We start from the raw sequence: 54,944 nt of genomic DNA, 5'->3' as shown, positions 1-54,944 counted from the left end.
GGGCAGCCGCAGCGTTTCCACCAGGGTCAAGGCCAGCACTGCGCCGAGCACGAGGAACGTCAGTGGGTACGACCCCAGCACCGTCAGAAGCAGTGCGGCAACCGCGATCCCCAGGCCGGCGGCCAGCTCCTGGACGGTGGCGTTCAACGTATTCGCGTGGGTGAGCTGATCGCCGTCGACATCCGCGAACGCCAGGCTGTTGTAGGCGGTGAATCCGATCGACCGCAGCGCGCCGCTGACGTAGAGGACGGCCGCGATCACCACGACCGGCGTATCGGAATTCAGCGCGGCCAGCACCCCGAACCATGCCACCGAGATCGCGGCGTTGACCAGCAGCACCCGTTTGATGCCGAATCGCCGCATGAGCGGTGTCGTTGTGGGTTTGATCGTCAGGTTGCCGATGAACAGCGCGGCCACCATCAACCCCGCGGAGAAGGGCGACCAGCCGAACTCAAGCTGGAACAGCAGTGGCAGCAGGAACGGCACCGCGGTGATGACGAGTCGGTACAACGATCCACCCGACACCGTGATGCGCAGCGTGGGCACCCTCAGCACCGAGAGCCTGACCAACGGGGATCCGGTACGACGCAGATACCAGAGCGCGGCGGTGAGCAGCCCGACCGCGACGACGATGCCCCCGGCCACCAGCGTCCAGTCGGTACCGCTGACGCGGATGTGCTCCAGGGCCAGCAGTGCGGTAGCGATTCCGGTGCCGACCAGAAGCAGACCGCGCCAGTCGAGCGGCGTGGTGGCCGGAGCCGGGCCGCCGCGAATCAGTCTGACCGCGAACAACAGTCCGATGACGCCGATCGGGATGTTGACGAAGAAGATCCACCGCCACGACCCCACCGTCGCGACGGCCCCGCCGAGCACGGGAGCCACCACGGGTGCGGTCAGGGCCGGCCAGGTGAGCAATGCGATGGCGCGCACCAGGTCTGATTTCGCGCTGAACCTCAAGACCGCGAGCCTGCCGACCGGCACCATCATCGCGCCGCCGACCCCCTGCAGCACGCGCATCGCGACCAGCATCGGCAGCGAGACGCTGAGTGCGCACCCCACCGACGCCACCGTGAAGATCGCGATCGCGGCGATGAACACCGGCCGGATCCCGAATCTGTCGGCCACCCAGCCGCTGGCCGGGATCAGCACCGCGACGGTGAGCAGATAGGCCGAGATGGCGATGTTCACGTCGACCGCAGAGACCCCGAACGACGCTGCGATGGCCGGGATCGCCGGGACGATGATCGTGGCGTCCAGAATCTCCATGAACAACGCCCCGGCCACGAGCAGCGCCATGCCTCGCGGGAACGAGGAGTGCGGCGCTGCTGCAGACACGGGTCCCAAACCTAGACGGCAGCCGCGGACCCCGCAGTCCGGGCTCGGGTCAGTTGGCGCAGTTCAGCGAAACGGTCGCCTTGGGTTTCGCTGCGGTGGTGAACACGTTGAGGTCGTCGTCGTCGATCAGGGTGAACTGATTGGGCGCCCGTGACGTCCGCACCCCGATCACGGTGCATTCGTTCAGTGGCCCGTTGCCGACCCGGCTGATGGTGACGTTGTAGCCCTGGGCCTGAAGCCCGTTGATGGTGTTGGCAGCCGTGTCGGCCTGCGCCGGTGAGGCGAGGGCCAGTGCGGCACCGAGCGGCATCAGGGCGGCGGCGAGAAACTTGGTCATGGGATAGCTCCTTGGATGGATGTGTCACTGGCGTGATCACGGCAAACCGTGGTGAGACCATCGTCGCGACGCGCAGGCGGCGGCGCTTGGAGCTGAAGTGGAGATTCCATGGAGAACACGGGCCGGGCTGTCGTCGCTGCTAAAGCACTTTGGACAGGAAGTCTTGAAGACGCGGGTGCTTGGGGTTGTCAAACAGCTCCGCGGGCGGAGCGTCCTCGACGATGTTGCCGTCCGCCATGAAGAGCACCCGCGAGGCCACCTCCCTGGCGAACCCCATCTCGTGGGTCACCACGACCATGGTCATGCCACCCTCGGCCAGGTCCCGCAAGACCTGGAGAACATCCCCGACCATCTCGGGATCCAGAGCGCTGGTCGCTTCGTCGAACAACATGATCGACGGGTTCATCGCCAGCGCCCGTGCAATCGCTACGCGCTGCTTCTGGCCGCCGGACAGCGTCGCGGGTTTCACGTGCGCCTTCTCGGCGAGGCCGACCTGGTCGAGGAGTTCCAGAGCCTTCTTCTCGGCCGCCTCCTTGGTCATCTTCTTCGTCAGCAGGGGCGCCAACGTCACGTTCTCGATGACCGTCATGTGGGGGAAGAGGTTGAAATGCTGGAACACCATTCCGATGTGCTGGCGCACCTTGTCCAGGTTCACCTTGGGATCGGTGAGGTCGAACTCGTCGACCAGTACCGTGCCGCCGGAGATGTCCTCCAATTTGTTCAGGCACCGCAGGAATGTCGACTTGCCCGAGCCGGAAGGACCGATGACGCAGACCACTTCGCCGTGACTGATCGTCGTGGTGATGCCGTCGAGGACGAGAAGGTCACCGAACGACTTCTTCAGGCCGTCGATACGGATCTTCACCTTGCCCGCGGGCTCGGCGGCCGCGGATTCGGTTACCAGTTGGTTCATTTCACGAGCCTCTTTTCCAGCCGGTCCGAGAGCTTGGTCAATGCCATGATGACGATGAAGTAGATGATCCCGATGATGAGCCACATCGTGAAGGATTGGTAGTTGCGGGCGATGATCAGCCTGCCGGTCTGCGTCAGCTCGGCGATACCGATGACCGACAGGATCGACGTGTCCTTCAGCGTGATGACGAACTGATTGACATACGACGGGATCATGGTCCGAATAGCCTGCGGCAGAATGACTTTGCGCATGGTCGGCAGGTATCCGATACCCAGACTGCGGGACGCCTCCATCTGGCCCTTGTCGACCGACAGAATCCCGCCACGCACGATCTCGGTCATGTACGCGCCGGCGTTCAGTGACAGCGTGATGATGCCGGCCGTGAGCGCCGTCATCTGGAACTCGAGGGCTGACGGGATGCCGAAGTAGATGAAGAACGCCTGAACCAGAAGTGGTGTGCCGCGGAAGATGTCGACGTAGGTGGTGCCGATGGCACGCAGCCAGATCGACCGCGACACCCGGAACAACCCGAAGAGCACCCCGAGTACCAGCGCGATCGCGATGGACACGACCGTCAGGATGAGCGTCATCTGCAGGCCTTCGAGCAGGATGGGGAAGGTGCTCTTGAGCAGCCCGAAGAACGAGTTGTCGGTCTCCGCGGCAGCCTCGCCCAGATAGCTCTCGATGATCTCGTCGTAGCGGCCGGACGCCTTGAGGTTCTTCAGGCCCTCGTTGAACTTCGTGAGCAGCTCTGCGTTCTGGCCTTTGTTGACGGCGAACCCATAGCTCGAGCCCTGCTCCTTCGGTGTGACGGTCTTGAAGCCGTTGCCCTGCTGGATGCCGTACAGCAGCACCGGGTAGTCCTCGAAAACCGCGACCGAGTTTCCGGTCTTGACCTCCTCGAACATCGATGCCGAATCGGCGAAGGAGACGATCTCGAATCCGTATTGATCCTTGATGGAGGCGGCGAACTCGGCGCCCTCCGTGCCGTTCTTGACGGCGACACGCTGGCCTTTCAGGTCGGCGTAGGACGTGATGTCCTCGTTGCTGTCGAGGACCGCCATCTGCACACCCGACTCGAAGTACGGGTCGGAGAAGTCGAATACGGCCTTGCGTTCGTCGGTGATGGACATGCCGGCGATGACACCGGAGGCCTGGTTGGCCTGCACCGCCTGCAGCGCCGCATCGAAGCCGAGGGGCTTGATGTCGACGGTGAAGCCCTGATCCTCGGCGATATCGCGGATCAGGTCCATGTCGATTCCGACCAGATCGCCGCTGGCGTCCTGGAATTCGAATGGTGCGAACGTCGTGTCCGTCGCGATCACATAGGTGGGTTCCTGCGCCGACGATGTCGCAGGAGACAGCATGCCGGTTCCGAACAGCGCCGCGAGCAGCGCCACCAGCACAGCTGCGGGCCGACATCGCCCGGCTCTCCGGTGGTGGTCGTGCGTTGACCGTCGAGCGCGCATTCATGCCTCCCGCGTGTGGTGCGACGTGGCCGGTTGGTGAGTGTCACGCTAACGGCCCGAAACACCTCACGCGGACGTTCGGGGGGATGACTGCCGACCGCATGCCCGAGGCCGCGGCGGACCAGCAGGTGGCTCAGCCGGCGACGACGCCGTTGTAGATCGGGCAGTACGCGTTGACCGCGCCGACCATCAGCCTCGTGGCCTGGTCCTCGTTGACACCCTCGCCGAGAAGCGAATTGATGATGTCGGCTCGGATCGCGGCCGGGCTGACGCTGTTCGAGCTGCCCTCGGCGACGATGTCGCAGACGTTGTTGCCCGCCTCGACGGCCTCGTCCGGGGTTGCGAACGTCAGGCCCAGTTCCGTGACCACGGCCAGGAATTGGGTGTCTGCCTCGGTGGCGTGGGCGGCCGGAGTGGCCACCACGGCGACGGCTGCGAGGACGCCGCCGGCCAGGACCGAGAGCCGGGTGCGAGTGGCACGCATGGAGCCTCCTGTGGGATGTCTGTGCGGATGCTATCCGCCACGCGGGGCAGAACCCGCGATTGGCGTGGCCTCGCTGCGCGGCTGCGCGGTGGACGAGGTGCACGGGAGGGGGCGGAAGTAGCGGTCCGTGCACCGGCACGTCGGAGACTTCGATAATCTGTACGAGGTTTCCACAGTTTCGGCGCCGGGTTCAGACTGCAGCCTCCCGACCTGATCCGCGACCAATCCGGTCCGGATGTATCCAATGAGACGAGGCAAGGACGTGCAGCAGCAATTCACCGAGCGCGAGGTCAACGGAGTGGTGGTCGTCGCAGCTGCCGGTGCCGTCGACATGCTGACGGCGCCACAGTTGCAGGAAGTGATCGCCGCCGTCATCGAGCGCAAGCCCGCGGGTCTGATCATCGATCTGACCGACGTGGACTTCCTCGCATCGGCGGGAATGCAGGTGCTGATGGTGACTCGGAACCTGGTTGCCGGCACCATCAGGCTCGCCGTGGTCGCCGACGGACCGGCCACCAGCCGTCCGCTGAAGATCACCGGCGTCGCCGACTACATCGATCTCTTCTCCTCTCTGGATGTCGCCCTGAACAATCTGGCCGGCTGAGGTCACCGTCGTCGGCGCTGTGACCGGCCCATTTGACACATAGACGAACTAGGCGAACTGTCCTGGCCGGTGCGCGGGTAAATTGGCCTGCGATGACACTCACGTCCATCCGCAGCAGGTCGGCCGACTGCCGGCGCTTGACCATCGCGTCGACGTCGCTGGCCTTCGCGTGCCGCACCGAAGGCCGTGGTTCCACCAGGCAGGCCACGGTGTCGGTGTGCGGCGAAGTGGACGCGGGCAATGCCAAGTCGTTCGCCCACACCGTCCGCGAAGCCGCCGGCGGCAGTGCCGCTCTGGTGCTCGACCTCACCGAGGTGCACTTTCTGGCTTTCGACGGCGCATCGGCGCTGTACGCGATCAGTGCACATCTTGCTCGCGAAGAGGTCAGTTGGTGCGTGGTCCCCAGCCCGGCGGTGTCGCGCGTGCTCCAACTCTGCGACCCCGAGGGATTGATCCCGGTGGCCGAGATCTCCTCGGTGCGGGACGCGAAGCCGGCCTGACAGCGTCCGCGTGTCAGCCGTTCCAGCGAACACACGCCAAGACCGTGGCCGGTTGGTCGGGTCCGGCGGATCCCGCACCGACGCCTTCTCCTCGGGGATTTCCGGCGTTTGCTGTCGTGTCGCGCTGTGATATGGCACTCAGTTCGTTCGGCAAAGCTAAGAAAACTATACGAATACTTTTGCGCTCAGCCGGTTTGCTCCGGTTGCCCGAGGAATTCAACGCGCTGTTCATGGGGTGTTCACTCAATTGCTGGGGAAAGATAACAAAAGCATAACGACTTTATTCTTAAGTGTGCCCTGAGAGCCTTCGTCGAATTTCGTCGATCGGGCGAATTCGGTAGTCGTGACCTTGATTTCGCGTCGCTACACTCGATCCAGATCACTCCCGAACTGGGGGGCAATGCCGTAAAGGCCGGAGTCGAGTGCCAGGTAGAGGTTGTACCGGCGGAGGTACCAGAGAAATATGGCAAACTTTTTGATGCCCAAGGGGCATGTGATGACTGACGATAAATCTGCGTCCCACGGGGCCGATGAGTCGGCTGTGAACGTTCTGCCGAGTGACGCCATCTTCGAGCAGCGGTTCTCGGGCTCCCACGGTCCGGTGGGCGACCTCGCGGCCGCCGACAGCAGGGTGGTGCTGGCCAACGCCGCGCACGACAGCGTGACCGTGGTCGACGCAGGCACGCTGGCGCCCGTGGACACCGTCGCACTCGGCGGCGAGCCGACCGCGGTGGTCGTGTCCGACGGCCGCGCCTATGTCAGCGTTGCCGGGGACAGCCACGACGCCGTGTGCGTCGTCGACCTCGACACCTGCACCGTTCTCAAGACCTACCCGCTGGCATCCGGAGTCACCGCACTGACGGTGAGCGCGGACGGCAAGCGCGTCTACGCGGGCAGGACCACCCAGGACCGCGTGGACGTCGCGGTCATCGACATCACCGCCGAGCGTGTCGGCACCATCGAGATCGGCCGGGGCCCGGCCGCCAACATCGACGCTCTGCGCGTCGACCCCTCGGGTAAGCGGCTGTACGTAGCCGTCACCGACACCCGCGGCAGCAAGCTCGTCGTCGTCGATGCCGAGACGTCGAGGACCGCTCGGGTCGTGCCGGTCGGTTCGCCTATCCGCGACATCGGGCTCGCCGGCGGAGCGGCCTATGTCCTGACGTCCGACCGCGCGGTGGGCGGCGCAGTGCACGTGATCGATCTGGCGACGATGAGGACGACCGACATGGTCACCGTCGGCGGCGCGCCCACCCAGCTGGTGACCAGTCCCGACCAGACGCGCGCCTACGTCGTCGACTTCGACCGGGTCGTCGTGCTGTGCACGCTGAGCCTGGATGGCGTCGATTCGCTGAAGGTGGATGCGCGGCCGTCGTGTGTCACGCCGTCGGTGGACGGCTCGCGGATGTACGTCGCCGACTACGCCGGCGGGGTCAGCGTGTTCTCGGTGGAGTCGTCGATCGAGGCGATGTATTCGCAGTTCCTCGTCACCGACCCGATCGCACTGAGCGTGTCCCACGCGCTGCACGCGCCGCGGACCCTGCAGCCCGTCACCGTCTGACCGGGACGCTCGCCGGCGGCGCCCGTCAGCGCCACTGATAGCGCGTCTTCGGCCGTCCCGCCTTGCCGTAATCGGTATGCCGCCGAACCGTGCCCTCGTCCGCCAGGCGCTCCAGGTAGCGCCACGCCGTCACCCGGGACACGCCCACCTGCTTGGCCACCTCGTCCGCTGTGACGCCGTCCGGGTTCTCCCTGAAATCGCGTACCGCGCGCGCGATTTCGTCGTTTGTACCGGCGGCTCCGCCCTTGGGAGCCGCCGACCGGTCGGGGCCGACGCGGAGCTCCGAGAGTGCGCGGTCGACCTCGGCCTGGCTGGCTGCGTCGGTACCGGCAGGCAGGGCGTCCCGGTAGCGCCGGTAACGCTCAAGGCGGTCGCGGAACGCGGCGAAGGTGAAGGGCTTGAGCAGGTAGGCGAGGGCCCCGTGCCCGACCGCGGCGCGCACCATTTCCAGGTCCCGCTCAGAGGTGATCGTGATGATGTCCGGTGCGGGCCGCAGACCCGATAGGGCCGACGCGAGTGAGATTCCGCTGGCGTCCGGCAACCCGATATCGAGCAGGACGAGGTCGATCGGCGTCTCCGCGGCTGCGGCCTCGGATGCCGTGCGCATAGCGTCGCGCGCCGTGTGGACCACGGCCACCACCGAAAAGCCTTCCAGGCGGCCCAGGTAGGTCTGATGGGCCTCGGCGATCAATGGCTCGTCCTCGACGATCAGCACGTTGATCATCGCCGTGGCACCGTGACCGTCACGACCGAACCGTACGTCACGTCGGCGGTGAGATGGCCGTCATGGCGTTTCACCACCTGCGCCACCAGCGCCAGCCCCAGCCCGTGCTGGTCGGCGTCGGCGCCGGACTTCGTCGAGTAGCCCCGCCGCATCGCCCTCTCGAAGGTCCCCGGGTCCATCCCCTCGCCACTGTCGGCCACCCGGATCAGCAGCCGGTCGTCATTCTGATTCACGGTCACCTCCACCCACGGGTTCTCCGGATCGCAGGCATCCATGGCGTTGTCGATGAGATTGCCCGCGACGGTGACCATTTCCTGCCCGGTCAGCAGCAGATCGTCGGTGCCGGTGGGCAAGACGGTGTCCTCGGTGATGGTCAACTCGATGCCGCGCTCGTCGGCCTGTGCTGCCTTGCCGAGCAGCAGCGCCACCAGCGCAGGTTCGCCCACCGCGGCCGACAACCGGTCGACCAGTTGCTGGGACAGTTCCAGCTCGGCCGTGGCGAACGTGACGGCCTCCTGGGCCCGGCCCATCTCCACCATCGTCACGACGGTGTGCAGTTTGTTGGCCGCCTCGTGCGCCTGCGACCGCAACGAATCGGTGAGCACCTTGAGCGAGGTGAGTTCCCCTAGCGCACCCTGCAATTCGGTACGGTCGCGGACGGTCACCACCTCGGAACCGCCGGCATCGGAGCCGTCCTCGACACGGGAACGGTTCACCACGAGCACCCGGTCGTCGGTGACGTGGATTTCGTCGCGGGCGCCCGGGTTGTAGGTACGGAGGAACTCCGGCAGATCCGACGCCGCCACGTTCCCTGCGGGCAGCGACAGCAGTCGGCGCGCCTCGTCGTTGACCAGGGCGACCCCGTTGTCGTCGAGCACGATCAGGCCTTCGGACACCGAATGCAGAATCGCGTCGTGGTGGTCGTACATCACCCGAAGTTCGCCAGGGCGCAGGCCGCGGGTCTGGCGCAGCAGGCGGCGGCGGATGCCCCACACGCCGACCAGTGAAACAGCAAGGGCGCCAAGGCCTACCGCGGCGATGATGGGCCACTGCGCCCGCCAGCGCTCGGCCAGACTCTGCTGCAGGATGCCGGCGGCGACGAGGCCGATGACCCGGCCGTCGGCGTCGTGCACCGGCGCGACGGCGCGAATCGACGGCCCGAGCGTTCCGGTGTAGACCTCGGTGAACGATTCGCCGCGGAGTGCGGGATCGATGGTGCCGAGGTAGGCGCCGCCGATCTGGGACGGATCGGTGTGCGTGTACCGGGTGCGATCCGGCGCCATGATCGTGATGAACGCGATGTCGGTGTGCCTGCGCACCAACTCGGTGACCGGCTGCAGGATCTGCGTGGCCTGTCCGGACTCGATCGCCGCGGCCGTGGACGGTGAGTCCGCCAGCGACGTCGCAATGCCCAGCACCTGCTCCTCTGCCGCCGCGTCGCCGTCCTGCCTGGCGTCCAGCAGCGCCAGCGCACTCCCGGCCACCACGATCACCGTGATCACCAGGATCTGCAGCGCGATCGCCTGCCCGGCCAACGACTGTGGCCACAGGGATCGGGTGCGTCGCATTGCGCAAGGACCTTCCGTCTGAACGTAATGAACTAAAACGTGACCTGGCTCACGCCCTGGCAGACCATCCTTTCAGACCTTTTACCGAGTTGAGTCTTGAGGAGAACCAGATGACCACCACGATGAGCAGGCCACCGGCGCCTGAGGAGCCCAAGAAGAAACGCGATCGCACCCACTGGCTCTATATCGCGGTGATCATCGCGGTGATCGCCGGAGTCGGCGTCGGCATCCTTGCCCCCGAGGTCGGCAAGAGCGTCGGCGTGCTGGGCACCATGTTCGTCGCGCTGATCAAGATGATGATCGCCCCCGTCATCTTCTGCACGATCGTCCTGGGCATCGGCTCGGTCCGTAAGGCCGCGACCGTCGGCAAGGTCGGCGGGCTCGCCTTCGTCTACTTCCTGGCGATGTCGACCTTCGCGCTGGGCATCGGCCTGGTGGTCGGCAATCTGCTGCACCCCGGCGAGGGGCTGAACGTCAGCGACTCCGCGGGCAAGGGCGCCGAGCTCGCCGAGAAGGCACACGAATCCGGCGGGTTGCTCGACTTCATCCAGGGCATCATCCCGACGTCCCTGTTCTCGTCGCTGACCGAAGGCAGCGTGCTGCAGGCGCTGTTCGTAGCCCTGCTGGTGGGTTTCGCGCTCCAGGGTCTCGGGTCGGTCGGCGAGCCGATCCTGCGCGGCATCGAGCACCTGCAGCGGCTCGTGTTCAAGGTGCTGGTGATGATTCTCTGGCTGGCCCCGATCGGTGCGTTCGGTGCCATCGCCAACGTGGTGGGGCAGACCGGCTGGGCGGCCGTCGGCCAGCTGATGGCGTTGATGGCCGGCTTCTACGTGACCTGCACAATCTTCGTCTTCGGCGTGCTCGGCTCGCTGCTGCGCTTCGTCACGGGCATCTCGATCTTCAAGCTGGTCCGCTACCTGGCCCGCGAATACCTGCTGATCGTGTCGACCTCGTCGTCGGAGTCCGCGCTGCCGCGTCTGATCGCGAAGATGGAGCACCTCGGTGTCGACCGCTCCACCGTCGGCGTCGTCGTCCCGACCGGCTACTCGTTCAACCTCGACGGCACTGCGATCTACCTGACCATGGCGTCACTGTTCATCGCAGGCGCACTCGGCGATCCGCTGTCGCTGGGTGAGCAGATCGGCCTGCTGGTGTTCATGATCGTCGCCTCCAAGGGCGCCGCGGGTGTCACCGGCGCCGGACTGGCCACCCTCGCCGGCGGCCTGCAGGCGCACCGTCCCGACCTGCTCGACGGTGTCGGGCTGATCGTCGGCATCGACCGGTTCATGTCCGAGGCGCGGGCGCTGACCAACTTCTCGGGCAACGCAGTGGCCACCCTGCTGGTCGGCTCGTGGACCCACACGATCGACAAGGGCAAGGTGAATTCCGTTCTGGCGGGCGATGATCCGTTCGACGAGCTCACGATGCTCGATGCGGATCACGACTCCCGTGCCGAAGAGCCGACGCAGGCGAAAGCCCCTGCGACGGTGTAGGGCACGAGTAGAAGAGGCCCGGCCGGCTCCCTATCCCGGCCGGGCCTTTTCGTGCGTGCGGGTGGGTCGCGAATGCACGGTTTCTGACGAATTCCGGCGGCGGTCTCAAGCGGTGGTTGCAACAGTGGGTGGGTTGAACGGGTTGGACAGTAGTTCGTCGAGGGCTTCGGCGGGTGTTTTCCAGCCCAGCGTCTGGCGGGGCCGCCGGTTGAGTTTGGATGCCACGACGTCGAGATAGTCGGCCGGAAACACCGATAAGTCAGTGCCTTTGGCAAACCACTGACGCAATAGTCCATTGGTGTTCTCGTTGGTTCCGCGCTGCCAGGGCGAGTGCGGGTCGCAGAAGTAGATATCGAGCTCGGTCGCTGCGGCGATCTGGATGTGGTTAGACATCTCCTTGCCCTGGTCCCAAGTTAGCGTTTGACGCAAGATCTGCGGCAGCGTCGCCATTTTGGCCACGATCGCCTCCTGGACCGCTTCAGCACCGTGGCCATGAGGCAGATGCAGCAGCATCGTGAAGCGTGTCGTGCGTTCCACCAGAGTGCCGATGGCAGATCCGGACTTGGTGCTGCCCATGATGAGATCGCCCTCCCAATGCCCAGGCACGGCACGATCGGCCACCTCGGGCGGGCGCTCGCTGATGTTGATCATGTTCGGGATACGACCGCGGCGCTCACCGCTGCGCCGACGCGGTGTGCGCAACGCCCGCCCGGTGCGCAGGCAGGTGTGCAACTCACGACGTAAACCGCCCCTGCCCTGCAGGTAAAGGGCCTTGTAGATGGTTTCGGCAGACACCCACATCTCCGGATCGTCGGGAAAATCGCGCCGCAGCCCGGCGGCGATCTGAGCGGGGCTGTGGAACTCTTCTAACCGAGTCTGTACCTCGGTGCGCAGTCGGTCGCTGCCGGCCAGCACACCCGTCTTGGGTCGACGCGCCCGGCGTTGGCTTTTCGACTGTGCCACCGTGGCCCGGTAGCGCGGCTTCCGTTCTGGTCCACCACGCCACGGGGCACCGAATCGATACTGCGGCCGGTAGTGATTGCGGCCGATCACGCTGTTGTTCTTGATCTCCCGCGAGATCGTCGACGGCGCTCGTCCCAGCCGCCGCGCGATGTCACGTACTGGATCCCCGGCGGCCACCCCTAACGCGATCTCTTCGCGTTCTTCAAAACTCAACCGCGGTCGTCGGCGCGGCCCTGGTCGCACCTGGTGTGGTTTCACGCCACCCACGGCAGCAAACCAACCGTGCCCAGCACTAGCAGACACGCCGACAGCCACACCGGCTTCCCGCGGCGACAAACCCTGACCTATCAGCCGCCAAAACTCATCAACAACAGACCTCACCGGAGACGGACGCATCACAGCCCCTAACTAGGAACTGTTGCAAACACCCCTAGAAGCCAAAGGCTGAAATCCATCAGAAACCGTGCGCTCGGGACGAATTCAGGCCGAAATCCGTCAGAAACCGTGCACTCGGATCGAATTCAGCTCGCGCAGTCGAGTGTCACCGAGATCGATTGGCGCACGACGACGTCGATGACCTCGAAGTCGTCGGCACCGTCGTGGTGACCGTGCCCGTCCCGGTCGACGACTTTCACCGGCTGAACCACCTGCTGCGGGTTTCGCACCTCGGTGACGGTGCACTCTTCCAGCGGGGCGCTTCCGATCCTGTCGACGTTGACGGTGTAACCCGCCAACTCGAGCTGCTCGATCACCACAATCGGATTCTGGTCCTCGGCGGCCGCCTGGCCCGCCGGGCTCAGCGCCACACCCAGTGCCGCTGCTGACGCAATCCATGCTGCGCGCATGGTCGAACCTCCGTCCTGCCCGACCTGCCCAGTACATCGCTGCGGCACGACTGGGCGTTTCGGGCGCCGAATTGGGATCGGTAGTGACCCGACCGGCTTCTACTTGGTGCACTCGAACAGTTCGAGACCTCGTCATGGAAGGACCAGGGCATGGTCACTCGCCACGCTGCCGGGCGCATCACACTGTTGATGGCCCTCGCGGCAGTACTGCTCGCCGTGGGGTGCGCCCAGCATCGCGCGAGCGAACCGACGACACCGGCGCGCTCGGCCACGCCTGCCCCGGCCACGCAGAGCGCTACCCAGGTAACGCCATCGCCATCGCCATCGCCGGAGGCGACGTCAACCACTCCGGTCGAGCCCGCAATTCCTCAGCCCTGCTCGGACGCCGACCTCACCGTCACCGCAGGCCCGGTCGAGTCCGTGGACACGATGCGCCGGGTGGTCATCTCGTTCACGAACACCTCGCCCGAATTGTGTTATCTCACGGGCTATCCCGCGGCGGATCTGGTGACAGGAGGCGGCGGCGTCCTCGTCCGCGTGGCGAAGCGGCCCGCCAACGCCGCGCCCCGCCTGGAGCTGCACCCGGGTGAGGTTGGGTCCGCCGACGTGCAGACGTCGGCCGTCGACACCGCCACCGGTGACCCGTGCGGACGGATCGGCACGCTGGTCGTCACACCGCCCAACAACGTCGAGTCGCGTCTCCTCGAGATCAACGTGCCGATCTGCGACGCGACCATCAGCTCTGTCGGCTGAGCCGCGAGAAGCTACCGCTCGGCGCGCTGGTAGGCCGTGACGACGGCGGCGCCACCGAGCCCGATGTTGTGCTGCAGGGCCGCGGTGACGCCCTCGACCTGACGCTTGTCGGCGGTGCCGCGCAACTGCCACGTCAACTCGCTGCACTGCGCCAGCCCGGTGGCACCCAGCGGATGCCCCTTGGAGATCAGCCCGCCGGACGGGTTGACCACCCACCGGCCGCCGTAGGTGGTGTCGTTGTCGTCGATCAGCTTGGGTGCCTCACCCGGGCCGCACAGACCGAGGGCTTCATAGAGCAGCAATTCGTTGGCCGAGAAGCAGTCGTGCAGCTCGATGACCTGGAAGTCCTCCGGGCCGAGGCCGGACTGCTGGTAAACCTGCCGGGACGCTTGAACATTCATGTCGTGGCCGATGACATTGGCGGCGCTGCCGTCGAATGTCGACGCGAAGTCGGTGGTCATCGCCTGGCCGACGATCTCGACAGCCTGCCCGGCCAGGCCGTGTTTGGCCACGTAGTCCTCGCTCGCCAGCACCACCGCGGCCGAGCCGTCCGAGGTGGGTGAGCACTGCAGCTTGGTCAGCGGGTCGGAGATCATCTTGGCGCCCAGGATGTCGTCGAGGGTGTACTCGTCCTGGAACTGCGCGTACGGATTGTTCACCGAATGCTTGTGGTTCTTGTAGCCGATCTTCGCGAAATGTTCGGCGGTGGTGCCGTACTTCTTCATGTGCTCACGGCCTGCCGCGCCGAACATCCACGGCGCCACCGGGAACTGCATCGCGTCGATCTCGTTGAGCGCCAGAATGTGTCGCTTCATCGGGGATTCGCGGTCGTCGGCGCCGCCACCCAGTGAGCCCGGCTGCATCTTCTCGAAGCCGAGCGCGAGCACGCAATCGGCGAGGCCGCCGCGGATGGCCTGCGCACCCAGGTACAGCGCGGTGGACCCGGTTGAGCAGTTGTTGTTGACGTTGACGATCGGGATGCCCGTCATGCCCAGCTCGTACAGGGCGCGCTGACCCGAGGTCGAGTCGCCGGAGCAGTATCCGACGTAGCCGTGCTGGATCTCGGTGTAGTCGATGCCGGCGTCCTGCAGCGCCTTGGTCCCGGACTCGCGCGCCATGTCGGGGTAGTCCCAGCCTTCGCGGCGGCCCGGCTTCTCGAACTTCGTCATACCGACGCCGACGACAAACACCCGGTTCATGAAGATCCCTTTCGCTGCGTTGCGGTCCCAATTTAGCCGGGGCTATCCGAACTCCAACCACCAGTTGTGCAGATCGTCCAGGCTGGGCCCCTGCGCGTCGGCCAGCAGCAGGCTCCCGTCGTTGGTCCACACGACGTCGGGGTTGTCGTTGTACGTGCCGCAGGCGATCTGCCCGGCCACCTCGTCCGGCGTCTCGGTGTAGTGCCATGTGGTCGGCGAGTCGATACCACTGGCCGGGCACTGCAGCAGCTCGGAGTTGACCCCGATCGCCTCCTGGAACGCGGCGTCCAGAGCGGCCTGGTCGCCGAACAGCGAATACCGGGTGAACGCCGGCCCGTTCGGCATGGTGGTCTGCGAGCAGTCCACCGTCGCGAGGGCCGACGCCGCAGGCGGGGAGACCGGCTGGCAGTTCGAGCTGTCGTGACCTGCCGACAGCAACGCCATCAGCTGCTGGTCATACGACTCCGTGGGAGGCGGCGGGGCAGTCGAGGTGCGGGTGCGACGCGTCGGTTCCCGCGACGGCGTGGTCTCGGCGGCCGACGAGGTCGGGCTTGATGCGACGGGCCCCGACGTCGAATCGCCGGGCTTGACCACCAACCAGATACCGACCGCCACAAGGGCGAGGACGATCACGGCCGCGGCGCCGAGGATGAGGATCATCGGCCCCTTGGACCCGCCCGACGGCGGTGGCGGCGTCGCTGCCCAACCGGGTGGCGGCGCGCCGGGCGGCGGCGGGGGAGGGTAGCTGCCCGCGTAGGCCGGAGTGCCGCCGTACGCAGGCGAAGGCGGCGGTGGGGTGGCGCCGTATCCCGGTGGCGGGGGTGGGGGCGGCAGCGGAGCCATCATGGTCGCGTCCTGGCCGCGCTGCAGGATCGACGCCGCCTGGTCCTGATCGGTGCTGGTCAGCGCGGCGGTGGCGGCCCTCGCCATCTCGCCCGCGGAGTCGAACCGATCTTCCGGGCGTTTGGCCATCCCACGGGCCACGACGTCGTCGAGTCCTGCCGGAATGCCCGGCCGCATCCGGCTGGGTGTCGGCGCGGGCTGGTTGAGGTGGGCGGTGATGACGACGCTGACACTGTCGCCCTGGAAGGGCTGCGACCCGGTGAGACATTCGTGCAGCACGCACGTGAGTGCATACACGTCGGCGCGGTGGGTGACCTCGCCGTTGGTGAAACGCTCCGGGGCCATGTACGAGTACGTCCCGACCGCGGTGCCGAGCTCGGTGAGCGCCTCGTCGGTGACCGCGTTCGCGATCCCGAAGTCGACCAGATAGGCGAAGTCGTCGCGGGTGAGCAAGATGTTCTCGGGCTTGACGTCGCGATGGGTGATGCCGGCCCGGTGCGCCGCGTCCAGCGCCGAGGCGATCTGAGCGACGATCGCCGTCGCGCGGGCCGGGGACATCGCGCCCTGCTCCTTGAGCACCTTGCGCAGATCGGTGCCGTCGATCATCCGCATGTCGACGAACAGCAGCCCGTCCACCTCGCCGTAGTCGTGGATCGGTACCACGTGCGGCTCCTGTAGCCGTCCCGCCGCATGGGCCTCTCGCTGCAGCCGCTTACGGAACACCGGATCGTGGGAGACCCCATCCGGCAACAGTTTCAGGGCGACGACGCGGTCCTTCACGGTGTCGTAGGCCTCGTAGACCTCGCCCATTCCGCCCTTGCCGAGCAGTCGCCGGAGCTGGTAGGGGCCGACCTGGGAACCCACGCGCGAACCCTGCTGCGGATCGGTCATCGCGGCTCCTCGGGAGTGTTATTCCGGCGAACACACCCTAATCCGGTCGATCCGGCCGCATGGCCTCAATCGACGCCCCCGCCTCACCGGTTGCGGCTTTCGGCTCCGGTGCGGACCGCCCCTGGTGTACATGTGAGTAGAACGTGTTCTAGTTCGGGGGCCTGGGAGGAGACGACATGGCACTTCGCGTCGTGCAGTGGGCGACCGGCGGCGTGGGCGTCGCCGCGGTCAAAGGAGTGCTGGAGCACCCCGAGCTCGAACTGGTCGGCTGCTGGGTGCATTCGGCGGCCAAGGCCGGCCGCGACGTCGGCGAGATCATCGGGGGCGACGCGCTCGGTGTCACCGCCACCAGCAGCCTCGACGAGATCCTGGCGCTGGACGCCGACGCGGTGATCTATACGCCGCTGATGGCCGACACCGACGACGTGGTGGCGCTGCTGAAGTCGGGGAAGAACGTCGTGACCCCGGTGGGCTGGCTGTACCCCAGCGAGCGCAGCGGAGCGCAGGTACGGGAAGCGGCCCTGCAGGGCAACGCGACGCTGCACGGCACCGGTATCGCCCCCGGCGGAATCAGCGAGAAGTTCCCGCTGATGCTGTCGGCGATGTCGACCGGTGTGACGTTCGTGCGCGCCGAGGAGTTCTCCGACCTTCGCACCTACGAGGCGCCGGACGTGCTGCGCCATGTCATGGGTTTCGGCGAATCGCCCGACAAGGCACTCACCGGGCCGATGCAGAAGATGCTCGACTCGGGGTTCATCCAGGCCATCCGGATGTGCGTCGACCAGCTGGGTTTCGCAGCCGACCCCAAAGTGCGTGCAACTCAGGAGATTGCGGTGGCAACCGCGCCGATCGACTCTCCGATGGGGACGATCGAGCCCGGCCAGGTGGCGGGCCGCAAGTTTCACTGGGAGGCGCTGGTCGGCGGCGAACCGGTGGTGCGGGTGACCGTGAACTGGTTGATGGGCGAGGAGAACCTGGATCCGGCCTGGTCGTTCGGGCCCGAGGGACAGCGCTACGAAATGGAGGTCCAGGGCAACCCGGACTTCACCGTGTCGGTGAAGGGCTTTCAGTCCGATGTCGGCGCAGATGGCCCCGAGTACGGCGTGGTGGGGACTGCGGCGCACTGCGTCAATTCCGTTCCCGCGGTGTGTGCCGCGGAGCCCGGTATCGCCACCTACCTGGACCTGCCGCTGATCAGCGGGAAGGCCGCACCGCGCCTGCGGTGACTAGCATCGCCGGTATGGCCACCGTCTGCGATCGCGTGAGCTGACATGTGTCGGCTGTTCGGGTTGCACGCGGGGGTGCCGGTCGCCGCGACGTTCTGGTTGATCGACGCCGCGGACAGCCTCGCCGAACAGAGCCGCAGAAACCCCGACGGAACCGGTCTCGGGGTCTTCGACGCAGCAGGACACGCGGTCGTCTCCAAGCAACCGGTAGCCGCCTGGGAGGACACCGAGTTCGCATGTGAGGCAAGAGAACTGACGGGTACGACGTTCATCGCGCATGTCCGTTACGCATCCACCGGGGTACCGGACGTGACGAACACCCACCCTTTCCTGCAGGACGGCAGACTGTTCGCCCACAACGGTGTGGTGGAGGGCCTCGATCTGCTCGATGCGCACCTGACCCGACTCGGCACGCGTGCTCTGGTGGCCGGGCAGACAGATTCTGAGCGGGTCTTCGCGCTCATCACGGCGTCTATCCGGTCCTGCGGTGGCGACGTGGACGCCGGTCTGCTCGCGGCGGTGGGGTGGCTCGCCGACAACGTGCCGATCTACGCGCTGAACCTGCTGCTGTGCACCGCGACTGACATGTGGGCTCTTCGGTACCCCGACACCCACGACCTGTTCCTCCTCGATCGCCGACAACCGGCTGCACACGCTGATTTCGAGCTGCGCAGCAACAGAATTCACGCGCGTTCGCGCAACCTCGGTGATGCGCCGTCGGTGGTGTTCGCCACCGAACGCATGGATGACGATCCGGCGTGGCGCCCGCTCGGTGACGGCGAACTCGTCCATGTGGGGCCGGACCTCCGGATCACGTGCACCACCGCTGCGGTGCCACCGCCACGGCACCGGCTGACGATCGCCGACTTGAGTTCCTCCGCCGCGGCCAGCCAGAGTGTCGGGTAGACGGAAGGAACTGGCAATGACACACGCGACGCGTGCACTGGTGCTTGCCGGCGGCGGACTTGCCGGGATTGCCTGGGAAACCGGCCTTTTGCTGGGAATCTGCGACGAGGCGCCCGCTGCGGGGCGGGCACTGCTGGACTCCGACGTGCTGCTCGGCACGTCAGCGGGTTCCGCGGTCGCAGCCCAGATCGCCGGTGGGGCGACCTTGGACCACTTGTTCGCCCGTCAGCTGTCGGACGCCGAAGGAGCACACGAGATCCATCCGGGTGTCTCGGTGGAGGGCATCACCGAGCTGTTCCTGGCCGCGGTGCTGACCCCGGACACCTCCAAGGAACAGAAGCTGCGGATGATCGGCGCCGTTGCCGCGACCACCGACACCGTGCCAGAAGCGGTACGCCGCAAGGTGATCGAGCACCGACTGCCGTCCCACCAGTGGCCCGAGCGGGTGCTGCGTGTCACGGCGATCGACATCGCGACAGGCGAACTCGTCGTGCTGGACGCGGCGTCCGGCGTCGGACTCGTCGACGCGGTGGCCGCCAGCTGTGCCGTACCGGGAGCCTGGCCGCCGGTGACCGTCGGTGACCGCCGGTTCATGGATGGCGGCGTCGGCAGCTCTGTCAACATGTCCGCGGTCGGGGACTGTGGCGTGGCGGTGGCGCTGGTGCCGTCCGCCGTCGACAGTCCATCGCCGTGGGGGACCGGCACCGCCGCCGAGATCGAGGCCTTCGACGGTGCGACACTGGCAGTGTTCGCCGATGCCGATGCGCTGACGGCGTTCGGCCCGAACCCGCTTGACCCGGCATGTCGCGCCCCCGCGGCACAGGCGGGACGGGCGCAAGGCCGTCGCGAGGCCAGCCGGGTGTCCGAATTCCTAGGTCTCTGAGCGGTGCTCCGCGCCGGTCTGCGACCCCTGCCCGTCGATCGCGTCGAGCGCGACGTTGGCGAGCTCCTGCCCGATTTCGATGACCTCGTTGGCGCGGTGAAAATCCAGGCTGCGGCACACCGTGCGCGGGACCTCGATCAACAGGTCGGGTGGATACGCCGCCAAGGTATGGCGGGCCAGCGCGGCCTGGGCGATGTCGATCACCCGGTACATCACCTCGAATCCGCCCAGCTTCGGGATGGCAGCGATGCTCTGCCCGCCGGCAGTCTCCTCGAGGACCTCGTCGTCACCGGCGACGAAACGCCCGAGCACTGCACGGCCCGTGGACGTGTCGAGCAGTGACCGGGCGGCCTTGGTGTCCAGCAGGGACGAGGAGCTGCGCCACATCCGGTTGAGCCAATCCGCGGTGGGCGGGCGCGATTCCCGTCCGCGCCGCTGTGCCTCCGGGTCATCCCCGGAGATGCTGACGGCGATCGTGACGTCGGCGTTCACGGCGGCGATGGGTGCCATGGGCAGCGGATCGAGGATGCCGCCGTCGGCCAGCAACCGTCCGTCGAGGACGTGCGGGGTGATCACGCCGGGGATGGCGATCGAGGCACGGATGGCGTCGTCGACCCGTCCGCGCTGCATCCACACCGACTTCCCGGTGATGAGGTCTGTCGCCACCGATGTGTAGGGGATCGGCAACTCCTCGATCGTGACCTCGCCGAGGATGTCGCGGACGGCGTCGAGGATCTTCTCGGCACGGAGCACGCCGGCCGAGGTCATCGAGGGGTCGAGCAGCCGCAGCACCGCACGCTGGGTCAAAGAGCTTGCCCACAGCGCGAATTCGTCGAGGTTCCCGGCAGCCTCCAGGCCCCCCACCAACGCGCCCATCGACGAGCCGGCGATGCCGACGATCTCGTGGCCGCGTTCCTTGAGCTCGTTGATGACCCCGATGTGGGCGTAGCCACGTGCCCCGCCGCTGCCCAGAGCCAGTGCGACCCGCATGCGGCCATTCTGACGTGTTATGCGCGCGCAGGTTGGGGCAACCCAGGGGACATGATCGGACAACTTCGCTCTGTGGTCTTCGACTGTGCCCGTCCGCGTGCCCTTGCGGACTTCTGGGCCGGTGTGCTGGGCGGCACGGTGACGCAGGAGGAGCCGGACTGGGTGGTGCTCACCGCCCCCTCCGGACGGCGACTGGCGTTCCAGCTGTCACCCGAGCATGAGCCGCCCCGGTTCCCGGACCCGCACGCCTCTCAGCAGATTCACCTCGACGTAGCAGTCGACGACATCGAGGCCGCCCAGGCGCAGGTACTGGAGTTGGGAGCCACGAGGGTCACCGACGCGGCGGGCGAGGACGACTTTCGGGTCTTCCTCGATCCCGCCGGGCACCCGTTCTGCCTGGTCTTCGGCAGCGACGACTAGCGTCCGACCGGCGTCAGCTCATCCGCACAACGCGTCGGCAGCCGCCTCGACGGCGACGATCACCGCCGACTGCTGTCCGGCCGTCAGATCGGACCAGCGCTTGTCGAACGTGCCGGGGCCGACGGAGTCGGCGCTCTGCACCGTCTCGAGGTAGGGCTCGATCTGCGACCGGGGATCTCCGCCACGCTGATCCATCCAGGTGCGGGCGGCCCGGCACGCCTGGAAGTAATCGTCCTCGGTGGAATCCGCCGGTGCCCCGACCGCGGTGGTGACACCTCCCGGCGACACCCCGAATTCGCCCGGGGCCACCGACTCGGTGGTCGTGGTCTGCGATGACGTGGTGGTCGCCGGCGGTGCGGCGGAGGTCGGTGACCGGTCGGCGGTCGACGCGCAACCGGAGGCCGGCGCCACCGCCACCGCAACGACGACGCAGAGGGGATGCCAACGCATCCCGCCAATCTATGCAACGTCGAGCGGGCCGCTCGCGTGCGGGGCTGCGCCGACCGCGGTGTGCGAAACTGGGGCGGCCCGCCGGGTCGGAGGGCTGATGACGGTTGTCGCGACGACCAGCGCCACAGGGGACGGATTTCAGACGGCACGATGACCGAATCGACGCCCGAACCCCCCGAACCCGATGACTCGATGCACGGGTCGATCCACATCTGTCTCACCGCGATCGTCGCCGGAGTGTTCATCGGCCTGGTGGGCGCGGCGTTCCGGTGGTGCCTGCAACAGGCCGACCGGCTGCGGATCGATCTGGTCGACTGGGCACACGGGCTGCCTGGTCCGAGCTGGCTGATCCCGGTCGCCGCCGCCGCGACGGGCGCCACCCTGGCAGCGCTCATCGTGCGGTGGATGCCGCTGGCGGCAGGCAGCGGAATCCAGCACGTGGAGGCTGTGTTCCGTGGCCAGGCGCGGCTGCCGCGAATCCACCTGCTGCCCGCCAAGTTCGCCGGCGGCGTGCTGGGCATCGGGTCGGGGCTGGTGCTCGGCCGCGAGGGACCCACCGTGCACATGGGCGCCGCAATCGGGGCCGAGGCGGGGCGCCGGGCCCGGCTGCCCGAGTCCGAGGTCCGGATGATGCAGACGGCGCTGGGTGGCGCAGGTCTTGCCGTCGCGTTCAATGCGCCGATCGGCGGCACCCTGTTCACCCTCGAAGAGGTGACCAAATCGTTCCGGGTGAAGACGGTGCTGGCCGCCCTGCTGGCCGCCGGGACCGCGGTGGGTGTGTCCCGCCTGTTGCTCGGCAACCGGCCCGACTTCCTGGTCCAGCCGATCGGCGCGCCGGAGCTGCGCTGGCTGTGGCTGTTCGCGCTGTTCGGGGTGCTCACAGGACTGCTGGGCGCGGTGTACAACCGTCTGACCTTGTGGTTTCTCGACCGCGTCGCCGCCATCCGCCGGGTACCCGCGGTGGCCAAGGCCACGGTCATCGGTGCCATCGTCGGGCTCGCGATGTTCTTCTACCCGCTGGCCGTCGGCGGCGGGGACACGCTCACCCAGATGATCGTCGGCGGCCACCAGTTCGTGCTGCCCGTCGTCATCGGATATCTGCTCGTCCGATTCCTCGCGGGCCCGTTGTCCTACTCCGCGGCAGTGCCGGGCGGGCTGTTCGCGCCCTTGCTGGCGGTCGGCGCGCTGTGGGGGGTGCTGTTCGTCGGGGCCGTCGACGCCGTCTGGCCGAAAGATCTCGCGGGGTTGACCGTCCCGATGGCGCTCGTCGGGATGGCCGCGTTCTTCGGTGCCGCCGTCCGGGCACCGGTGACGGCGATCGTCCTGGTCATCGAGATGACGGCGACGACAGAAGTGGCCATTCCGATGTTGGTGGCGACGGCCGCGTCGGTGCTGGCCGCCTACCTGGTGGGGTCGGCCCCGATCTACGACAGCCTGCGCGAGCGCATGCCGCCCGAGCCCGCGCCTCCGGACAGGACCTGAGTCGCCGGCCGCCGACGTGCGGCGTTTTAGATTCGCGATGAGGTTAAGCCGCAGAGCTGGCGGTATGGCCGCGCGCCGTGGAACACTTGCGGACGTGACCGACGTGACCCGGATTCAGGAGTGTTGTCAGGGCTAGCCCCTGACCCCCGTTTCCGTTCGTCTGTCTTTCCCTGGAGTCCTTCATGACTGTGGCGACCACCCGTCTGCGTCTGCCCGACCTGCTGCACGTCACCGACCGCTTCGCTGACGGTGTGATGGGCGGCGACTACGACCATCTGTACCCGGCCGGCGGACTGCCGGTCACCGACCGCTGGTACACGCGGCTGCACGGCACCGATGAGGTCGATGTGTGGCTCATCAGCTGGGTGCCCGACCGCTCGACCGAGCTGCACGACCACGGTGAGTCCCTGGGCGCGCTGACTGTGGTATCCGGCGCGCTGCTCGAAACTCGTTGGAGCGAAGGTGCATTGCGTGACCGCCGGTTGGTGGCCGGCGACCAGGCAGCATTCCCCAAGGGGTGGGTGCACGACGTGGTGTGGGCCCGTGACAAGGTGACGGCCGGCGGGGTGGCGGTACCCGCCGCGCCGACGCTCAGTGTGCACGCCTACTCCCCACCCCTGACCACGATGTCGTACTACGACGTCACCGACCGCAGTACATTGCGCCATAAGCGCACTGAGTTGACCGACAAGCCGGAAGGGGATTAGTGGCAAGCCGCATCGACGAGATCCTCGAGCAGGCCAGGGCGAAACTGACCCGGCTGCCCGCCGCCGACGTGCCGGCCGCTCTGGCCCGAGGCGCCGTGCTGGTCGACATCCGCCCCGCTGCGCAACGTGCCAGTGAAGGGGAGGTCCCTGCCGACTTCCCGGCGCTGGTCATCGAACGCAACGTCCTGGAATGGCGTTGCGATCCGACCAGCGCGGCACGGATCCCACAGGCCGTCGGCGACGACGTCGAATGGGTGGTGCTGTGCTCGGAGGGTTACACATCCAGCCTGGCTGCTGCGGCCCTGAAGGATCTGGGCCTACACCGCGCCACTGACGTCATCGGCGGTTACCACGCGCTCAAAAAGGTTGTCGCCTAAGAGTTCTCGTCGCTTCTCAGCAGGCCACGCAGCTTCTCGGTCTTCGCCTCGGTCCAGCCCGGCGGTGACAAAATCGATGCCCATGCGTTGGCCACGTTGCGGACATAGACGTGGCCGTGCCCGTCAGGGACGTTCACCGCCACCGCCATGTCGGCAGACACCTGCAGAAACGTGACGACGGGAATCCACTCCATGTTCGGCGATACGTCGTATCCGCGTGGTTCACGCAGCCAGTCCGGTTTGGAGAACAGCAGATCGGTGTTCCACCACGCGATCGGATCCGAGGCGTGCTGCAGGTAGACCACCCGCGGCTGCTCCCACGGATCCGGCGGGCGTTGCAGATCCTTGGCTTCTGCCACGAAACGGACATTGGCGCCCTTGTCGTAGATCGGCAGCCATTCCGGTGATCCCGGGTCCCGGTTGCGGGTCAGGTCGGCCCAGATCGTGTTGTTGAAGGTGGGTCCGCTGAACAGTGCGCCATCGGTGCGCGCGATGAGGTTGTTCAGCGCGAGGAACGGTGCCTCGCCGCCGAAAGACCCCAGGCTCTCGCCGAAGACGACCAGCTTCGGCCGCTGCGCCTCCGGCATCTCGCGCACCAGCTCGTCGATCGCCTCGAACAGATACTGGCCGGCCTGCCTCGCGTTCTCGTTGTCGACGAGGAACGACAGCCAGCTGGGCAGGAAGGAGTACTGCATCGACACGATCGCGGTGTCGCCGTTGAACATGTACTCCAGCGCGGAGGCCTCGGCCTCGTTGATCCAGCCGGTCCCGGTGGTGGTGGCCACGGCGATCACTTCCCGGTCCAACCCGCCGGTGCGCTGCAGCTCCCGGGCGGCCAGTGCTGCCGTCGCCTTGATGCCGTCCGCGGAGTTCAGGCCGGCGTAGGCGCGGATCGATTCGGTTGCCGGCGTGCCGTTGAACTCGGTGAGCTGTTCCACCGTGGGCCCGCCGGAGATGAAGATGCGTCCCTGGTGGCCCAACGATTCCCAACTGACCAGCGACTCCGGCCCGCCTGAGCGCAGTTCCGACTCGGGCGCGGGGTTGTCGGGGTCTGTCTCGTCGTTGACGGCGGCGAATGTCTTGTTGATGGTGCTCATCGCGAACCGCACCACCACACCGTTGAGCAAGGCGATGGTCAGCGCGAGCAGCAGCGCCACGGTCACCACGGCTGCCACCCGCGGCGGCGCAACGCGATCCAGCTGGCGGGTGAGGAAACGCGCCAATCTGCCCACCAGTTGCCCGATTTCGACGAGCACGAACAAGGTGACCAGTGACAGCACCGCGGCCAGCGGATGGTCCCAGAACCCCAGGCGCGGCACACCCATGAGGTCGCGCACGTCATCCTGCCAGTGGTGGAACCAGACGATCATCAGGGCCAGGCCGATCACGCCCACGACGAGGAGCACCGACCATGCCCACCGCGGCGCGGGCGGGCTGGTGTCCTTCGAGCGCATGTAGCGCACCAGCCATACGCAGAACACACCGATTCCGTAGCCGATGGCGCCGGCACCGCCGCTGACGAGCCCCTGGAACAGAGGTCCCCGCGGCAGCAGCGACGGTGTCAGCGACAGGAACAGAAAGACGAGTCCGACCGCGGTTCCGGTGAACGTGTAGTGGCGGATCCACCACCCCGACCGCGGCTTCGATTCCGTGCCCGCAGGTACCGATTCATCCTCCCGCGGAGGCGCTTTCCCGGCAGGCGCAGTGCTCTGATCAGAATCGGACGCGGTCTCGGTCACGCATGAACTTTAGCGATGTGTGAAGTTCGGCGACCGTTTCTCGGTGAACGCGTTCATGCCCTCGGTCTGATCATCGGTCGCGAACGCCGAGTGGAACAGCCGTCGTTCGTAGAGCAGTCCCTCCGACAGGGTGGTCTCGAACGCGCGGCCGACTGCCTCCTTGGCCATCCGGGACGCCGACAGCGACATGCCCGCGATCGTCTGTGCGACGGACCTGGCCTCCTCCAGCAGCGAGTCGGCGGGTACGACCCGCGACACCAGTCCGGCGCGCTCGGCTTCCTCGGCGCCCATGTTGCGGCCGGTCAGGATCAGATCCATGGCCTTGGCCTTGCCGATCGCGCGGGTCAGCCGCTGCGACCCGCCCATGCCGGGCAGCACGCCCAGCTTGATCTCGGGTTGCCCGAACTTCGCGGAGTCCGCCGCGATCAGGATGTCGCACATCATCGCCAGTTCGCAGCCGCCGCCCAGCGCGTAGCCCGACACCGCGGCGATGGTCGGGGTGCGGGTGGCCGCGAAACTGCCCCAGGCAGCGAAGAAGTCGGAGGCGAAGACGTCGGCGAACGACAGCTGCGCCATCTCCTTGATGTCCGCACCGGCCGCGAACGCCTTTTCGCTCCCGGTGAGGATGATGGCGCCGACCCCCTGGTCGGCATCGAGTTCTGCTGCCGCCGTAGTGACTTCGCGCATCACCTGGCTGTTGAGCGCGTTCAGTGCCTTCGGCCGGTTCAGTGTGATCGTGGCGACGCGGTCGTCGCGGTCGACCAGGATCGTCTCGTAGGTCATCAGTTCTCCTCGAATTGCAGGTCGGGATCGGCGGAGGCGAAGTACGCCTCGATGTGGTCCGCGGTGACCGCGGACAGTGACGCGGGCGCCCACTTCGGGTCTCGGTCTTTGTCGATGAGCAGCGCCCGGATGCCCTCGACCAGGTCGTGCGAACGCAGCGCGGCACACGACGTCCGGAACTCCTGGCGCAGCACGTCTTCCAGTGTGGCGAGGTGGGCCGCCCGGCGGACCGCTTCCAGCGTCACGGACGTCGCGATGGGGGAGCGGGACACGATCAGGTCGGCCGCGTCCTGGGCGGGTGCCGCGTCGTCGCTGCGCAGTGCCGACACGATGTCGTCGACCGTCCTGCCCGCGTAGCAATGGTCGATCCACCCACGCTGGGCCATAAGCGGACTCGCCGGCGGCTCCTGCGCGAAGGCGGCGACCGCCGCGTCGATTCCGTCGGTTTCGACTGCCTCCGCGAACGCCGCGAGGCGGTCCTGCGGCACGAAGTGGTCGGCGAAACCCATCGCGATCGCGTCGGGGCCCGTGAACGGTGCTCCCGTCAGCGCGGCGTGGACGCCGAGCAGGCCTGGCGTGCGGCTCAAGATGAACGTGCCGCCGACGTCGGGGATGAACCCGATGCCGACCTCGGGCATGGCCATCTTGGTGGTCTCGGTGACCACACGGACGCCGCCGTGCGCGCTGATGCCGACGCCGCCGCCCATCGTGATGCCGTTCATGAGGGCCACATAGGGCTTCGGATAGCGGCCGATGTAGGAGTTCAGCAGGTACTCGTCGTGCCAGAAGTCCCGGCTCTCGGTGCCGCCGCTCTTCGCGTCGTGGTAGATCGCGACGACGTCGCCACCGGCGCAGAGTCCTCGATCGCCCGCGCCCGACACCAGGACGGCGGTGACCGAGTCGTCGTTCTCCCAGGCTCTCAGCGTCTGCGCGATGGCGGTGACCATCGGATGGGTCAACGAGTTGATCGCCTTGGGCCGGTTGAGCGTGATGCGGCCCAGGCCGTTGGCGGCGGTTACTAGGACATCCTCGTTTTCGTCCACGGAATGCAATCTAGATCGTCTCCCGGGGTGGGGCCTGCCCGGGTAAGGTTTCCTGTGAAGGGCCTGGGAGGAACGCCGTCGATACCGAGAACGCTTCGCCGGGAACCGACCAGGACAGTCAAACGTTGACCGTGTGATCGTCACAGGTCGCAAGCACGAAGAACACAGGAAGGATCCCGACGGTGCGCGAAAGCAGCAACCCGGTATTCCGCTCATTGCCCAAGGGGCAGCAGGGCGGATATGCCCAATTCGGTACCGGAGCCGGCGGCTACGGTGCACAGGCGGTACAGGCCGAGCCGTACGCCACGCAGTATCCGGACCAGCAGCAGACCGGTGTGTCGCGCGCGCTGACCATCGACGACGTCGTGATGAAGACCGGCATGACGCTGGCTGTCCTGACGGCCGTCGCGGTCGTCTCGTACTACCTCGTCAGCCAGAACCTCGGTCTCGCCATGCCGTTCACCCTGGTGGGTGCGCTCGGCGGCCTCGCGCTCGTCCTGATCGCGACCTTCGGTCGTAAGCAGGACAACCCGGCCATCGTGCTGAGCTACGCGGCGCTGGAAGGCCTGTTCCTCGGCGCGGTGTCGTTCATCATCGCCAACATCACCTCCGTCGGCGGCGTGGGCATGATCGCCCAGGCCATCGTCGGCACGCTCGGCGTGTTCTTCGGCATGCTCGTGGTCTACAAGACCGGCGCCATCCGCGTCACCCCGAAGTTCACCCGCATGATCGTCGCCGGCCTGTTCGGCGTCGTCGCGCTGATGCTTCTTAACCTGGTGCTGGCCATGTTCGGTGTCGGCGGCGGTGCGGGCCTCGGCCTGCGCGACGGTGGCGCCATCGCCATCGGCTTCTCGCTGCTGTGCATCGCGCTCGCCGCGTTCAGCTTCCTGATCGACTTCGACGCCGCCGACCAGATGGTCCGCGCCGGCGCGCCGGAGAAGGCCGCATGGGGCATCGCGCTCGGCCTGACCGTCACCCTGGTCTGGCTGTACCTGGAGATCCTGCGCCTGCTGAGTTACTTCAACAACGACTAGCAGTACCTGCCAGAGAAAGGGCGTCCACTGTGTGGGCGCCCTTTTTCGTGCGCTGGTCAGGCTTTGCACGAGAGGGCGCTCAGTGCGGAGAAATCCCCTACTTCGCGTTCTCTGCGCCCTCTCGCGGTGGTTATCCACAGATCGCAAGGCCGGGGGTGCGCGCACCGTCACCGGCGCGCCACTCTCGACGCATGGAGGTGCCGTTCGTAGGCAGCGAAGCCGTGTCGGCTGGGCTGGTCCCCAAGCATGCGCTGCGCAGCAGATTCGTCGCGCTCTACCCCGACGTCTACACCCGATCCGACATCCCGCTGACTCTGCAGCAGCGGGCGAAGGCCGCCTGGTTGTGGTCGCACCGTGGCGGTGTCCTCGCCGGGCTCACCGCAGCGGCGCTGCACGGCGCGCGGTACGTCGAGGACTCGAACCCGATCGAGTTGGTGTGGTCGAACGGCCGGGCGCCACGTGGCCTCACCACGCACAAGCAGGACCTGCGGCCCGACGAAATCACCCGACGTCGGGGACTACCGGTCACCACGGTCGAGCGGACGGCCTTCGACGTGGGCCGGAGGGGGCCGCTCGACGCCGCGGTGGCCCGGCTCGATGCACTGGGCAACGCAACCCGCATCGACCCCGCCGAACTGCTGAGGTGGGCGCGGGAACGTCATTCCGGAAAGCGAGGGATGCGCCAATTGGTGGCGGCGCTGGACCTTTACGACCCGGGTGCACAGTCTCCGCGGGAAACCTGGCTCCGCCTGCTGCTGATTCATGCCGGCTTTCCACGCCCGACCACGCAGATCCCGGTACTCAGTGCCGACAGGCGGCGGCGCTACTACCTGGACATGGGGTGGGAGCGGCTGAAGCTGGCGGTCGAGTACGACGGCGACCAGCACCGCGTCGACCCCATGCAGTTCGCCCACGACATCCTGCGCGCAGAGGACCTCGACGCACTCGAATGGACGCGGATCCGCGTGGTCAAATCCAACAGCGCCGACGACGTCCTCCGCCGCGTGTCGCTCGCCTACGACGCGAAAGTGCGCTCAGCGCGCGAAATCTCGTCGAGAAGCGATCTCACCGCACCGTCGCCAACTAGACCGCCCGCGGCGTGACCCGGCTGGCCGCCTCGGCCGCATTGCTGCGCGCGATGTCCACGTCGTCGTCGAAGGCCAGCGCCACCCCCATCCGGCGGTTGACGAAGCTCTCGGGCTTGCCGAACAGTCGGATGTCGGTGTGCGGCACCCGCAGCGCCGCGTCCACTCCGTCGAAGACGATGCCTTCGGCGTCGACACCGCCGTAGATCACCGCGCTGGCGCCCGGAGACTTCAGCGTCGTGTCGACGGGCAGGCCCAGGATGGCGCGTGCATGCAGCTCGAACTCGTTCTGCCACTGAGTGACCATCGTCACCATGCCGGTGTCGTGCGGCCGCGGGCTGACTTCGCTGAACCACACCTGGTCGCCCTTGACGAACAGCTCCACGCCGAAGATGCCCTGCCCGCCCAGATCCTGGGTGACCGCACCGGCGATCTGCCGCGCGCGGTGCAGCGCTGTGGCCGACATCGGGTGCGGCTGCCAGCTTTCGACGTAGTCGCCGTTGACCTGCCGATGCCCGATGGGTTCGCAGAACTGGGTCTCCACCTCGCCGGAGGCACCGCGGGCCCGCACGGTCAGCAGCGTGATCTCGTAATCGAAATCGACGAACCCTTCGACGATGATCCGGGTGTTGGAGACCCGGCTGCCGGACATCGCGTACTCCCAGGCCGCCGCGACGTCGTCAGGCCCGTCGATCTTGGACTGGCCCTTGCCGGAGCTGCTCATCACGGGTTTGACGACGCACGGATAGCCGATGACGTCGATTGCGGACTGCAGCTCCGCCAGCGAATCGCAGAACCGGTACGGGCTCGTCGGCAGGCCGAGGGTCTCGGCCGCCAGCCGGCGGATCCCTTCGCGGTCCATGGTCAGCCGCGCTGCCCGGGCGGTGGGGATCACGGTCACCACCCCCTCGGCCTCCAAGGCCTCGAGCACCGGCGTGGCGATGGCCTCGATCTCCGGGACCACGAAGTCCGGCCGTTCGGTCTCGATCAACGCCCGCAGCTGATCGGGGTCGGACATCGTGATCGTCCGCGCGTGGTGGGCCACCTGGTGGCCCGGTGCGTTCTCGTAGCGGTCGACGGCGATGGTCTCGACGCCGAGGCGCTGCAGCGCGATCAGCACTTCGCGGCCGAGCTCACCCGAGCCCAACAGCATGACTTTGGTGGCGCGCGGTGACAGCGCCGTTCCGATGGTCGTCATCGGAACGGCATTCTATGGCGAGCTAGCTGAGCCGCTCCACGACCATCGCCATACCCTGCCCGCCGCCGACGCACATCGACTCGATGCCGAACGTCTTGTCGTGGGTGGTCAGGTTGTTCAGCAGCGTGGCGGTGATCCTGGCTCCGGTCATGCCGAAGGGGTGGCCGAGCGCGATAGCACCGCCCGAGACGTTGAGCTTGTCCTCGTCCATGCCGAGTTCCCGCGCGGAGCCCAGCACCTGCACGGCGAACGCCTCGTTGATCTCGTAGAGATCGATGTCGCCGATCGACATCTTCGCGTTGGCCAGCGCCTTCTTGACGGCCTCGATCGGACCCAGGCCCATGATCTCGGGCGACAGACCGCTCACGCCCGTGGACACGATCCGCGCCAGGGGGGTCAGGCCCAGCTCCTTGGCGCGGGCATCACTCATGATCACCACAGCGGCGGCGCCGTCGTTGAGGGGGCAGGCGTTGCCTGCGGTGATGGTGCCGTTCGGTCGGAAGACCGGCTTGAGCTGGCTGATCTTCTCGTACGTGGTACCCGCCCGCGGGCCATCATCAGTGGAGACGGTCGACCCTTCGGGCAAGGTCACCGGCGAGATCTCGCGGGCGAAGAACCCGCTGTTGATCGCCTCTTCGGCACGGTTCTGCGACCGCACGGCCCAGTGGTCCTGGTCCTCACGGCTGATGCCGGTGAACGCGGCCACGTTCTCGGCGGTCTGGCCCATGGCGATGTAGACGTCCGGGATGTTGCCGTCGTTGCGCGGGTCGTGCCATTCGGTGGCGCCGGCGGCCGCTTCCTCCGAGCGGGCCTGCGCATCGGCGAAGATCGGGTTCTTCGAGTCGGGCGCCCCGTCGGCGGCGCCCTTGCCGAACCGCGACACCGTCTCCACACCGGCGGAGATGAACGCCGAGCCCTCGCCTGCCTTGATCGCGTGGAACGCCATCCGCGTGGTCTGCAGCGACGACGAGCAGTACCGGTTGACCGTGGTGCCGGGCAGGAAGTCGTAGCCGAGTTCGACGGCGACCGCCCGCGCGATGTTGTAGCCGGCTTCACCCGCGGGTTGCGCGCAGCCCATCATCAGGTCGTCGATGTCGCGGGGATCCAGCGACGGCACCTTGTCCAGCGCGGCGCGGACCATCTGCGCCGCAAGGTCGTCGGGTCGCATCGACACCAGCGAGCCCTTGCCTGCCCTGCCGATCGGTGAGCGTGCGGTGGCGACGATGACGGCTTCGGGCATGACGGCTCCTCAAGGTGCGAACAAGTAGAACGTGTTGCACAGAAATTTAGCCCGCGGCCACCACGATCGGAGCGGGCACCCCGGTCGAGCGGCGCCACAGCCGGCTCATCCCGGTGACGCGCGACAGCAGCGAGCTGTCATCGTCATACCTCGGCTCCAGCGCTTCCTCGGCCGGTCGGCCGGTGACGAACTCGCCCAACGCCTCGCACAGCGCGGGCAGCAGCTGCTTGGCCGCCAGCTCGTAACCTGCGGCCGAGGGATGGAACATGTCCGGTGAGAAGAGCAGCTCGGGCGTCTCGTAGAAGTGCGGCGCCAGCAGGTCGGAGAACGGCACCGGGATGCCGCCGGCGGACCGCACCGACGCCGCCTGGGCGCGCGCCAGGCGCAGCCCCTGGCTACGTGCCACCCACCTCAGCGGCTGCGGGATGGCGGTGATGACGCCGAAATCCGGGCAGGTACCCACGACGACGACGGCGTTGCTCCCGCGCAGCCGGCGCACCGCCCGCCCGACCCGGCGGGCCGACGGGCGGGTGCCGTTGGTCTTGGTGATGTCGTTGGCGCCGATCATGATGACCGCCGCGTCCGGCGGCGGGCCCGCGACGTACATGGCGTCGATCTGCCCGGCCAGGCCTTTCGACGTCGCCCCCACAATCGCCTTGGTGCTCAACCGAATCCGCTTGCCGGACTCCTCGGCGAGACCCCGTGCCAGCAGAACTCCCGGCACCTCATCGGCGTCGGTGCAGCCGTATCCGGTGGCGGTCGAGTCGCCGAAGATCATCAGGTGAAGGTCGAACGGGACGCCGCGATGCCACCGCTCGACCGGGCCGCCGCCTGCGGTGTAGACGCCGTCGGCGCGAGGGGGGATGTCCCAAGACTTCGGGATGATCTGGCGCGCCTTGTCGGCCTGCCCGGTCAGCAGATTGCGCGCCCCGACGTACGCGGAGCCCGAGAGGGCCGCCGTCGCCAGAACAACCGTCGACCTGCGGGGAGCACGTCGGATGATGCCCACGGCGCCAGTTTAGAGCGGAAATGCACCGTTGATCCGAGTCGTAACGCGGATTGGCGATCACAGTGCGGTATCAAGTCCGATATCAATTGTGTTTAACCGATTGTGATACTGGTTACTAATGCGAAGCTAAGTTGCGAGACTGTCTGAGTAACTCGGCTTATCCCGGCTCTACATCGGCGTAGGAAGTGGTGGCGATGACGGCACCCAGCAAGGTTCCAGAAACCGCGCATGCTGCGATCAATGCAGCTCGAGGGCGTAAGTCTCGGAGGTTCCCGGTCAGCGACGGCGCGCCCGTCGAGGTCGTCGAGGACGGTCCGAGCATCGCGGGACGGCTCATGGGTCTCGCCGCGATGGCGACCATCAAGCCCTTCCTGACGGTGGGCAGCTACGCCCCCAAACTGCCATGGCCGTGGGGCGTGGTGGACTTCGCCGCGCGTGTCCTCAAGCCGGCGCCCGGCACCGTCCGCGCCACCATCGCGCTTCCGCACTGCACGGCGCAGCTGGTGCGCGCCGCGGGCGTGCTGCCCGCCGACGGCAAGCGCACTGTGATCCTCTACCTGCACGGCGGAGCCTTCCTGACGTGCGGGGTGAACACGCACGGACGTCTCGTGACCGCGCTGTCGAAGTGCGCCGATGCGCCGGCGCTGGTGGTGAACTACCGGATGATCCCCAAACACTCCGTGGGCACCGCGCTCGACGACTGCTTCGACGCGTACAAGTGGCTGCGCGAGACGGGCTACGAGCCCGAGCAGATCGTCCTGGCCGGCGACTCCGCCGGCGGCTACCTCGCACTGGCCCTCGCAGAGCGCCTGCAGGTGGGCGGCATCAACGGCTTCGTCCCCGAGACCCCCGCGGCGCTGGTGACCATGTCGCCGCTGTTCGAGATCGACAACGAGGCACGGGCGGACCACCCGAACACCCGCACCGACGCGATGTTCCCGCCCAAGGCGTTCCACGCCCTGGTGGAGCTGATCGAGGCCGCCGCAGCGCGCAGGGTCGTCGACGGCAGGCCCGAAGAGGTCTACGAGCCGCTCGACCACATCGAGCCGGGTCTGCCGCGCACGCTGATCCACGTCTCCGGTTCCGAGGTTCTGCTCAGCGATGCACGGAAAGCGGCTCGTCTGCTCGCGGCATCGGGCGTACCCGTCGAGGTGCGTATCTGGCCTGGTCAGATGCATGTGTTCCAGCTGGGCGCCCCCGCGGTGTCCGAAGCCGGCCGCTCGATCAAGCAGATCGGCGAGTACATCCGAGAGGCCACCTGGTAGCCGGCCGGCGGGCCTGACACGATGGACGTATGCGGATCGCCCGGCACGTCAGTGAGCTCATCGGTAACACGCCCCTGGTGCAGCTGAACTCGGTGACCCCGCCGGGCGCGGGCATCGTGGCAGCCAAGATCGAATACCTCAATCCCGGCGGCTCCTCGAAGGACCGCATCGCGATCAAGATGATCGACGCCGCGGAGGCCAGCGGAGAACTGCGACCGGGTGGCACCATCGTCGAACCCACCTCCGGAAACACCGGCGTCGGACTGGCGCTGGTGGCCCAGCAGCGCGGCTACAAGTGCATCTTCGTCTGCCCCGACAAGGTCAGCGAGGACAAGCAGAACGTTCTTCGCGCCTACGGCGCCGACGTCGTGGTGTGCCCGACAGCGGTGGCACCCGACGATCCGGCCAGCTACTACAGCGTGTCCAATCGCCTCGTCCAGGAGATCGACGGCGCGTGGAAGCCCGACCAGTACTCGAACCCGATGGGTCCGGAAAGCCACTACGAGACCACCGGGCCCGAGATCTGGGCCGACACCGATGGGAAGATCACCCACTTCGTGGCCGGTGTCGGAACGGGCGGCACCATCACCGGCGCAGGCCGCTATCTCAAAGAGGTCTCCGGTGGCCGGGTCAAGATCGTCGGTGTCGATCCTGAGGGGTCGGTGTACTCGGGCGGCACCGGGCGTCCGTACCTGGTGGAAGGTGTCGGTGAGGACTTCTGGCCGTCCGCCTACGACCCCTCGATTCCCGACGAGATCATCGCGGTCTCCGACGCCGACTCGTTCGACATGACGAGGAGGCTGGCCCGCGAGGAGGCGCTGCTGGTCGGCGGATCGTGCGGGATGGCGGCCGTGGCGGCCATCAACGTGGCCGAGCGCGAGGGCCCGGACGCACTCGTGGTGGTGCTGCTGCCCGACGGCGGGCGCGGCTACCTGTCGAAGATCTTCAACGACGGCTGGATGTCGTCCTACGGATTCCTCCGCAGCAGGCTGGACGGTTCGGTGGAGGAGCCGACGGTCGGGCACATCCTGAGGGGCAAGTCCGGGGCGCTGCCCGACCTCGTGCACACCCACCCGTCGGAAACCGTGCGCGACGCCATCGGGATCCTGCGCGAGTACGGCGTGTCGCAGATGCCCGTCGTGGGCGCCGAGCCGCCGGTGATGGCCGGTGAGGTCGCGGGCAGCGTCTCCGAGCGCGAGCTGGTCTCGGCGGTGTTCGAGGGTCGCGCGAAGCTGGCCGACGCTGTCGCCCAGCACATGAGTCCGCCTCTTCCGCTGATCGGCGCCGGCGAACTCGTCGGCGCGGCAGCCAAGACCCTTCGCGAATGCGACGCGGTGATGGTGGTGGAGGAGGGCAAGCCGGTCGGTGTGCTGACCCGCCACGACCTTCTCGGCTATTTGTCCGACGGCGCCACTCGCCGCTGAGGCGTGCCTGCGTAGATCTGGCAAACACCCCACGTCAAGATCGATTCGCGCGTGAAACCGCGGTTCGGTGGCCTACCTCAGGTAGGGTAAGCACGCTTGTTCCCAGCTGTGCGCGACCGGAGGGGCGTCCGTGATCGATCGATCGTCGATTGCCGGGCAGTACCAGTCGGCGCCGTCGAGCCGCCGTCCGGCGACGCAGCCGACCGAGGACATGGGCGCCAAATCTGTTGATCTGTGTGGCGCCGTCCATTACCTTCCAGGTCTGGAACTTCGGCTGCCGGCCAGGTATGGCGAGGTCCAGCACCGGCGCGCTGGTGACGAATGTTCGGGTGGTCAGCGGGAGGGCTTGGCAACCAAGAACTTTCGCGCTTTCGGCAGCGCTCCGGCAGGCCCGCGTCGTCGAGGGGGACATTCGCACACACCGCTGCCTGTGCCCGTCGCGGCACACCGGGCGGCAGAGCATCGCAAGCAGGACAATCGCAGACACGACGTTCGCAGACAAGACGATGGGGACGGTCTGCGCTCCGCTTCAACCGCGTTCGAGATCAGGAGAAATCGATGACAGAGAATCCGCCTCCCGGCGGCTATCCGCCGCCGCCTCCGGGTGGTTACCCGCCTCCGCCGCCTCCCGGTGGCTACCCCCCGCCGCCGCCCGGCGGTGGGGGCTACCCGCCTCCTCCGGGCGGCGGGTTTTCGCCGCAGGATCCCGGTGGCTATCAGCCGCCCGCCCAGGGCGGGTTCCCCCCGTCGGGTGGCTTCCCGCCCCAGGGTGGCTTCCCGCCGCCCCAGCAGGGCTATCCCCCGGTGGGCGGACCGCCGGGGTTCAGCGTCGGCGCCGCGTTCAGCTGGGCGTGGAACAAGTTCAGCAAGAACGCCGTCCCGCTGATCGTGGCGGCACTCGTCTTCGGTGTGGTGTTGATCGCCCTGCAGGGCATCATCAACGTCGTCCAGATGCTGGTATCGCCGGGTGACACCAGTTACGTCGCCGACGACAGCGGCCTGTCGTTCTCCTACGCCGCCACCGGCTTCGCCGGCATCCTGGTGTCGATCGTCGGATGGTTCCTATCGCTGCTCGTCACCGCGGCGATCCAGTCGGCCTTCCTCGGCGGAATCTTCGACATCGCCAACGGGCAGGAAGTCACCGTCGGGTCCTTCTTCCGGCCCCGCAACATCGCCAATGTCATCATCGCCGGGTTGATCGTCGGTGTCATCACGACGATCGGGATCTTCCTGTGCATCGTGCCCGGTGTGATCGCCAGCGTCATGCTGATGTTCACCACCATCGCGGTGCTCGACCGGAACCTGTCGCCGATCGACGGCATCAAGTCGAGCTTCGAGACCAGCAAGAACAACATCGGTCCCGTCGTGCTCACCTGGCTTCTCTGCGTTGCGGTGGTCTTCGTCGGCGCGATTCTGTGCGGCGTCGGGCTGCTGGTCGCGATTCCGTTGGCGGCGCTGATCCTGGTGTACACCTACCGGTCGCTCAACGGCGGATACGTCGCGCCTGCCCTGCCCTAGCCATGGGCTGAGTTCGACAGATCTGAAAGACAACGGCACCGTCCACGCGGCGGTGCCGTTGTTCGTTGTGGTACCGAGCGGACTGGTGACTGTGATGCACGATGTACGACTGCCGAGGGCGGCCTACACCCCATGGCTCGTCCGGGTCGTCGCGTCGGTGATCGACCTGATTCCCGTCGCGGTCGTGTGGGGGCTGTGGGAAGCCGTGACCATCGCAGGCGCCACCACGGACTGTGTCACCTACGACAACGGCGGAGTGGTGTGCACCGCAACCTCGTCGCCGGTGAACGACCTCGGCTTTGCGCTTGCGGTGGTGCTGACGGTCGGCTACCTCATCTGGAACTTCGGTCACCGGCAGGGCGCGGTGGGCTCAAGCATCGGCAAGTCGGCGATGAAATTCCAGGTGGTCGACCAGAAGACCTGGCGCCCGGTCGGATTCGCCACCTCACTGCTGCGGCAGGCCGTTCACCTCGTCGACGCGATTCTGTGCTTCGTCGGTTTCCTGGTCCCGCTGTGGGACGCCAGGCGTCAGACCCTCGCGGACAAGCTCATGAACACGGTGTGTGTGCCGCGACGTCCGGGCCGGGCCTAGCGAAACGCGCTGACCCCGGTCAGCGCCTCGCCGATGACGAGCTGATGCACCTCGGACGTGCCCTCGTAGGTGAGCACTGACTCCAGGTTGTTGGCATGCCGGAGCACGGGATATTCGAGCGTGATCCCGTTGGCGCCCAGCAGGGTTCGGCACTGACGCGCGATCTTGATCGCCTCGCGGACATTGTTCAGCTTGCCGACGCTGACCTGTTCGGGCCGGATCCTGTGCTCGTCCTTGAGCCGGCCCAGGTGCAGGGCCAGCAGCTGAGCCTTGGTGAATTCGACCGCCATGTCCGCGATCTTGGCCTGGGACAATTGGTAGCCCGCGAGCGGCTTGTCGAACACCTGGCGGCTCCCGATGTAGTCCAGTGTCGTCTCCAGGCAGTCGCGCGCGGCACCCACCGCGCCGAACACGATGCCGAAACGGGCTTCGGACAGACAGCTCAGTGGGGCCGACAATCCTTGCGCCTCAGGCAGTCTGGCGTCCTCGGGAAGACGCACGTCGTCGAGGGTGAACTCGGAGGTGATCGACGCCCGCAGCGACATCTTGTGCGTCATCTCCCGTGACGTGAAGCCGGGCGTCGACGTCGGCACCGCAAAGCCGACGACGCCTTCTTTCGAGCGTGCCCAGACGATCGCGACGTCGGCGATCGAGGCGTTGGTGATCCACATCTTGGAACCGTTGATGATCCAGTCCGACCCGTCCCGGCGTGCGGTGGTGCGCATCCCGCCCGGGTTGGAGCCGAAGTCCGGCTCGGTGAGCCCGAAGCAGCCGATCAATTCGCCCGCCGCCATGCCGGGCAGCCACTGCTCGCGCTGTTGCTCGCTGCCCCACCGGTGGATCGCGAACATCGCCAGCGAACCCTGCACCGACACCAGGCTGCGCAGACCGCTGTCGACCGCCTCCAGCTCCTGACACACCAGGCCGTAGGCCGTGGCCGTCGATCCGCCGCACCCGTAGCCGGTCAGGTGCATGCCCAGAAGGCCCAGCTTGCCGATCTCGACGGCGAGCTCGCGGACAGGGACCTGGCCCTGCTCGAACCACTCGGCGATGTGCGGGCGCAGACGCTGTTCGCCGAACTCGCGGACCATGGTGCGCAGGTCACGGTCTTCGGCGCTCAGCAGTGAGTCGAGGTCGAGGAGGCTTTCAATCGTCGTCGTCGAAGAGGTCGCCATCACCAAGTTCTACACCGCTAGCCTTGCGTCCATGAGTGAGCAGCGCAGCGCGGCCGACCACTATCGGGCCTTCGGTCCCGCGACCAGGGCCATCCACGCCGGATACCGGCCAGATCCGGCCACCGGGGTCGTCAACGCCCCCATCTACGCCAGCTCGACGTTCGCCCAGGACGGCGTCGGCGGGCTGCGCGGCGGATTCGAGTACGCGCGCACCGGCAACCCGACGCGCGCGGTGCTGGAGGCCTCGCTGGCCGCGATGGAGGGCGCGTCCTACGGTCGCGCGTTCAGCTCGGGCATGGCCGCCACGGACTGTGTCCTGCGGGCGGTGCTGCGCCCGGGTGACCACCTCGTCATTCCCGACGACGCGTACGGCGGCACCTTCCGGCTCATCGACAAGGTCTTCAGCCAGTGGGGGATCAGCTACACCGCCGTGGCGTTGACGGACCTCGACCGGGTGCGGGCCGCGGTCACCGACCGCACGAAGCTGGTCTGGGTGGAGACACCGACCAACCCGCTGCTGTCGATCGCCGACATCGCCGGAATCGCCGCGCTCGCTGCCGAGAAGAACGCGAAGGTGTTGGTGGACAACACCTTCGCCTCACCCGCTCTGCAGCAGCCGTTGGCGCTGGGGGCCGACATCGTCCTGCATTCGACGACCAAGTACATCGGCGGGCATTCCGACGTCGTCGGGGGAGCGCTGCTGACCAACGACGAAGCGCTCGACGACGCGTTCGCGTTCCTGCAGAACGGCGCAGGCGCCGTGCCCGGTCCGTTCGACGCCTACCTGACCATCCGTGGCCTCAAGACGCTGCCGTTGCGGATGCAGAAGCACAGTGAGAACGGCGCGGCGATCGCAGAGTTCCTCGACGGGCACCCCGCCGTGAGCACCGTGCTCTATCCCGGACTGCCGACACATCCCAACCACGAGGTCGCCGCCCGCCAGATGAGCGGATTCGGTGGCATGGTGTCGGCGCGGTTGCGCGGAGGCCCGCAGGCCGCGCGTGACTTCTGCGCGCGGACGGATATTTTCATCCTCGCCGAGTCGCTGGGTGGGGTGGAGTCACTGATCGAGTATCCGGGCGCGATGACGCATGCCTCCACCGCCGGTTCGCAATTGGAGGTGCCCGACGATCTGGTCCGGCTGTCCGTCGGCATCGAGGACGTCGCCGACCTGCTCGGCGACGTCGAGCAGGCTCTCAGTTCCCTCGGCTGAGCTTGACCAGCGCCTGACGGACCGCGGATGCGGTGACTGCCAGGTTCACCTCGGGCATCCCCGCAGGGGACTCGTCGACCCAACTGCCGCCGGCGATCTCACCCGCGCGGGCGTGCACCCAACGCCAGCCGCGGTCATTGAGACTCAACAGCGCGCCCAGCCCGTCGACCGCGTGGAGCAGGGTGATGATCGCGGCCGTCGCGGGCGGCGGTGGAGTGCGGTCGAACAACGCCGCCAAAAGCGCCGCTCGCGCCGCCCCCACCCGCTCCCGGTTTGTCAGCGGAAACGAATGGACGCGCCGCCCCACCAGTCCGGCCGGCGCAACGGCGGGACGGATCTGGCCGCTCTCCTCGAGGTGTGCGACGAGCCGCTCCTGGGCGTCCCTTCCGAGCTTCTTGATGGCGCTCTCCGGGCGCCGCGGCTTGGCCAGCAGCAGCTCGAACGCCGCTGCCAGCACCGGATCCATCGGTCCTGCCGCCTCCAGCGCCACCAGCCGGCCCGGCTTCGCCGCCTCGCCGTCGACGGCCGGTCGCACGCGGCAGGCAAAAGCCAGATCGAGCAGCGAGGCGGCCGCGAGGACGTGATCGCGGCGGGGGGCGTCGATACCGGGCTGGGCGGACGCGTTGTCCACCAATAGGAGAAACAGGTCCTCGGCGATCTGGGCCACGCGGCCGAGACTAACGCGGGGGTGGCGCGACCTCAGCCGTGGTAGGGCTCGGCACTGACCAGCGTGACCTTGACCGTGCTGCCGCTGGGCACGGTGTAGGACCGGGACTCGCCGACCTTGGCGTCGATCAGGGCGCCGCCCAGCGGAGAATTCGGCGAGTACACCTCGAGCTTGCCGTCGCTGACACCCTGCTCGCGGGTGCCGATCAGGAACGTCTCGGTGTCGTTCTCATCGTCGTCGTAGTAGACCTTGACCACCGAGCCGGGCAGCGCGATGCCGGACTGCTTCGGGGCCTCGCCGACCTTGGCGTTGTTCAGCAGCTCCTGGAGCTGGCGGATGCGCGCCTCTTCCTGTCCCTGCTGCTCACGGGCGGCGTGGTAGCCACCGTTCTCGCGCAGGTCGCCTTCTTCGCGGCGGTCGTTGATCTCGGCGGCGATGACAGGGCGGTTGAGGATGAGCTGATCGAGTTCGGCCTTGAGCCGGTCATAGGACTCTTCGGTCAGCCAGGTGACCTGGGTGTCGGTCATGTCGCGCTCCTGTCGTCGTTGGCTTCCGCGCTTGTCGGCAGTGGAAGGTTGTAGAAATCTCGGCACGGGGCCGGGGGCTGGCGTGTGTATCGCCGCGGGCGAGCGTCGGTTCTGAGCTCCAAATGCAGCAATACACGGCCCCAGCAGGAACCGTGTATCGGCCAATGGTAGCACCGACGGGCAACCCGGAATTCACGATTTCGCCGGCGAACGTTGGGGGAGCGTCTGCCGGTCAGGGCTCCACGAGGTAGCCGGGAACGTCGGTTCCGCACCCGTAGACGTCGCCGATCACGGCCGGTCTGCTCGACTTGACCACGGTGGTGACCTGCACTGTCGTCGCTGTCGACGGCGGCACCAACACCTCGCGGCGGCCGGTCTCCTCGCCGTCGTAGGAGCGTGAGCGGACGATGCATACCGCCGGCTCGGCGGGGTTGTCGCGCGTGACGCTGATCGTCACCTCGACGGTGTGCGGATCGACGACGCGATACCCACCGAGTTCACCCTTGACGTCGCCGGAGCCGAACCGGGTGAAGGCCACGGCGGCGATGGCCACGCCGGTGATCACCACGAGCGCGGTCAGCCCGATGACGATCCAGCGACGGGCGCGCCGGCTCAGTCGCTGCTGCCCGTAGCGGGCGGTCGGACGGTCGATCATCTCGTTTTGCATGCCCGTCGGTCGGATGGGTCTACTAGACCTGGAACTATAGGGCCCACTCCCGTGGTTGAACTTCTGCGTGAGTGGCGAAGCGGATGACCAGCTGAGAAGGACCAGGTTGAGCGAACTGCGGTTGATGGCCGTGCACGCGCACCCGGACGACGAGTCCAGCAAGGGCGCAGCGACGATGGCGCGTTATGCCGACGAGGGCGTGCGCGTCAAGGTGGTGACCCTCACGGGTGGGGAGCGCGGTGACATCCTGAACCCGGCGATGGACCTGCCCGAGGTGCATGGGCGGATCCATGAGATCCGGATCGACGAGATGGCCAGGGCCGCCGAGATCCTCGGCGTCGAGCAGCACTGGCTGGGATTCGTCGACTCCGGCCTGCCCGAGGGCGACCCGCTGCCCCCGCTGCCGGAGGGGTGCTTCGCGCTGGAGCCCCTTGAGGTGCCGACCGAGGCCCTGGTGCGGGTGATCCGCGAGTTCAGGCCGCACGTGATGACCACGTACGACGAGAACGGCGGCTATCCGCATCCCGATCACATCAAATGCCATCAGGTGTCGGTGGCGGCCTACGAAGCCGCGGCCGACCACATGCTGTACCCGGACGCCGGCGAACCGTGGAGTGTGAGCAAGCTGTACTACAACCACGGCTTTCTGCGGCAGCGGATGCAGGTGTTGCAGGACGAGTTCGCCAAGAACGGCGAGGAGGGCCCGTTCGCCAAGTGGCTGGAGAAATGGGATCCCGATGACGACCTGCTCACCAAGCGCGTGACCACGCGCGTCGAGTGCGCGAAGTATTTCGCCCAGCGTGACGACGCGTTGTTGGCGCACGCCACCCAGATCGACCCCAACAGTTTCTTCTTCACCACTCCGATGGAATGGCAGCAGCGGCTCTGGCCGACCGAGGAGTTCGAGCTGGCCAGGTCCCGGGTTCCGGTGATCCTGCCCGAGACCGACCTGTTCGCCGGGATCGAGGGCCACGATGGGTGACATGCTGACGCTGGGTATGGACCTGATGACCGGCGTGCTGGCCCAGGAGGGGCCGCGCCAGACCGGTCCCGATTTCGGTAAGGCCAGTCCGTTCGGCCTGATCATCGTGATTCTGTTGCTGATCGCGGTCTTCCTGCTCGTGTGGTCGATGAACAAGCATCTGCGCAAACTGCCCAAGTCCTTCGACACCGAGGATGCGCCGGCGGTCACCGACGCCGTCGACCCGGACGTCACCACCGACAACCCGGCCGACGGGACGAAACGTGAGTCGGGCTGACGGCTCGTCGAACACGCTCGCCGGCTCCACCAGCCCGTATCTGAGGCAGCACGCCGACAACCCGGTGCACTGGCAGCAGTGGTCCGCCGACGCGCTGGCTCTCGCGGCCGAACGCGACGTGCCGATCCTGCTGTCCATCGGATACGCGGCGTGCCACTGGTGCCATGTGATGGCCCACGAGTCGTTTGAGGATGCCGAGGTCGCGGCAGTCGCCAACCCGAACTTCGTCTGCATCAAGGTCGACCGCGAGGAGCGGCCCGACCTCGACGCCGTCTACATGAACGCGACGGTGGCGCTGACCGGGCAGGGCGGCTGGCCGATGACCTGCTTCCTGACTCCCGACGGGCGGCCGTTCTTCTGCGGCACCTATTACCCCAAGCCGAGTTTCCTGGAGCTGCTCGCCGCGGTGACCGACACGTGGCGCACTCGCCGTGCCGACGTGGAGGCGACATCGGAGAACATCGCGGGTGAGCTGCGCGCGATGGCGTCGGGACTTCCGGGCGGCGGGCCTCCGGTGCGGCCCGAGATGTGCGACGACGCGGTGGCCGCCCTGCTGCGCGACGAGGACACCGCCAACGGGGGGTTCGGTACCGCACCGAAGTTCCCCCCGTCGGCGCTGCTGGAGGCGTTGCTGCGCAACCACGAACGCACCGCGGCGCGTGCGCCCCTGGAGACGGTGACTCGTGCCTGCGAGGCGATGGCGCGCGGCGGGATCTACGACCAGCTGGCCGGCGGTTTCGCGCGGTACAGCGTCGACGCGTCCTGGGTGGTGCCGCACTTCGAGAAGATGCTCTACGACAATGCCCAGCTGCTGCGGGTCTATGCGCACTGGTCGCGAGTCACCGGAGAACCGTTGGCGCGCAAGGTTGCCGACGAGACCGCGCGATTCCTGCTCGGCGATCTGCGTCGCGGCGCGATGTTCGTCTCGTCGCTGGACGCCGACGCCGCGGGCGTCGAAGGTCTGACCTACGTCTGGACGCCCGGCCAGCTGGACGAGGTGCTGGGTTCCGACGACGGTGGTTGGGCGGCAACGGTTTTCGGAGTCACTGAGGCGGGTACTTTCGAGGCCGGCGCGTCGGTGCTGCGTTTGCACGCCGATCCCGTGGACGCCGAACGGTTCGAGCGGGTGCGCGCTGCGTTGCTGGACGCTCGGCTGGCCAGGCCCCAACCCAGCCGCGACGACAAGGTGGTGACCGCGTGGAACGGCCTGGCGATCACCGCCCTGGTCGAGGCTGCCTTCGCGCTCGACCGTCCCGAATATCTGCGCGCCGCAGCCGAATGCGCCCGCGCGATTCTCTCCCTGCACCTGGTGGACGGCCGATTGCGCCGCTCCAGTCTCGACGGTGTGGTCGGTGACAGCGTGGCGATCCTCGAAGACCATGCTGCGCTGGCGACCGGGTTGTTGACGCTGTATCAGGCCACGGGGGAGCGGGCATGGCTCGATCAGGCGACCGGGCTGCTGGATCTGGCACTCCGGCACTTCGCCGAACCCACCGAGGCCGGCCGCTGGTACGACGTGGCCGACGATGCCGAGCAGTTGGTGCTGCGACCGTCCGATCCGATCGACGGCGCCACCCCTGCCGGGGCGTCGCTGGTGGCTGAAGCCTTGCAGCTGGCAGCACATTTGGCTCCGGAAGCGGATGCGCCGCGGTATGCGGCCGCTGCCGACGCGACGCTGGGGGCGGCCACTGTGCTGCTGGCCCGTGCGGCCCGCTCGGGCGGGCATTGGCTTGCGGTCGCCGAGGCTGCGGTGCGCGGTCCGATCCAGATTGCCGTCGCGTGCGAGAGTGCCGACTCCGAACTGCTGGCCGCCGCCCACCGGCTGGCACCCGGCGGCGCCGTCGTCGTGGGCGGCGAGCCGGACTCGTCGGAGCTGCTTCGCGACCGGCCCCGGGTCGGGGGTGCCGACGCCGCCTATGTGTGCCGGGGCCGGGTGTGTGACCTGCCCGTCACGACCGTCGCGGATCTCGCTGCCGCGCTCGGAGCGTCCGTGTAGCCTGCCGCACATGAGCTTCGAGCCCGATGTCTTGCAAGGTTTCGTCCAGCGCTACCTGGACACGGTCGGCGGCAGCAGCGCTGACGAGGTGGCCGCGCTCTATGCCGAGGACGCCACGCTCGAGGATCCGGTGGGCGGCGGGGAAGTGCACATCGGACGTCAGGCCATCGCCGGCTTCTACAAGAACCTGGAGGGCGCCGACGTCAAGGCGGAGTTGCTGAGCTTCCGTGCGGGCGGGCACGAGGCGGCCTTCCTGTTTGCGATCACCGTCGCCGGCGCCATGCGGATCGAGCCCATCGAGGTGATGACATTCAACGGCGACGGCCAGATCACGTCGATGAAGGCCTACTGGGGTCCGCAGAACATCACCCAGCTCTGACTCCCATTTCCGCGAGCGTGCGTGTCTGATGCCGACACGCCGCGCCGGACGCGAAGAAAGCGCACGCTCGCGCCGTAGGGCGGCTCAGAAGACGGCGAACCACATCGCGATGTAGTGGCAGATCGCCGCGACCGCTGTGCAGGCGTGGAAGAACTCGTGATGCCCGAACGTCGTGGGCCACGGGTTCGGCCACTTGAGCGCGTACAGCACACCGCCGATGCTGTAGAGCGCTCCGCCGACGATCAGCAGCACCACCGCCGCGACACCGGCGCCGTGCATGATCGGCACGATGAACCACGCCGCCACCCAGCCCAGCAGGATGTACAGCGGCACACCGAGCCACCGCGGCGCCGAGGGCCACAGCATCTTCAACGCGACGCCGGCCAGCGCGCCACCCCACACGATCCACAGCAGGGTCATGCCGCTGCGCTCGGGAAGCGCCAGGAGCGCGAAGGGCGTGTAACTGCCGGCGATGAACAGGAAGATCATCGAGTGGTCGGCACGCTTCATCCACGTGCGAGCGGTCGGCGACGTCCAATTAACCCGGTGGTAGACGCCGCTGACGGTGAACATCGCCACAATCGTCAGCGTGTAGATCAGCGTCGCGACACCGGCCCGCGTCGACACCGCCGACCACGACACCGCGACCAGCGTGGCGCCGCAGACGACCGCGATCGCCGCGGAGTAGACGTGGATCCAGCCCCGCAGCCGCGGCTTGCCCAGGAATTGGGCGACGCCCTCGGCGAGGGCTTCGGGCAGATCCTCCGGGTCGTGGGGCTCGCCGAGCCGATCCGGGCCGGCGGTACCCACCTGCTGCGAAGACCGAGACATGTCACCTCCGCTGACTCGCTTGGGCAATCCCTGCGCCACAGTAGTCTGGACAATCGTGGACCTCATTCCGCGCCGTCTCAAGGAGCCGATGTACCGGCTCTACGAGATGCGGCTGCGTCAGGGGCTCACGCCGGCGCGCTCCGAACTCCCGCGCCACATCGCCGTGCTGTGTGACGGCAACCGGCGCTGGGCGCGTGAACTCGGACACGACGACGTCAGCTACGGCTACCGCGTGGGAGCCCACAAGATCGCCGAGATGCTGCGCTGGTGCCACGAGGCCGGCATCGAGATGGCCACCGTGTATCTGCTGTCCACCGAGAACCTGCAGCGGGATCCCGACGAGCTGGCATCGCTGATCGAGATCATCACCGAGGTGGTCGAGGAGATCTGCGCACCGGCCAACCAGTGGAGCGTGCGGTCTGTCGGTGACCTCGAGCTCCTCGGTGAGGAACCGGCGCGCCGCCTTCGTGAGGCGGTCCGGTCGACCGGCGGGAACGGGAGCGGCTTTCATGTCAACGTCGCCGTCGGATACGGGGGGCGGCAGGAGATCGTCGACGCCGTCCGCGCCCTGCTCGGCAAGGAGCTGGCCAACGGCGCCACCGGCGAGCAGTTGATCGAAGCCGTGACCGCGGAGGGCATCTCGGAGAATCTCTACACCTCAGGGCAGCCCGACCCGGACCTGGTCATCCGCACGTCCGGCGAGCAGCGGCTCTCCGGCTTCCTGCTCTGGCAGAGCGCCTACTCGGAGATGTGGTTCACCGAGGCGTACTGGCCGGAATTCCGCCGCGTGGATTTCCTGCGCGCCCTGCGCGATTACAGCGCCAGGCATCGACGCTACGGCCGCTGAGGTAGCCAGTCGTGATCGCGCTGTCCGCCCTGGTGTTCGCACTGAGCTGGTGGCTGGGGCTGTACCTGCTGGCCCGTGACCCGCGCAAGCCGATGCTTGTGCTGGCGTCGATCGGGCTGACGAGCTTCGCCCTCGTCGTGGCGCTCGACGCGGTCCGGGTGGTCAGCGCATCCGATCTGCTGAGCGTCGTCGAGATCTACCTCGTTGCGGTGCCGGGCATCGCCTGGTTCGCCGTGTTGCTCGAAATGTCGCGGCCGCGCGACAACTGGCGCAGCCGGGCCGGCGAGGTGGGGCTGGTGACGGGCGCAGCGACCGTCGCGTTCGTCGGCGCGACGATGGCGGGCGGCGTCGAGGGCCCACTGCGGCTGGGCCACTGGGTGATGTTCGCCGCCGTCTCGGTGCCCGCGCTCGGTGCGATGGTCTACGCGGTCGTCCGCCGTTCGCAGCCGAGGCCGGTGGTGGGGTTCATCGTGGTCGCGACACTGTTCTTCGCGCTCGGTAACGCCATCCTGGTGATTCCGCTCGGGCTCGTGCCCAGCTGGCTTGCGCTGGCGTCCACCGGGTTCGACGTGGCGCTGCTCGGCGTTGCCGTGGCCATCGGGGACGCGTTCGACGAGGGGCAGGCGCTGCGCAAGGACATGCGGCGCTCGTTCGTCGGCACGATGGCCGTCGCCGTCCTGTTCGGTGCCCAGTTGCTGATCGGGATCGCGGTCGCCGGGCGTAGCACCACGCTGGTCGCATTGTTGTTCTCCAGCCTCGGGATCGCGATCACGATCAACGTGCTGGCCGATCCGCTGGCGGGGGTGCTGGACCGCGTCGCGTTCTTCCGGTCTCCCGACCTGCGCGCCGACCGCGCTGCGCTGCGCGGCACCGAGGCGGCGCTGCCGCTGCGGTCGGCAAGTCCACTCGACGGCATGGACGAGGACACCTTCGTCCGCGTGACGAGGCGCGCACTCGGCCACTACGGCGATCTGTCCAAGCTTGTCGCCAGCCCGCTCACCGCGCTGCCCGCCATCGACGAGCGGCTGGCGCGCCGGGGCGCCCCGGACCAGCCGCTGGAGCGCGCCAACGAGCTCCGCGCGCTGCTGGCCGAGCGGATCGCCGGACTCAAACCGCGCGACGGCAACGACTTCGGCACCACCGAGCAGTGGCGGCACTACAACTCGCTGTACTTCCCCTACGTCGTGGGCGTGCGCGCCTACGCCCAGAACGCCACCGCCGCCGGTCTCGACCCCGCGGCGCGGCAGGCGTGGCAGTGGTTCGTCACCGAGGTCCCGCAGCGCTCGCTGCACAACTGGCAGAACGCGGCCGCACGCGTCATCGCCACCGATCTGAGAAGCAACCTCGTCACCGTTCGCTAGTGCTCTGACCTGGGCCTGGCAGTAGTTGGCAGTATCCGGCGTCGATCTGGCAGTGCCCGCTGCGAACCATCGATGGCATGACCACGTTCACCACCCGGCACACGCCGGTCAGCCAGTCGGATGCGCAGCTGCTGCGCGTCGCGATGCGCGCCGACGCCACGATGTGCGCCGGTATCGGTCTGTTCGCCGCGATGGCCGCCGATCATCTGTCGCGACTGTCTGGGCTGACGCCGACCGCGGAGTGGGCTGCCGGCGCCGCGCTCGTCGCCTACGGCGCACTGCTCTACAGCCTGGCCCGGGTGCGTGACATCCGGCGCGTCGGGATCGGCGTACTCGCCGCCAACGTGGCCTTCGCGGTGGCGATCGCAGTCGTCCTCGCGGCGGGATGGCTACCGCTGACGCCGTTCGGCACCGCCACGATCCTGGCCTTCACCGCCGGCGCGGTGGGCTTCGCCTACCTGCAGTACCTCGGGGTGCGCCGCCTGGCGCCACCCCGACCGTGACCGGTCCGGAGTCGCCGTCTGAGAGGTCATGGCGTCGACTCCGGTACCGCCCGCATCACCCACCCCCGATGAAAGGAATCACCCATGACCGCCACGATCTCCTCCCGGCTGGCCGAGTCCACCGATTCGCTGCTGCGTTTCGTGATGCGCGCCGACGCGGTGCTGAGCGGACTCACCGGCATCGCGCTGGTGCTCTTCGCCCACCAGGTGGCCGAAATGTCAGGCACGACGGCGGCGATCGAGTACACCGTCGGCGCATCGTTCATCGTGTTCGCCGTGGCCGTGTTGGCGCTCGCCGCGCGGCCGTCGATCCGCACGTCAGGGCTGATACTGGCGGTCGGCAACGCGCTGTTCAGCGTGGCCACCGTGGTCGTGGTGGTGGCGGGAGTGTGGCCACTGACCACCACCGGCGTGGTGTTGGTCCTCGGAACCGGCGTGTACACGCTGGTGATGGCCGAACTGCAGTATCAGGGTGTGCGACGCATCAGCCGGTGACGTCGCCTACAGCTTGCGCAGACGCAACCGGTTGATCGAGTGATCGGAATCCTTGCGCAACACCAGCGTGGCCCGCGGCCTGGTCGGCAGAATGTTGTCGATCAGGTTGGGCCGGTTGATCGAATGCCAGATGTCGCGGGCGGCGAACACCGCCTGCTCGTCGGTCAGCGTGGAGTAGTGATGGAAGTGCGAGGCCGGGTCGGCGAATGCGCCGGCCCGCATCGACAGGAACCGCGAGACGTACCAGCCCTCGATGTCCTCGATGCGCGCGTCGACGTAGACCGAGAAGTCGAACAGGTCGGACACCATCAGGGCGGGGCCTGTCTGCAGGACGTTGAGCCCCTCGAGAATGAGGATGTCCGGATGCTTGATGACCTGCTTCTCGCCGGGCACGATGTCGTAGAGCAGGTGTGAGTACACCGGCGCACATGCCGCGTCGGCGCCCGACTTCACGGCGGTGACGAAGCGCATCAGGCCTCGACGGTCGTAGCTCTCCGGAAAACCTTTGCGGTGCATAAGGTTTCGGCGATTCAATTCGGCGTTCGGGTAGAGGAAGCCGTCGGTGGTGACGAGATCGACGCGGGGGTGGTGTTCCCAGCGCGCCAGCAGCGCCTGCAGCACGCGGGCGGTGGTCGACTTGCCCACCGCAACGCTGCCCGCGACGCCGATGACGAAGGGCACCGGGCGGTCCGGATTCTGTTGCGGCTCACCGAGGAAGTTCGACGTCGTCGCGAACAGCGCCTGCCTGGCCGCCACCTGGAGGTGGATGAGCCGGGCAAGGGGGAGATAGACCTCTTCGACCTCGAGCAGGTCGATCTTCTCGCCGAGGCCCCGCAGCCGCACCAGTTCGTCCTCGGTCAGCTTCAGCGGCGTCGACATGCGAAGCGCACGCCATTGCGCCCGGTCGAACTCCACGTAGGGGCTGGGTTCGCTCAGCCGCGCCATGAGCCCAGTGTTGCAGCTAGCGTATGAGGACATGGACTTAGGTATCGATTCCGGGGCGTCGAGCACCCTGATCCGTGAATACCTGTTGCTCGGACTGCGCTTCGACAAGCTCGAGGAAGGCTACGTCGACTCGTTCACCGGCGACCCCGCGCTGCGGCGCGCAGTGGAGGCGGAGCCGCGCCCGGACCCCGCGGATCTGGTGCGGCAGGCCGAGCGGCTGCGCAGTGAGCTGCCTGCCGGCCTGGACGACGCGCGTGCCGCGTTCGTGGGCTCGCATCTGCGGGCGCTGGCCTGCGCCGGACGGAAGTTCGCCGGCCAGGAGGTCGGCTTCGTCGACGAGGTCGAGGCGTACTTCGACGTCCGGATCGCCAAGGGCGACCCCGAGCGCTACCGCGAGGCGCACATCAAGCTGGACGACGCGCTCGGGGGCACCGGCCCGCTCGCCGAGCGGATCCAGGCGCACCGGGCGGCCGAGGAGATCCCACCGGCCCGCCTGGAGGAGGCAATCCACGCCTTCTCCAGCGAGTTGCGTGATCGCGTCCGGGCCACTTTCCCGCTCCCTGCCCGCGAGACCATCACCTACGAGGTGGTGACCGACAAACCGTGGTCGGGGTTCAACTACTACAAGGGTGACTACCAGTCGACCGTCGCGGTCAACGCCGACCTCAAGCAGCAGATGTCGAACCTGCCCCGGTTGGTGGCCCACGAGTCCTATCCGGGCCATCACACCGAGCACTGCCGTAAGGAAGCCGGTCTCGTCGAGGGCAAGGGCCAGGCGGAGCAGACGATCTTTCTGGTCAACACCCCGCAGTGCCTGATGGCGGAGGGGCTGGCCGACCTCGCGCTCTACGCCGCGGTCGGACCGGCGTGGGGGAGTTGGGCATCCGACATCTACGCCGATCTCGGTCTGCGGTTCGACGGCGCACGGGCCGAGACCATCTCCGAGGCGACGGCGGCGTTGGCCGATGTCCGCCAGGACGCGGCGCTGATGCTGCACGACGAACACCGCGACGTCGACGACGTCGTCGCCTTCCTCAAGCGCTGGCTGCTGGTCGACGACGACCGTGCCCGCCAGATGCTGCGCTTCCTGTCGTCGCCGCTGTGGCGCGCCTACACCAGCACCTACGTCGAGGGGTACCGCCTGCTGCGCGGCTGGTTGGACGCCAGGCCGGACGGCGTCACGCTGACCCAGCGCTTCGGCACCTTGCTCGACGAACCGCTGATCCCGTCGTCGCTGCGAGCCGCGTAACTGGCGCCGATTTCTGCACCACGGTCGTGCCCGGACGGCCGGAACGACCGAGGTGCAGAAGTGGGCGTGGCGTCGCCCGACTAGGCTCGCTGCTATGACTGCAGAGTCCACACCGGGTCTGGGAGCCGCCTACGCCGCCACCGCGAGCGAGGCCTACCGTGCCGCACTGGCGGTGATCGAGTCCGTCGAGCCGCGCATCGCCGATGCCACGCGCAAAGAGCTTGCCGATCAACGGGATTCGCTCAAGCTGATCGCCAGCGAGAACTACGCGTCGCCGGCCGTCCTGCTGACGATGGGCACCTGGTTCTCCGACAAGTACGCCGAGGGCACCGTCGGGCACCGCTTCTACGCCGCCTGCCAGAACGTCGACACCGTCGAGGCGCTGGCCGCCGAGCACGCCCGCGAGCTGTTCGGCGCGCCCTACGCCTACGTCCAGCCGCACTCCGGGATCGACGCGAACCTGGTGGCCTACTGGGCCATCCTGGCCACCCGCGTCGAGGCTCCCGGCCTGGCCGAACTGGGCGCCAAGCACATCAACGACCTCTCCGAGGCCGACTGGGAAGGTCTGCGCGCCAAGCTCGGCAACCAGCGGTTGATGGGCATGTCGCTGGACGCCGGCGGCCACCTCACCCACGGCTTCCGCCCGAACATCTCCGGCAAGATGTTCCACCAGCGTCAGTACGGGACGAATCCGGAAACCGGGTTCATCGACTACGACGCCGTCGCGGCCGCGGTACGCGAGTTCAAGCCGCTGATCCTGGTGGCCGGGTACTCGGCGTATCCGCGCCGGGTGAACTTCGCCAAGATGCGCGAGATCGCCGACGAGGTGGGCGCCACGTTCATGGTCGACATGGCGCACTTCGCCGGCCTGGTGGCCGGCAAGGTCTTCACCGGCGACGAGGACCCCGTGCCGCACGCGCACATCACCACCACGACGACGCACAAGTCACTGCGCGGCCCCCGCGGCGGCCTGATCCTGGCCACCGAGGAATACGCGCCGGCGGTCGACAAGGGCTGCCCGATGGTGCTCGGCGGTCCGCTGTCGCACGTGATGGCCGCGAAGGCCGTCGCGCTCGCCGAGGCGCGGCAGCCCTCGTTCCGCGAGTACGCGCAGGCGGTCGCCGACAACGCCCAGTCCCTGGCCGACGGTTTCGTCAAGCGCGACGCCGGACTGGTCACCGGCGGCACCGACAACCACCTGGTGCTGCTCGACGTGACCTCGTTCGGGCTCACCGGCCGTCAGGCCGAATCGGCGCTGCTGGATTCCGGGATCGTCACCAATCGCAACGCGATCCCGGCCGACCCCAACGGCGCCTGGTACACCAGCGGCATCCGGTTCGGTTCCCCGGCGCTGACGTCCCGGGGATTCGGCGCCGACGATTTCGACCGGGTCGCCGAGCTGGTCGTCGAGGTGCTCAAGAACACCCAGCCTGCGGCGGGTCCGAACGGGCCGTCGAAGGCCAAGTACACACTTGCCGAAGGGACCGCCGAGCGGGTTCACGCCGCGGCGGCTGAGCTGCTCGACGCCAATCCGCTGTACCCGGGACTGACGCTCTAGGCCCGGCCGAAAGTCCTGGACCAGGCACGACGTCCGAAAAACTGGCGGCGTGTCGCCCCAGGAATTTTACGATTCCCACAGAATTGGGTTAATGTAACCGCATGGCACAGAAACCTGTCGCTAATGCGTTGACGCTCGAACTCGAGCCTGTGGTCCTTGAGCAGCTTCGGCGTCATATCGATACCGAGGACCTCTGGTTCGCGCACGACTACGTGCCGTTCGACCAGGGTGAGAACTTCGCGTTCCTCGGCGGACGTGACTGGGAACCGTCGGACGTGACGCTGCCCAAGCACGTCACCGACGCGCTCGAAATTCTGCTGATCACCAAGGACAACCTCGCCGGATTCCACCGCGAGCTCGTCGAGCATTTCCTCCTCGAGGCCAAGTGGGGTCGCTGGATGGGGCGCTGGACCGCCGAGGAGCACCTGCATGCCATCGCGCTGCGCAACTACCTGGTGGTCACCCGTGAGGTCGACCCGTCGGCCAACGAGGACGTGCGGGTCGAGCACGTGATGAAGGGCTACCGCGCCGACAGCTACAGCCAGCTCGAGACGCTGGCGTTCATGGCGCTCTGGGAGCGGGCCCACGCCGTCTTCTGCCGCAACCTGCAGGCGAAGGTCGCCGAGCCCGTGCTGGAGGGCCTGGTCGGTCGCATCGCCCAGGACGAGGAGCGCCACGAGCAGTTCTTCGCCAATCTCATCGCCCACTGCCTGACCTACGCCCGCGACGACACCATCGACGCCATCGCGCAACGGGCCGCGGGCCTCGACGTGGTCGGCGGCGACATCGATGCCTATCAGGACAAGGTGGCCACGGTCGCCGAGGCGGGCATCTTCGGCCGGGATGACCTGAAAACGGTGATCGCCGACCGGATCACTGCGTGGGGGCTGGCCGACGAGCCGCGTCTGCAGCAGTTCATCAGCTCGTAACCCGCGCGCCTTTTCGTCACGGCGCGCCTGCGAGGCACGATCGGCGCACCCGGAGTAGCGTCGATTCCGATGGCTAGCAACATGCTCTGCTGTCCGGGCGGTCCAGATCTTTCTGATCCCGAGAGGACCGGCCCCGGTCCTGAGACCGCTTGTGTGTCCACCGAGAGGTTCGTGTGGGGCCCACATGAACTCGCGCAGCCTCAAGGAGCGCTACGTGACTGATTCGCAGGGCCGGCAGAGCCGGCAATCGGGCCAGAGGCAGACCTACGTGCTCGACACCTCCGTGTTGTTGTCCGATCCCTGGGCCATCACGAGGTTCGCCGAACACGAGGTCGTGGTCCCGCTGGTGGTCATCAGTGAATTGGAGGCCAAACGGCACCATCACGAGCTCGGTTGGTTCGCACGGCAGGCGCTGCGATTGTTCGACGATCTGCGGATCGAACACGGGCGCCTCGATCAACCCATCCCGGTGGGCGACCTGGGCGGCACC

Annotated in this window: 56 protein-coding genes (2 of these 56 cut by a window edge); 31 read left to right on the top strand and 25 right to left on the bottom strand. The window is 67.5% G+C overall.

Features of this window, described 5'->3' with window-relative positions:
* From EL337_RS22065 to EL337_RS22045, 5 genes are all read right to left on the bottom strand, one after another.
* On the bottom strand, window positions 1–1,296 hold the 5' portion of the coding sequence (locus tag EL337_RS22065) for an MFS transporter (RefSeq protein ID WP_048632928.1). The gene continues 36 nt to the left of window position 1, outside the view; the window shows 1,296 of its 1,332 coding nt (coding positions 1–1,296); the start codon lies at window positions 1,294–1,296; the stop codon falls past the left edge of the window.
* A gap of 88 nt (window positions 1,297–1,384) precedes the next feature.
* Window positions 1,385–1,672 (bottom strand): hypothetical protein, encoded by a 288-nt coding sequence (locus EL337_RS22060; RefSeq protein ID WP_048632929.1) that lies wholly within the window; start codon window positions 1,670–1,672, stop codon window positions 1,385–1,387.
* A gap of 139 nt (window positions 1,673–1,811) precedes the next feature.
* A complete protein-coding gene (locus EL337_RS22055) occupies window positions 1,812–2,585 on the bottom strand; it encodes an amino acid ABC transporter ATP-binding protein (protein WP_048632930.1) in 774 nt (257 codons plus the stop codon).
* Window positions 2,582–3,985 (bottom strand): amino acid ABC transporter substrate-binding protein/permease, encoded by a 1,404-nt coding sequence (locus EL337_RS22050; protein WP_109860136.1) that lies wholly within the window; start codon window positions 3,983–3,985, stop codon window positions 2,582–2,584. Before EL337_RS22050 ends, EL337_RS22055 begins: the two co-directional genes overlap by 4 nt.
* Before the next feature lie 202 nt (window positions 3,986–4,187).
* On the bottom strand, window positions 4,188–4,538 hold the full coding sequence (locus EL337_RS22045; RefSeq protein ID WP_048632931.1) for a DUF732 domain-containing protein: 351 nt from the start codon (window positions 4,536–4,538) through the stop codon (window positions 4,188–4,190).
* Window positions 4,539–4,782: 244 nt separating this feature from the next.
* Here EL337_RS22045 and EL337_RS22040 point away from each other — a divergent pair, with 244 nt between their 5' ends.
* From EL337_RS22040 to EL337_RS22030, 3 genes are all read left to right on the top strand, one after another.
* A complete protein-coding gene (locus EL337_RS22040) occupies window positions 4,783–5,142 on the top strand; it encodes an STAS domain-containing protein (protein WP_048632932.1) in 360 nt (119 codons plus the stop codon).
* 92 nt (window positions 5,143–5,234) lie between these two features.
* Window positions 5,235–5,642, top strand: coding sequence for an STAS domain-containing protein (locus tag EL337_RS22035; protein ID WP_048632933.1), 408 nt, complete (start codon window positions 5,235–5,237; stop codon window positions 5,640–5,642).
* A 496-nt stretch (window positions 5,643–6,138) separates the two neighbouring features.
* A complete protein-coding gene (locus tag EL337_RS22030) occupies window positions 6,139–7,203 on the top strand; it encodes an MmpL3/TtfA transport complex stabilizer (RefSeq protein ID WP_232786814.1) in 1,065 nt (354 codons plus the stop codon).
* 25 nt (window positions 7,204–7,228) lie between these two features.
* Here the strand turns inward: EL337_RS22030 and EL337_RS22025 are convergent, their stop codons facing one another.
* Both EL337_RS22025 and EL337_RS22020 read right to left on the bottom strand, forming a co-directional pair.
* Window positions 7,229–7,927, bottom strand: coding sequence for a response regulator (locus tag EL337_RS22025; protein ID WP_048632935.1), 699 nt, complete (start codon window positions 7,925–7,927; stop codon window positions 7,229–7,231).
* The gene (locus tag EL337_RS22020) at window positions 7,924–9,495 is read right to left on the bottom strand and encodes a sensor histidine kinase (protein ID WP_048632936.1); all 1,572 of its coding nucleotides are present in this window, start codon (window positions 9,493–9,495) and stop codon (window positions 7,924–7,926) included. The genes EL337_RS22025 and EL337_RS22020 overlap by 4 nt, the downstream gene beginning before the upstream one ends.
* A gap of 110 nt (window positions 9,496–9,605) precedes the next feature.
* Here EL337_RS22020 and EL337_RS22015 point away from each other — a divergent pair, with 110 nt between their 5' ends.
* On the top strand, window positions 9,606–10,988 hold the full coding sequence (locus tag EL337_RS22015; protein WP_048632937.1) for a cation:dicarboxylate symporter family transporter: 1,383 nt from the start codon (window positions 9,606–9,608) through the stop codon (window positions 10,986–10,988).
* 105 nt (window positions 10,989–11,093) lie between these two features.
* Here EL337_RS22015 and EL337_RS22010 read toward each other — a convergent pair whose 3' ends face one another.
* Both EL337_RS22010 and EL337_RS22005 read right to left on the bottom strand, forming a co-directional pair.
* The gene (locus EL337_RS22010) at window positions 11,094–12,347 is read right to left on the bottom strand and encodes an IS30 family transposase (protein ID WP_048632584.1); all 1,254 of its coding nucleotides are present in this window, start codon (window positions 12,345–12,347) and stop codon (window positions 11,094–11,096) included.
* A 125-nt stretch (window positions 12,348–12,472) separates the two neighbouring features.
* On the bottom strand, window positions 12,473–12,796 hold the full coding sequence (locus EL337_RS22005) for a hypothetical protein (protein ID WP_048635252.1): 324 nt from the start codon (window positions 12,794–12,796) through the stop codon (window positions 12,473–12,475).
* 150 nt (window positions 12,797–12,946) lie between these two features.
* On the opposite strand from EL337_RS22005, the gene EL337_RS22000 reads away from it, so the two are divergent.
* Window positions 12,947–13,549: a DUF4232 domain-containing protein gene (locus tag EL337_RS22000; protein ID WP_083443285.1), complete on the top strand. Its 603-nt coding sequence runs from the start codon at window positions 12,947–12,949 to the stop codon at window positions 13,547–13,549.
* An 11-nt stretch (window positions 13,550–13,560) separates the two neighbouring features.
* On the opposite strand, the gene EL337_RS21995 is transcribed toward EL337_RS22000, so the two are convergent.
* Together EL337_RS21995 and EL337_RS21990 are read right to left on the bottom strand one after the other, a co-directional pair.
* Window positions 13,561–14,748: a lipid-transfer protein gene (locus EL337_RS21995; RefSeq protein WP_048635250.1), complete on the bottom strand. Its 1,188-nt coding sequence runs from the start codon at window positions 14,746–14,748 to the stop codon at window positions 13,561–13,563.
* A gap of 42 nt (window positions 14,749–14,790) precedes the next feature.
* A complete protein-coding gene (locus EL337_RS21990; RefSeq protein ID WP_048635249.1) occupies window positions 14,791–16,482 on the bottom strand; it encodes a serine/threonine-protein kinase in 1,692 nt (563 codons plus the stop codon).
* A gap of 176 nt (window positions 16,483–16,658) precedes the next feature.
* Here EL337_RS21990 and EL337_RS21985 point away from each other — a divergent pair, with 176 nt between their 5' ends.
* The 3 genes from EL337_RS21985 to EL337_RS21975 are packed head-to-tail and all read left to right on the top strand — an operon-like array spanning window position 16,659 to window position 19,497.
* A complete protein-coding gene (locus EL337_RS21985; protein WP_048635248.1) occupies window positions 16,659–17,708 on the top strand; it encodes an NAD(P)H-dependent amine dehydrogenase family protein in 1,050 nt (349 codons plus the stop codon).
* 45 nt (window positions 17,709–17,753) lie between these two features.
* Complete coding sequence (locus EL337_RS21980) at window positions 17,754–18,614, top strand: class II glutamine amidotransferase (protein WP_048635247.1); 861 nt, start codon at window positions 17,754–17,756, stop codon at window positions 18,612–18,614.
* 16 nt (window positions 18,615–18,630) lie between these two features.
* Window positions 18,631–19,497: a patatin-like phospholipase family protein gene (locus EL337_RS21975; RefSeq protein ID WP_048635246.1), complete on the top strand. Its 867-nt coding sequence runs from the start codon at window positions 18,631–18,633 to the stop codon at window positions 19,495–19,497.
* On the opposite strand, the gene EL337_RS21970 is transcribed toward EL337_RS21975, so the two are convergent.
* Entirely contained in the window at window positions 19,486–20,487 is a 1,002-nt protein-coding gene (locus EL337_RS21970) for a patatin-like phospholipase family protein (RefSeq protein WP_048635245.1), read from the bottom strand. The two genes, EL337_RS21975 and EL337_RS21970, sit on opposite strands and share 12 nt — an antisense overlap.
* Before the next feature lie 51 nt (window positions 20,488–20,538).
* Between EL337_RS21970 and EL337_RS21965 the strand changes: the two genes are divergently transcribed.
* Window positions 20,539–20,907 (top strand): VOC family protein, encoded by a 369-nt coding sequence (locus tag EL337_RS21965; RefSeq protein ID WP_048635244.1) that lies wholly within the window; start codon window positions 20,539–20,541, stop codon window positions 20,905–20,907.
* A gap of 18 nt (window positions 20,908–20,925) precedes the next feature.
* Here EL337_RS21965 and EL337_RS21960 read toward each other — a convergent pair whose 3' ends face one another.
* On the bottom strand, window positions 20,926–21,357 hold the full coding sequence (locus EL337_RS21960; RefSeq protein WP_048635243.1) for a lipoprotein LpqV: 432 nt from the start codon (window positions 21,355–21,357) through the stop codon (window positions 20,926–20,928).
* A 192-nt stretch (window positions 21,358–21,549) separates the two neighbouring features.
* Between EL337_RS21960 and EL337_RS21955 the strand changes: the two genes are divergently transcribed.
* The 3 genes from EL337_RS21955 (at window position 21,550) to EL337_RS21945 (ending at window position 23,923) form a co-directional block, all read left to right on the top strand.
* Window positions 21,550–22,839 (top strand): H(+)/Cl(-) exchange transporter ClcA, encoded by a 1,290-nt coding sequence (locus tag EL337_RS21955; protein ID WP_370737225.1) that lies wholly within the window; start codon window positions 21,550–21,552, stop codon window positions 22,837–22,839.
* 182 nt (window positions 22,840–23,021) lie between these two features.
* Window positions 23,022–23,546, top strand: a complete 525-nt coding sequence (locus EL337_RS21950) for a cupin domain-containing protein (protein ID WP_048635241.1) — start codon at window positions 23,022–23,024, stop codon at window positions 23,544–23,546.
* Window positions 23,546–23,923 carry a rhodanese-like domain-containing protein gene (locus EL337_RS21945; protein WP_048635240.1) on the top strand — a complete coding sequence of 126 codons (378 nt, stop codon included), beginning with the start codon at window positions 23,546–23,548 and terminating at the stop codon, window positions 23,921–23,923. Before EL337_RS21950 ends, EL337_RS21945 begins: the two co-directional genes overlap by 1 nt.
* On the opposite strand, the gene EL337_RS21940 is transcribed toward EL337_RS21945, so the two are convergent.
* From EL337_RS21940 to EL337_RS21930, 3 genes are read right to left on the bottom strand one after another with little or no spacing between them, the layout of a single operon-like run.
* Window positions 23,920–25,662 (bottom strand): alpha/beta hydrolase, encoded by a 1,743-nt coding sequence (locus EL337_RS21940; RefSeq protein WP_048635239.1) that lies wholly within the window; start codon window positions 25,660–25,662, stop codon window positions 23,920–23,922. The two genes, EL337_RS21945 and EL337_RS21940, sit on opposite strands and share 4 nt — an antisense overlap.
* Window positions 25,663–25,671: 9 nt before the next feature.
* Window positions 25,672–26,445: an enoyl-CoA hydratase gene (locus EL337_RS21935; RefSeq protein WP_048635238.1), complete on the bottom strand. Its 774-nt coding sequence runs from the start codon at window positions 26,443–26,445 to the stop codon at window positions 25,672–25,674.
* The gene (locus EL337_RS21930) at window positions 26,445–27,488 is read right to left on the bottom strand and encodes an enoyl-CoA hydratase/isomerase family protein (protein ID WP_048635237.1); all 1,044 of its coding nucleotides are present in this window, start codon (window positions 27,486–27,488) and stop codon (window positions 26,445–26,447) included. The genes EL337_RS21935 and EL337_RS21930 overlap by 1 nt, the downstream gene beginning before the upstream one ends.
* 182 nt (window positions 27,489–27,670) lie before the next feature.
* On the opposite strand from EL337_RS21930, the gene EL337_RS21925 reads away from it, so the two are divergent.
* Window positions 27,671–28,522, top strand: a complete 852-nt coding sequence (locus EL337_RS21925) for a Bax inhibitor-1/YccA family protein (protein WP_048635236.1) — start codon at window positions 27,671–27,673, stop codon at window positions 28,520–28,522.
* A gap of 191 nt (window positions 28,523–28,713) precedes the next feature.
* Window positions 28,714–29,625, top strand: a complete 912-nt coding sequence (locus EL337_RS21920; RefSeq protein ID WP_048635235.1) for a type IV toxin-antitoxin system AbiEi family antitoxin — start codon at window positions 28,714–28,716, stop codon at window positions 29,623–29,625.
* Here the strand turns inward: EL337_RS21920 and purT are convergent.
* The 3 genes from purT to EL337_RS21905 are packed head-to-tail and all read right to left on the bottom strand — an operon-like array spanning window position 29,606 to window position 33,054.
* Window positions 29,606–30,805 (bottom strand): formate-dependent phosphoribosylglycinamide formyltransferase, encoded by a 1,200-nt coding sequence (gene purT, locus EL337_RS21915; RefSeq protein WP_048635234.1) that lies wholly within the window; start codon window positions 30,803–30,805, stop codon window positions 29,606–29,608. The two genes, EL337_RS21920 and purT, sit on opposite strands and share 20 nt — an antisense overlap.
* A 22-nt stretch (window positions 30,806–30,827) precedes the next feature.
* Window positions 30,828–32,045 (bottom strand): acetyl-CoA C-acetyltransferase, encoded by a 1,218-nt coding sequence (locus tag EL337_RS21910; protein ID WP_048635233.1) that lies wholly within the window; start codon window positions 32,043–32,045, stop codon window positions 30,828–30,830.
* A 46-nt stretch (window positions 32,046–32,091) separates the two neighbouring features.
* Complete coding sequence (locus tag EL337_RS21905; protein ID WP_048635232.1) at window positions 32,092–33,054, bottom strand: SGNH/GDSL hydrolase family protein; 963 nt, start codon at window positions 33,052–33,054, stop codon at window positions 32,092–32,094.
* Between the two features lie 194 nt (window positions 33,055–33,248).
* Here EL337_RS21905 and EL337_RS21900 point away from each other — a divergent pair, with 194 nt between their 5' ends.
* The 4 genes from EL337_RS21900 to EL337_RS21875 all read left to right on the top strand — a co-directional run bounded on the left by EL337_RS21900 (window position 33,249) and on the right by EL337_RS21875 (window position 37,853).
* Window positions 33,249–34,319, top strand: a complete 1,071-nt coding sequence (locus tag EL337_RS21900) for an alpha/beta hydrolase fold domain-containing protein (RefSeq protein ID WP_048635259.1) — start codon at window positions 33,249–33,251, stop codon at window positions 34,317–34,319.
* A 29-nt stretch (window positions 34,320–34,348) separates the two neighbouring features.
* A complete protein-coding gene (locus tag EL337_RS21895) occupies window positions 34,349–35,743 on the top strand; it encodes a cystathionine beta-synthase (RefSeq protein WP_048635231.1) in 1,395 nt (464 codons plus the stop codon).
* Between the two features lie 558 nt (window positions 35,744–36,301).
* Window positions 36,302–37,261, top strand: a complete 960-nt coding sequence (locus EL337_RS21880; RefSeq protein ID WP_048635230.1) for a DUF2189 domain-containing protein — start codon at window positions 36,302–36,304, stop codon at window positions 37,259–37,261.
* Window positions 37,262–37,355: 94 nt separating this feature from the next.
* Window positions 37,356–37,853 (top strand): Rv1078 family RDD domain-containing protein, encoded by a 498-nt coding sequence (locus EL337_RS21875; RefSeq protein WP_048635258.1) that lies wholly within the window; start codon window positions 37,356–37,358, stop codon window positions 37,851–37,853.
* Here the strand turns inward: EL337_RS21875 and EL337_RS21870 are convergent.
* The gene (locus EL337_RS21870; RefSeq protein WP_048635229.1) at window positions 37,850–39,028 is read right to left on the bottom strand and encodes an acyl-CoA dehydrogenase family protein; all 1,179 of its coding nucleotides are present in this window, start codon (window positions 39,026–39,028) and stop codon (window positions 37,850–37,852) included. The genes EL337_RS21875 and EL337_RS21870 overlap by 4 nt on opposite strands.
* Window positions 39,029–39,059: 31 nt before the next feature.
* Here EL337_RS21870 and EL337_RS21865 point away from each other — a divergent pair, with 31 nt between their 5' ends.
* Window positions 39,060–40,241, top strand: coding sequence for a cystathionine gamma-synthase (locus EL337_RS21865; RefSeq protein ID WP_048635228.1), 1,182 nt, complete (start codon window positions 39,060–39,062; stop codon window positions 40,239–40,241).
* On the opposite strand, the gene EL337_RS21860 is transcribed toward EL337_RS21865, so the two are convergent.
* The 3 genes from EL337_RS21860 to EL337_RS21850 form a co-directional block, all read right to left on the bottom strand.
* Window positions 40,225–40,908, bottom strand: coding sequence for a GOLPH3/VPS74 family protein (locus EL337_RS21860; protein WP_048635227.1), 684 nt, complete (start codon window positions 40,906–40,908; stop codon window positions 40,225–40,227). The two genes, EL337_RS21865 and EL337_RS21860, sit on opposite strands and share 17 nt — an antisense overlap.
* A gap of 32 nt (window positions 40,909–40,940) precedes the next feature.
* Window positions 40,941–41,435, bottom strand: coding sequence for a transcription elongation factor GreA (gene greA / locus EL337_RS21855; RefSeq protein ID WP_048635226.1), 495 nt, complete (start codon window positions 41,433–41,435; stop codon window positions 40,941–40,943).
* Window positions 41,436–41,667: 232 nt separating this feature from the next.
* Window positions 41,668–42,090, bottom strand: coding sequence for a DUF4307 domain-containing protein (locus EL337_RS21850; protein WP_048635257.1), 423 nt, complete (start codon window positions 42,088–42,090; stop codon window positions 41,668–41,670).
* A gap of 118 nt (window positions 42,091–42,208) precedes the next feature.
* Here EL337_RS21850 and mca point away from each other — a divergent pair, with 118 nt between their 5' ends.
* The 4 genes from mca to EL337_RS21830 are packed head-to-tail and all read left to right on the top strand — an operon-like array spanning window position 42,209 to window position 45,736.
* Window positions 42,209–43,084, top strand: a complete 876-nt coding sequence (gene mca, locus EL337_RS21845) for a mycothiol conjugate amidase Mca (protein WP_048635225.1) — start codon at window positions 42,209–42,211, stop codon at window positions 43,082–43,084.
* Window positions 43,077–43,361: a hypothetical protein gene (locus tag EL337_RS21840; RefSeq protein WP_048635224.1), complete on the top strand. Its 285-nt coding sequence runs from the start codon at window positions 43,077–43,079 to the stop codon at window positions 43,359–43,361. The genes mca and EL337_RS21840 overlap by 8 nt, the downstream gene beginning before the upstream one ends.
* Window positions 43,348–45,357: a thioredoxin domain-containing protein gene (locus EL337_RS21835; RefSeq protein WP_048635223.1), complete on the top strand. Its 2,010-nt coding sequence runs from the start codon at window positions 43,348–43,350 to the stop codon at window positions 45,355–45,357. Before EL337_RS21840 ends, EL337_RS21835 begins: the two co-directional genes overlap by 14 nt.
* Window positions 45,358–45,367: 10 nt before the next feature.
* On the top strand, window positions 45,368–45,736 hold the full coding sequence (locus tag EL337_RS21830; RefSeq protein ID WP_048635222.1) for a nuclear transport factor 2 family protein: 369 nt from the start codon (window positions 45,368–45,370) through the stop codon (window positions 45,734–45,736).
* An 84-nt stretch (window positions 45,737–45,820) separates the two neighbouring features.
* Here the strand turns inward: EL337_RS21830 and trhA are convergent, their stop codons facing one another.
* The gene (gene trhA, locus EL337_RS21825; protein WP_048635221.1) at window positions 45,821–46,567 is read right to left on the bottom strand and encodes a PAQR family membrane homeostasis protein TrhA; all 747 of its coding nucleotides are present in this window, start codon (window positions 46,565–46,567) and stop codon (window positions 45,821–45,823) included.
* A 55-nt stretch (window positions 46,568–46,622) separates the two neighbouring features.
* Here trhA and EL337_RS21820 point away from each other — a divergent pair, with 55 nt between their 5' ends.
* The 4 genes from EL337_RS21820 to EL337_RS21805 all read left to right on the top strand — a co-directional run bounded on the left by EL337_RS21820 (window position 46,623) and on the right by EL337_RS21805 (window position 49,773).
* Window positions 46,623–47,414 (top strand): (2Z,6E)-farnesyl diphosphate synthase, encoded by a 792-nt coding sequence (locus EL337_RS21820; protein ID WP_048635220.1) that lies wholly within the window; start codon window positions 46,623–46,625, stop codon window positions 47,412–47,414.
* A gap of 11 nt (window positions 47,415–47,425) precedes the next feature.
* On the top strand, window positions 47,426–48,775 hold the full coding sequence (locus tag EL337_RS21815; protein ID WP_048635219.1) for a hypothetical protein: 1,350 nt from the start codon (window positions 47,426–47,428) through the stop codon (window positions 48,773–48,775).
* 77 nt (window positions 48,776–48,852) lie between these two features.
* Window positions 48,853–49,278 (top strand): hypothetical protein, encoded by a 426-nt coding sequence (locus tag EL337_RS21810; RefSeq protein WP_048635218.1) that lies wholly within the window; start codon window positions 48,853–48,855, stop codon window positions 49,276–49,278.
* Between the two features lie 84 nt (window positions 49,279–49,362).
* The gene (locus EL337_RS21805) at window positions 49,363–49,773 is read left to right on the top strand and encodes a hypothetical protein (RefSeq protein WP_048635217.1); all 411 of its coding nucleotides are present in this window, start codon (window positions 49,363–49,365) and stop codon (window positions 49,771–49,773) included.
* Window positions 49,774–49,779: 6 nt separating this feature from the next.
* Here EL337_RS21805 and coaA read toward each other — a convergent pair whose 3' ends face one another.
* Window positions 49,780–50,718, bottom strand: coding sequence for a type I pantothenate kinase (gene coaA / locus EL337_RS21800; RefSeq protein WP_048635216.1), 939 nt, complete (start codon window positions 50,716–50,718; stop codon window positions 49,780–49,782).
* Between the two features lie 31 nt (window positions 50,719–50,749).
* Here coaA and EL337_RS21795 point away from each other — a divergent pair, with 31 nt between their 5' ends.
* The 4 genes from EL337_RS21795 to EL337_RS21780 all read left to right on the top strand — a co-directional run.
* Window positions 50,750–51,967 (top strand): hypothetical protein, encoded by a 1,218-nt coding sequence (locus EL337_RS21795; protein ID WP_048635215.1) that lies wholly within the window; start codon window positions 50,750–50,752, stop codon window positions 51,965–51,967.
* Between the two features lie 94 nt (window positions 51,968–52,061).
* Window positions 52,062–53,525 (top strand): glycine hydroxymethyltransferase, encoded by a 1,464-nt coding sequence (locus EL337_RS21790; RefSeq protein ID WP_048635214.1) that lies wholly within the window; start codon window positions 52,062–52,064, stop codon window positions 53,523–53,525.
* Between the two features lie 101 nt (window positions 53,526–53,626).
* Window positions 53,627–54,454 (top strand): acyl-ACP desaturase, encoded by an 828-nt coding sequence (locus EL337_RS21785; protein ID WP_048635213.1) that lies wholly within the window; start codon window positions 53,627–53,629, stop codon window positions 54,452–54,454.
* 184 nt (window positions 54,455–54,638) lie between these two features.
* Window positions 54,639–54,944 carry the 5' portion of an RNA 5'-3' helicase PhoH2 gene (locus EL337_RS21780; protein WP_232786920.1) on the top strand. Its footprint extends 1,065 nt past the window's final position, so 306 of the gene's 1,371 nt are visible here — the first part of the coding sequence; its start codon is at window positions 54,639–54,641; its stop codon lies off the right edge, out of view.

Source organism: Mycolicibacterium aurum, assembly GCF_900637195.1.
GTDB lineage: Bacteria > Actinomycetota > Actinomycetes > Mycobacteriales > Mycobacteriaceae > Mycobacterium > Mycobacterium aurum.
Note: the sequence above shows the minus strand (reverse complement) of the source record. Positions and strands in the feature narration are given on the sequence as shown.

Excerpts from the sequence above, each read along its gene's own strand:
- EL337_RS22010 (WP_048632584.1), bottom strand. The coding sequence starts at position 12,347 with ATGCGTCCGTCTCCGGTGAGGTCTGTTGTTGATGAGTTTTGGCGGCTG.
- EL337_RS21985 (WP_048635248.1), top strand. The coding sequence starts at position 16,659 with ATGGCACTTCGCGTCGTGCAGTGGGCGACCGGCGGCGTGGGCGTCGCC.
- EL337_RS21910 (WP_048635233.1), bottom strand. The coding sequence starts at position 32,045 with ATGCCCGAAGCCGTCATCGTCGCCACCGCACGCTCACCGATCGGCAGG.
- EL337_RS22045 (WP_048632931.1), bottom strand. The coding sequence starts at position 4,538 with ATGCGTGCCACTCGCACCCGGCTCTCGGTCCTGGCCGGCGGCGTCCTC.
- EL337_RS21975 (WP_048635246.1), top strand. The coding sequence starts at position 18,631 with ATGACACACGCGACGCGTGCACTGGTGCTTGCCGGCGGCGGACTTGCC.
- EL337_RS21875 (WP_048635258.1), top strand. The coding sequence starts at position 37,356 with ATGCACGATGTACGACTGCCGAGGGCGGCCTACACCCCATGGCTCGTC.
- EL337_RS21785 (WP_048635213.1), top strand. The coding sequence starts at position 53,627 with ATGGCACAGAAACCTGTCGCTAATGCGTTGACGCTCGAACTCGAGCCT.
- EL337_RS22020 (WP_048632936.1), bottom strand. The coding sequence starts at position 9,495 with ATGCGACGCACCCGATCCCTGTGGCCACAGTCGTTGGCCGGGCAGGCG.
- EL337_RS22005 (WP_048635252.1), bottom strand. The coding sequence starts at position 12,796 with ATGCGCGCAGCATGGATTGCGTCAGCAGCGGCACTGGGTGTGGCGCTG.
- EL337_RS21965 (WP_048635244.1), top strand. The coding sequence starts at position 20,539 with ATGATCGGACAACTTCGCTCTGTGGTCTTCGACTGTGCCCGTCCGCGT.
- EL337_RS22055 (WP_048632930.1), bottom strand. The coding sequence starts at position 2,585 with ATGAACCAACTGGTAACCGAATCCGCGGCCGCCGAGCCCGCGGGCAAG.
- purT (WP_048635234.1), bottom strand. The coding sequence starts at position 30,805 with ATGACGACCATCGGAACGGCGCTGTCACCGCGCGCCACCAAAGTCATG.
- coaA (WP_048635216.1), bottom strand. The coding sequence starts at position 50,718 with ATGGCGCGGCTGAGCGAACCCAGCCCCTACGTGGAGTTCGACCGGGCG.
- EL337_RS21805 (WP_048635217.1), top strand. The coding sequence starts at position 49,363 with ATGACCGCCACGATCTCCTCCCGGCTGGCCGAGTCCACCGATTCGCTG.
- EL337_RS21935 (WP_048635238.1), bottom strand. The coding sequence starts at position 26,445 with ATGACCTACGAGACGATCCTGGTCGACCGCGACGACCGCGTCGCCACG.
- EL337_RS21950 (WP_048635241.1), top strand. The coding sequence starts at position 23,022 with ATGACTGTGGCGACCACCCGTCTGCGTCTGCCCGACCTGCTGCACGTC.
- EL337_RS21795 (WP_048635215.1), top strand. The coding sequence starts at position 50,750 with ATGGACTTAGGTATCGATTCCGGGGCGTCGAGCACCCTGATCCGTGAA.
- EL337_RS22000 (WP_083443285.1), top strand. The coding sequence starts at position 12,947 with ATGGTCACTCGCCACGCTGCCGGGCGCATCACACTGTTGATGGCCCTC.
- EL337_RS21900 (WP_048635259.1), top strand. The coding sequence starts at position 33,249 with ATGACGGCACCCAGCAAGGTTCCAGAAACCGCGCATGCTGCGATCAAT.
- EL337_RS21830 (WP_048635222.1), top strand. The coding sequence starts at position 45,368 with ATGAGCTTCGAGCCCGATGTCTTGCAAGGTTTCGTCCAGCGCTACCTG.
- EL337_RS22025 (WP_048632935.1), bottom strand. The coding sequence starts at position 7,927 with ATGATCAACGTGCTGATCGTCGAGGACGAGCCATTGATCGCCGAGGCC.
- EL337_RS21895 (WP_048635231.1), top strand. The coding sequence starts at position 34,349 with ATGCGGATCGCCCGGCACGTCAGTGAGCTCATCGGTAACACGCCCCTG.
- EL337_RS21870 (WP_048635229.1), bottom strand. The coding sequence starts at position 39,028 with ATGGCGACCTCTTCGACGACGACGATTGAAAGCCTCCTCGACCTCGAC.
- EL337_RS22060 (WP_048632929.1), bottom strand. The coding sequence starts at position 1,672 with ATGACCAAGTTTCTCGCCGCCGCCCTGATGCCGCTCGGTGCCGCACTG.
- EL337_RS21960 (WP_048635243.1), bottom strand. The coding sequence starts at position 21,357 with ATGCGTTGGCATCCCCTCTGCGTCGTCGTTGCGGTGGCGGTGGCGCCG.
- EL337_RS21840 (WP_048635224.1), top strand. The coding sequence starts at position 43,077 with ATGGGTGACATGCTGACGCTGGGTATGGACCTGATGACCGGCGTGCTG.
- trhA (WP_048635221.1), bottom strand. The coding sequence starts at position 46,567 with ATGTCTCGGTCTTCGCAGCAGGTGGGTACCGCCGGCCCGGATCGGCTC.
- EL337_RS21955 (WP_370737225.1), top strand. The coding sequence starts at position 21,550 with ATGCACGGGTCGATCCACATCTGTCTCACCGCGATCGTCGCCGGAGTG.
- EL337_RS22030 (WP_232786814.1), top strand. The coding sequence starts at position 6,139 with ATGACTGACGATAAATCTGCGTCCCACGGGGCCGATGAGTCGGCTGTG.
- EL337_RS21850 (WP_048635257.1), bottom strand. The coding sequence starts at position 42,090 with ATGATCGACCGTCCGACCGCCCGCTACGGGCAGCAGCGACTGAGCCGG.
- EL337_RS22035 (WP_048632933.1), top strand. The coding sequence starts at position 5,235 with ATGACACTCACGTCCATCCGCAGCAGGTCGGCCGACTGCCGGCGCTTG.
- EL337_RS21790 (WP_048635214.1), top strand. The coding sequence starts at position 52,062 with ATGACTGCAGAGTCCACACCGGGTCTGGGAGCCGCCTACGCCGCCACC.
- EL337_RS21865 (WP_048635228.1), top strand. The coding sequence starts at position 39,060 with ATGAGTGAGCAGCGCAGCGCGGCCGACCACTATCGGGCCTTCGGTCCC.
- EL337_RS21920 (WP_048635235.1), top strand. The coding sequence starts at position 28,714 with ATGGAGGTGCCGTTCGTAGGCAGCGAAGCCGTGTCGGCTGGGCTGGTC.
- EL337_RS21995 (WP_048635250.1), bottom strand. The coding sequence starts at position 14,748 with ATGAACCGGGTGTTTGTCGTCGGCGTCGGTATGACGAAGTTCGAGAAG.
- EL337_RS21970 (WP_048635245.1), bottom strand. The coding sequence starts at position 20,487 with ATGCGGGTCGCACTGGCTCTGGGCAGCGGCGGGGCACGTGGCTACGCC.
- EL337_RS22040 (WP_048632932.1), top strand. The coding sequence starts at position 4,783 with ATGAGACGAGGCAAGGACGTGCAGCAGCAATTCACCGAGCGCGAGGTC.
- EL337_RS21810 (WP_048635218.1), top strand. The coding sequence starts at position 48,853 with ATGACCACGTTCACCACCCGGCACACGCCGGTCAGCCAGTCGGATGCG.
- EL337_RS21880 (WP_048635230.1), top strand. The coding sequence starts at position 36,302 with ATGACAGAGAATCCGCCTCCCGGCGGCTATCCGCCGCCGCCTCCGGGT.
- greA (WP_048635226.1), bottom strand. The coding sequence starts at position 41,435 with ATGACCGACACCCAGGTCACCTGGCTGACCGAAGAGTCCTATGACCGG.
- EL337_RS21980 (WP_048635247.1), top strand. The coding sequence starts at position 17,754 with ATGTGTCGGCTGTTCGGGTTGCACGCGGGGGTGCCGGTCGCCGCGACG.
- EL337_RS21990 (WP_048635249.1), bottom strand. The coding sequence starts at position 16,482 with ATGACCGATCCGCAGCAGGGTTCGCGCGTGGGTTCCCAGGTCGGCCCC.
- EL337_RS22015 (WP_048632937.1), top strand. The coding sequence starts at position 9,606 with ATGACCACCACGATGAGCAGGCCACCGGCGCCTGAGGAGCCCAAGAAG.